The organism is Arsenicicoccus piscis (assembly GCF_022568835.1).
Taxonomy (GTDB): Bacteria; Actinomycetota; Actinomycetes; order Actinomycetales; family Dermatophilaceae; genus Arsenicicoccus; species Arsenicicoccus piscis.
Genome location: NZ_JAKZHV010000008.1, coordinates 56911 through 113594 on the forward strand (window position 1 = coordinate 56911; position 56684 = coordinate 113594).

The 56684-nt window shown below is 72.6% G+C and carries 50 protein-coding genes (2 of these 50 only partly in view); 33 read left to right on the forward strand and 17 right to left on the reverse strand.

Going from position 1 to position 56684, the window contains the following annotated elements:
* The 8 genes from MM440_RS13685 to MM440_RS13720 all read left to right on the forward strand — a co-directional run.
* Positions 1-63 carry the 3' portion of a hypothetical protein gene (locus MM440_RS13685; RefSeq protein ID WP_241444927.1) on the forward strand. 1458 nt of this gene lie to the left of the window's left edge, so the window shows 63 of its 1521 coding nt (coding positions 1459-1521); the start codon falls outside the window, past its left edge; the stop codon is at positions 61-63.
* Positions 64-112: 49 nt separating this feature from the next.
* A complete protein-coding gene (gene pelF / locus MM440_RS13690) occupies positions 113-1855 on the forward strand; it encodes a GT4 family glycosyltransferase PelF (RefSeq protein ID WP_241444929.1) in 1743 nt (580 codons plus the stop codon).
* On the forward strand, positions 1839-2945 hold the full coding sequence (locus tag MM440_RS13695; RefSeq protein ID WP_241444930.1) for a putative glycoside hydrolase: 1107 nt from the start codon (positions 1839-1841) through the stop codon (positions 2943-2945). The genes pelF and MM440_RS13695 overlap by 17 nt, the downstream gene beginning before the upstream one ends.
* 36 nt (positions 2946-2981) lie before the next feature.
* On the forward strand, positions 2982-4220 hold the full coding sequence (dxr, locus tag MM440_RS13700; protein ID WP_241444931.1) for a 1-deoxy-D-xylulose-5-phosphate reductoisomerase: 1239 nt from the start codon (positions 2982-2984) through the stop codon (positions 4218-4220).
* Entirely contained in the window at positions 4217-5563 is a 1347-nt protein-coding gene (locus tag MM440_RS13705) for a M50 family metallopeptidase (protein WP_241444932.1), read from the forward strand. Before dxr ends, MM440_RS13705 begins: the two co-directional genes overlap by 4 nt.
* Positions 5564-5793: 230 nt before the next feature.
* Complete coding sequence (locus MM440_RS13710) at positions 5794-6621, forward strand: M14 family zinc carboxypeptidase (protein WP_241444933.1); 828 nt, start codon at positions 5794-5796, stop codon at positions 6619-6621.
* A 273-nt stretch (positions 6622-6894) separates the two neighbouring features.
* Positions 6895-8055 (forward strand): flavodoxin-dependent (E)-4-hydroxy-3-methylbut-2-enyl-diphosphate synthase, encoded by a 1161-nt coding sequence (ispG, locus tag MM440_RS13715; protein ID WP_241444934.1) that lies wholly within the window; start codon positions 6895-6897, stop codon positions 8053-8055.
* Positions 8056-8095: 40 nt separating this feature from the next.
* Entirely contained in the window at positions 8096-8953 is an 858-nt protein-coding gene (locus tag MM440_RS13720; protein ID WP_241444936.1) for a GNAT family N-acetyltransferase, read from the forward strand.
* Here MM440_RS13720 and MM440_RS13725 read toward each other — a convergent pair.
* On the reverse strand, positions 8934-9227 hold the full coding sequence (locus MM440_RS13725; RefSeq protein ID WP_241444937.1) for a hypothetical protein: 294 nt from the start codon (positions 9225-9227) through the stop codon (positions 8934-8936). The two genes, MM440_RS13720 and MM440_RS13725, sit on opposite strands and share 20 nt — an antisense overlap.
* On the reverse strand, positions 9140-10501 hold the full coding sequence (locus tag MM440_RS13730; RefSeq protein ID WP_241444938.1) for an alpha/beta hydrolase: 1362 nt from the start codon (positions 10499-10501) through the stop codon (positions 9140-9142). Before MM440_RS13730 ends, MM440_RS13725 begins: the two co-directional genes overlap by 88 nt.
* Before the next feature lie 104 nt (positions 10502-10605).
* Here MM440_RS13730 and MM440_RS13735 point away from each other — a divergent pair, with 104 nt between their 5' ends.
* The 7 genes from MM440_RS13735 to MM440_RS13765 all read left to right on the forward strand — a co-directional run bounded on the left by MM440_RS13735 (position 10606) and on the right by MM440_RS13765 (position 17350).
* Positions 10606-11031, forward strand: coding sequence for a hypothetical protein (locus MM440_RS13735; protein ID WP_241444939.1), 426 nt, complete (start codon positions 10606-10608; stop codon positions 11029-11031).
* Positions 11032-11144: 113 nt separating this feature from the next.
* Positions 11145-12932: a proline--tRNA ligase gene (locus MM440_RS13740; protein WP_241445072.1), complete on the forward strand. Its 1788-nt coding sequence runs from the start codon at positions 11145-11147 to the stop codon at positions 12930-12932.
* A 16-nt stretch (positions 12933-12948) separates the two neighbouring features.
* Positions 12949-13752, forward strand: a complete 804-nt coding sequence (locus MM440_RS13745) for a LamB/YcsF family protein (protein WP_241444940.1) — start codon at positions 12949-12951, stop codon at positions 13750-13752.
* A gap of 6 nt (positions 13753-13758) precedes the next feature.
* A complete protein-coding gene (locus tag MM440_RS13750; protein WP_284284548.1) occupies positions 13759-14448 on the forward strand; it encodes a 5-oxoprolinase subunit B family protein in 690 nt (229 codons plus the stop codon).
* A complete protein-coding gene (locus MM440_RS13755; RefSeq protein WP_241444941.1) occupies positions 14448-15377 on the forward strand; it encodes a 5-oxoprolinase subunit C family protein in 930 nt (309 codons plus the stop codon). Before MM440_RS13750 ends, MM440_RS13755 begins: the two co-directional genes overlap by 1 nt.
* A gap of 10 nt (positions 15378-15387) precedes the next feature.
* Positions 15388-16578 carry an HAD-IA family hydrolase gene (locus MM440_RS13760; RefSeq protein ID WP_241444942.1) on the forward strand — a complete coding sequence of 397 codons (1191 nt, stop codon included), beginning with the start codon at positions 15388-15390 and terminating at the stop codon, positions 16576-16578.
* Positions 16571-17350: a TSUP family transporter gene (locus MM440_RS13765; RefSeq protein WP_241444943.1), complete on the forward strand. Its 780-nt coding sequence runs from the start codon at positions 16571-16573 to the stop codon at positions 17348-17350. The genes MM440_RS13760 and MM440_RS13765 overlap by 8 nt, the downstream gene beginning before the upstream one ends.
* Positions 17351-17423: 73 nt before the next feature.
* Here the strand turns inward: MM440_RS13765 and MM440_RS13770 are convergent, their stop codons facing one another.
* The 3 genes from MM440_RS13770 to MM440_RS13780 form a co-directional block, all read right to left on the reverse strand.
* Positions 17424-17795, reverse strand: coding sequence for a hypothetical protein (locus tag MM440_RS13770; protein WP_241444944.1), 372 nt, complete (start codon positions 17793-17795; stop codon positions 17424-17426).
* Between the two features lie 2 nt (positions 17796-17797).
* Positions 17798-18295, reverse strand: coding sequence for a dihydrofolate reductase (locus tag MM440_RS13775; RefSeq protein WP_241444946.1), 498 nt, complete (start codon positions 18293-18295; stop codon positions 17798-17800).
* A gap of 62 nt (positions 18296-18357) precedes the next feature.
* Positions 18358-19149, reverse strand: a complete 792-nt coding sequence (locus tag MM440_RS13780) for a thymidylate synthase (RefSeq protein WP_241444948.1) — start codon at positions 19147-19149, stop codon at positions 18358-18360.
* Between the two features lie 186 nt (positions 19150-19335).
* Between MM440_RS13780 and dapA the strand changes: the two genes are divergently transcribed.
* The 3 genes from dapA to MM440_RS13795 are packed head-to-tail and all read left to right on the forward strand — an operon-like array spanning position 19336 to position 23011.
* A complete protein-coding gene (dapA, locus tag MM440_RS13785; protein WP_241444949.1) occupies positions 19336-20229 on the forward strand; it encodes a 4-hydroxy-tetrahydrodipicolinate synthase in 894 nt (297 codons plus the stop codon).
* Entirely contained in the window at positions 20226-21914 is a 1689-nt protein-coding gene (locus MM440_RS13790) for a ribonuclease J (protein WP_241444950.1), read from the forward strand. The genes dapA and MM440_RS13790 overlap by 4 nt, the downstream gene beginning before the upstream one ends.
* A gap of 5 nt (positions 21915-21919) precedes the next feature.
* Entirely contained in the window at positions 21920-23011 is a 1092-nt protein-coding gene (locus MM440_RS13795; protein WP_241444951.1) for an endonuclease/exonuclease/phosphatase family protein, read from the forward strand.
* Positions 23012-23028: 17 nt separating this feature from the next.
* Here the strand turns inward: MM440_RS13795 and MM440_RS13800 are convergent, their stop codons facing one another.
* On the reverse strand, positions 23029-23967 hold the full coding sequence (locus tag MM440_RS13800) for a DMT family transporter (RefSeq protein ID WP_241444952.1): 939 nt from the start codon (positions 23965-23967) through the stop codon (positions 23029-23031).
* A 13-nt stretch (positions 23968-23980) separates the two neighbouring features.
* Positions 23981-25210 (reverse strand): glycosyltransferase family 4 protein, encoded by a 1230-nt coding sequence (locus MM440_RS13805; RefSeq protein WP_241444953.1) that lies wholly within the window; start codon positions 25208-25210, stop codon positions 23981-23983.
* Positions 25211-25629: 419 nt separating this feature from the next.
* Between MM440_RS13805 and MM440_RS13810 the strand changes: the two genes are divergently transcribed.
* Entirely contained in the window at positions 25630-28350 is a 2721-nt protein-coding gene (locus MM440_RS13810) for an FtsK/SpoIIIE family DNA translocase (RefSeq protein WP_420914168.1), read from the forward strand.
* A 72-nt stretch (positions 28351-28422) separates the two neighbouring features.
* On the opposite strand, the gene MM440_RS13815 is transcribed toward MM440_RS13810, so the two are convergent.
* Entirely contained in the window at positions 28423-29043 is a 621-nt protein-coding gene (locus tag MM440_RS13815) for an NYN domain-containing protein (protein ID WP_241444955.1), read from the reverse strand.
* 92 nt (positions 29044-29135) lie between these two features.
* On the opposite strand from MM440_RS13815, the gene MM440_RS13820 reads away from it, so the two are divergent.
* Positions 29136-29960, forward strand: coding sequence for an HAD hydrolase family protein (locus MM440_RS13820; protein ID WP_241444956.1), 825 nt, complete (start codon positions 29136-29138; stop codon positions 29958-29960).
* A 40-nt stretch (positions 29961-30000) separates the two neighbouring features.
* Here the strand turns inward: MM440_RS13820 and MM440_RS13825 are convergent, their stop codons facing one another.
* A complete protein-coding gene (locus MM440_RS13825) occupies positions 30001-31167 on the reverse strand; it encodes a dipeptidase (protein WP_241445074.1) in 1167 nt (388 codons plus the stop codon).
* Between the two features lie 142 nt (positions 31168-31309).
* Here MM440_RS13825 and rimO point away from each other — a divergent pair, with 142 nt between their 5' ends.
* From rimO to MM440_RS13845, 4 genes are all read left to right on the forward strand, one after another.
* Positions 31310-32800 carry a 30S ribosomal protein S12 methylthiotransferase RimO gene (rimO, locus tag MM440_RS13830; protein ID WP_241444957.1) on the forward strand — a complete coding sequence of 497 codons (1491 nt, stop codon included), beginning with the start codon at positions 31310-31312 and terminating at the stop codon, positions 32798-32800.
* Entirely contained in the window at positions 32800-33444 is a 645-nt protein-coding gene (gene pgsA / locus MM440_RS13835; RefSeq protein ID WP_241444959.1) for a CDP-diacylglycerol--glycerol-3-phosphate 3-phosphatidyltransferase, read from the forward strand. Before rimO ends, pgsA begins: the two co-directional genes overlap by 1 nt.
* Positions 33441-33923 carry a CinA family protein gene (locus tag MM440_RS13840; RefSeq protein ID WP_241444962.1) on the forward strand — a complete coding sequence of 161 codons (483 nt, stop codon included), beginning with the start codon at positions 33441-33443 and terminating at the stop codon, positions 33921-33923. Before pgsA ends, MM440_RS13840 begins: the two co-directional genes overlap by 4 nt.
* A gap of 158 nt (positions 33924-34081) precedes the next feature.
* A complete protein-coding gene (locus MM440_RS13845) occupies positions 34082-34381 on the forward strand; it encodes a helix-turn-helix domain-containing protein (protein WP_241444964.1) in 300 nt (99 codons plus the stop codon).
* Positions 34382-34477: 96 nt separating this feature from the next.
* Here the strand turns inward: MM440_RS13845 and MM440_RS13850 are convergent, their stop codons facing one another.
* Positions 34478-35275: an Fpg/Nei family DNA glycosylase gene (locus MM440_RS13850; protein ID WP_241444966.1), complete on the reverse strand. Its 798-nt coding sequence runs from the start codon at positions 35273-35275 to the stop codon at positions 34478-34480.
* Positions 35276-35287: 12 nt separating this feature from the next.
* Entirely contained in the window at positions 35288-40192 is a 4905-nt protein-coding gene (locus tag MM440_RS13855; RefSeq protein ID WP_241444968.1) for an ATP-dependent helicase, read from the reverse strand.
* A gap of 75 nt (positions 40193-40267) precedes the next feature.
* Here MM440_RS13855 and MM440_RS13860 point away from each other — a divergent pair, with 75 nt between their 5' ends.
* Positions 40268-40501 carry a DUF3046 domain-containing protein gene (locus tag MM440_RS13860; protein WP_241444969.1) on the forward strand — a complete coding sequence of 78 codons (234 nt, stop codon included), beginning with the start codon at positions 40268-40270 and terminating at the stop codon, positions 40499-40501.
* Between the two features lie 51 nt (positions 40502-40552).
* Here MM440_RS13860 and MM440_RS13865 read toward each other — a convergent pair whose 3' ends face one another.
* Complete coding sequence (locus tag MM440_RS13865) at positions 40553-42382, reverse strand: vWA domain-containing protein (protein ID WP_241444971.1); 1830 nt, start codon at positions 42380-42382, stop codon at positions 40553-40555.
* A 303-nt stretch (positions 42383-42685) separates the two neighbouring features.
* Between MM440_RS13865 and recA the strand changes: the two genes are divergently transcribed.
* The gene (gene recA, locus MM440_RS13870; RefSeq protein WP_241445075.1) at positions 42686-43750 is read left to right on the forward strand and encodes a recombinase RecA; all 1065 of its coding nucleotides are present in this window, start codon (positions 42686-42688) and stop codon (positions 43748-43750) included.
* Between the two features lie 2 nt (positions 43751-43752).
* Positions 43753-44430 (forward strand): regulatory protein RecX, encoded by a 678-nt coding sequence (locus MM440_RS13875; protein ID WP_241444973.1) that lies wholly within the window; start codon positions 43753-43755, stop codon positions 44428-44430.
* A 72-nt stretch (positions 44431-44502) separates the two neighbouring features.
* Here MM440_RS13875 and MM440_RS13880 read toward each other — a convergent pair whose 3' ends face one another.
* A complete protein-coding gene (locus MM440_RS13880; RefSeq protein WP_241444974.1) occupies positions 44503-44916 on the reverse strand; it encodes a YccF domain-containing protein in 414 nt (137 codons plus the stop codon).
* 102 nt (positions 44917-45018) lie between these two features.
* Between MM440_RS13880 and miaB the strand changes: the two genes are divergently transcribed.
* A complete protein-coding gene (gene miaB, locus MM440_RS13885) occupies positions 45019-46548 on the forward strand; it encodes a tRNA (N6-isopentenyl adenosine(37)-C2)-methylthiotransferase MiaB (RefSeq protein WP_241444975.1) in 1530 nt (509 codons plus the stop codon).
* Positions 46549-46658: 110 nt separating this feature from the next.
* Here the strand turns inward: miaB and MM440_RS13890 are convergent, their stop codons facing one another.
* Positions 46659-46856 (reverse strand): antitoxin, encoded by a 198-nt coding sequence (locus MM440_RS13890; protein ID WP_241444976.1) that lies wholly within the window; start codon positions 46854-46856, stop codon positions 46659-46661.
* Between the two features lie 390 nt (positions 46857-47246).
* On the opposite strand from MM440_RS13890, the gene miaA reads away from it, so the two are divergent.
* From miaA to ggt, 3 genes are all read left to right on the forward strand, one after another.
* Entirely contained in the window at positions 47247-48227 is a 981-nt protein-coding gene (miaA, locus tag MM440_RS13895) for a tRNA (adenosine(37)-N6)-dimethylallyltransferase MiaA (RefSeq protein WP_241444977.1), read from the forward strand.
* 35 nt (positions 48228-48262) lie between these two features.
* Positions 48263-49165 carry a diaminopimelate epimerase gene (dapF, locus tag MM440_RS13900; RefSeq protein ID WP_241444978.1) on the forward strand — a complete coding sequence of 301 codons (903 nt, stop codon included), beginning with the start codon at positions 48263-48265 and terminating at the stop codon, positions 49163-49165.
* A 71-nt stretch (positions 49166-49236) separates the two neighbouring features.
* On the forward strand, positions 49237-51141 hold the full coding sequence (ggt, locus tag MM440_RS13905; protein ID WP_241444979.1) for a gamma-glutamyltransferase: 1905 nt from the start codon (positions 49237-49239) through the stop codon (positions 51139-51141).
* A 21-nt stretch (positions 51142-51162) separates the two neighbouring features.
* Here the strand turns inward: ggt and MM440_RS13910 are convergent, their stop codons facing one another.
* The 3 genes from MM440_RS13910 to MM440_RS13920 are packed head-to-tail and all read right to left on the reverse strand — an operon-like array spanning position 51163 to position 53087.
* The gene (locus MM440_RS13910) at positions 51163-51951 is read right to left on the reverse strand and encodes a PIG-L deacetylase family protein (protein WP_241444980.1); all 789 of its coding nucleotides are present in this window, start codon (positions 51949-51951) and stop codon (positions 51163-51165) included.
* Positions 51948-52409, reverse strand: a complete 462-nt coding sequence (locus MM440_RS13915) for an acyl-CoA thioesterase (protein WP_241444981.1) — start codon at positions 52407-52409, stop codon at positions 51948-51950. The genes MM440_RS13910 and MM440_RS13915 overlap by 4 nt, the downstream gene beginning before the upstream one ends.
* Positions 52410-52460: 51 nt before the next feature.
* Positions 52461-53087 (reverse strand): class I SAM-dependent methyltransferase, encoded by a 627-nt coding sequence (locus MM440_RS13920; RefSeq protein WP_241444982.1) that lies wholly within the window; start codon positions 53085-53087, stop codon positions 52461-52463.
* 96 nt (positions 53088-53183) lie between these two features.
* Between MM440_RS13920 and MM440_RS13925 the strand changes: the two genes are divergently transcribed.
* Together MM440_RS13925 and MM440_RS13930 are read left to right on the forward strand one after the other, a co-directional pair.
* Positions 53184-54839 carry an alkaline phosphatase D family protein gene (locus tag MM440_RS13925; protein WP_241444983.1) on the forward strand — a complete coding sequence of 552 codons (1656 nt, stop codon included), beginning with the start codon at positions 53184-53186 and terminating at the stop codon, positions 54837-54839.
* A gap of 116 nt (positions 54840-54955) precedes the next feature.
* Positions 54956-56684: the 5' portion of a sodium-translocating pyrophosphatase gene (locus MM440_RS13930; protein WP_241444984.1), read on the forward strand. Its footprint extends 575 nt past the window's final position; only the first 1729 of its 2304 coding nucleotides appear in the window; it begins with the start codon at positions 54956-54958; its stop codon lies off the right edge, out of view.

Here is a 56684-nt window from a genome sequence, read left to right on the forward strand (position 1 = left end):
GCGCGCGACCGGTGGCGCAGCCCGGAGTTCACCCTCTTCTGGCGCCACGCGACGGGCTGGTGACCCCATGATCCGCCACACCTCAACCCTCGCTGCGACCAAGGACCTGACCATGAGCACCCCCGAGACCCTGCCGGAGCTCGACCCGCAGTACCCCGAGGTCGACGTGGCGATCGTCATGGAGTCGACCTACCCCTACCTCAAGGGCGGCGTCTCGGCGGTCGTCCACGACATCCTGCTCGGCAACCCGGACCTGACGTTCGGCATCATCCACCTCACCTGGGACAGCAAGGCGCCCCACGAGGACCTCTACGGCATGCCCGACAACGTGGCCTGGGTCAAGCCGGTCTACCTGTCGATGGAGGAGCACCAGGCCGACTTCCGCGACCTGCGCCCGAGCGACCTCGGCATGTCCGCGCGCCAGCGCACGGTGCTGTCGCACCGGGTGTTCGACGCGATGGACGCCATCGTCGCGGGCGACATGGACCCGTTCTGGGCGCTCTACGACGAGGGGATGAACCCGCACACCCGCACCTACCCGCTCTGGGCGCTGCTCGGCAGCGGCGAGTTCATGGCGGCCCTGCGCCGGCGGATGCCCGCGCTCGACCTGCCGCTCACCGACCTGTTCTGGCAGATGCGCGAGTTCTTCTCGCTCGCCGCGGCCGTCCTCGGCGCGGACCTGCCGCGCGCCTCGGTCTACCACGCGCACACCACGGGCTACGCGTCGCTGATGAGCGCGGCCGGCGCCCGCATGCACGGCACCGACTTCCTGCTGACCGAGCACAACCTCTACGTCCGCGACACGGTCAACACCCGGCTCGACCGCAACATGGCGCTGCCGGTCACCGCGACCGACTACCGCACCTTCGACGTGCCGCTCGCCGACCGCGCCTGGATGGCCTGGTGGATCGAGATGGGCCGGCTCTGCTACCCCAGCGCGCACACGATCACCTACCTCTACCCCAAGGCGATCACCGAGGCCGCCGACCTCGGGGCGCCGGTCGAGCGCAGCGTCGTCATCCCCAACGGAATGACCATGAGCGAGTTCAACGACGTTGCAGGACAACGGGATCGGGCGATGGAGGACATCCTCGCCGGCGACCCCGACCGGACCTGGCGGCTGGTCTACATCGCCCGGGTCGTGCCCATCAAGGGCCTGCTCGACCTGATCGACACCATCGACATCCTCGTCAACGAGCGCGGGGTCACCAACCTCGTCGTGGACGTCCTCGGGCCGACCGAGCACCTGCCGGACTACTACCAGCAGTGCGTCGACAAGATCGCCGCCAAGGGGCTCGGGGACTACCTGGTGTTCCGCGGCACGGTCAACGTGCGCGCCATGCTCGGCGACTTCGACCTGCTCGTGCTGCCGTCCTACAACGAGGGCCAGCCGATCGTCGTCCTCGAGGCGATGACCGCGGGCATCCCGACGGTCGGCACCGAGGTCGGCGGCATGGCGCAGCTCATCGGCGACCCGCTCACCCGCCCCGGCGGCCAGACCTGGGACGCGTGCGGCCTGCTGACCGTCCCCGGCGACGCCGTGATGATGGCCGACCGGCTGCAGGACGTCTTCGCCGACCGGGCGGGCTACGTCGCCATGGCGCACAACGCCCGCGGCCGGGTCCGCGACTTCTTCCAGCTGCACGACGTCACCGGCGCCTACAACCAGCTCTACCGCGAGCTGGCGCACCTGCCGCAGCGCACCGCGGCGCAGTCCTCCGCGCTGGCCGACGTCGTCACCGAGCTGGCGATGTCCCCCGCGCAGCAGCACGACCTCGAGGACCAGCTCGAGCGGCTGGCGCGCTGGCTCGAGGCCGGGGCGCCCATGGGCGTGAGCCATGGCGAGGGCAGCTGACACCGGGTCCGCGCGCCGCTTCGGCGCGTGGATCCGCTACGGCGACCCGCTGACCGACGAGCAGGAGGCGTTCGCGCTCGAGCACTACCGGGTCGCGCTGCTGCAGCCGTGGGAGACCGAGCGGGCCGCCCGGATGAAGGCGGCGCGTCCCGACCTCACCCTGCTCGCCTACAAGTGCCTGTCCTCGACCCGCTCCTACGAGCCGGGGCCGGTCTACTCGTCGGGGCTGTCGTTCGCGGAGGCCGACGCCGAGGGGGAGCGGTGGTTCGGCCACCGCCTCGACGGCTCGCGGATCGAGTGGAACACCTACCCCGGGCACTGGCAGATGGCGGTGTGGGACGAGTCCTACCAGGACCGGTGGATCGCCAACGTGGTCGGCGAGCTCGGCGGCTCGCCGTTCGACGGGGTGATCGCCGACAACGACGTGTTCGACGACTACTACGGGCTCTGCCCGCCGATCGAGGGCGGTCGCCAGCTGGCCGACCTGCGGGCGGCGCTGGACGGCTTCGTGCCGCGAGTCGGCCGGTCCCTCAACGACATCGGCAAGATCCTGGTCCCCAACATCGCCGAGTCCCGGCGCGACCCCGGCCGGTGGGAGCGCCACGCGGCGTTCGGCGGGGGCTACGAGGAGGTGTGGCTCGGCTACGAGCCGGAGACCTGGTTCGACCACTGGACCGTGGTCGCGCAGGCGCCGCAGGTCGCCGGGCCCGGCCTGACGATCCTGCGCACCGCGAGCGACGGCACGAACGACCACCCCAACTTCCGGTACGCCGCCGCGGCCTTCTGGGTCTTCGGCGGCGGCGACGGGGGAGCGTTCACCGCGACCTCGCACGACGGCTACGACGCGACGCCGTGGATCCCCGAGCAGGACTTCGACCTCGGTAGACCCGTCCGCAGCGCACGTCGGCGCGGCAACGGGGTGTCGCGCGAGTTCACCGACGGCTGGGCCGCGATCAACATGAGCTCGGCCGGTGCGCGGCCGATCACCTTCCGTCCCCCGGCCGGTCTCGTGGACCGCGACGGCCGGCCCGTGCGCGGCAAGCTGCGGCTCCCGCCCCACCACGGCGTCGTGCTGCGCCGCGCCGCCTGACGGCCCGCGTCCAGGCCGGTGCGGCACACTGGGGCCGTGAGTAGATCTGTCGCCCTGCTGGGCTCGACCGGCTCGATCGGCACGCAGGCCGTCGACATCGTGACCCGCAACCCCGAGCGGTTCACCGTGACGGCGCTGTCGGCCGGCGGCGGCAACCTCGAGCTGTTGGCGCGCCAGGCGGTGGACCTGCGGGTCGAGGCCGTGGGGGTCGCTCGCGGCAGCGAGGACGAGGTCCGGGCGGCCCTGTCGGCAGCGGCGCAGCAGGCGGGGGTCGCCGAGCACCGCCCCACGGTCTACGTCGGGGAGCAGGCCAACCAGCAGGTCGCCCGGCACGGCGCCGACGTGGTCCTCAACGGGATCACCGGCTCGATCGGGCTGGCGCCCACGCTCGCGGCCCTGGAGTCCGGGAGCACGCTCGCGCTCGCCAACAAGGAGTCGCTCATCGTCGGCGGCCCGATCGTGCGCCGCGCCGCCCGGCCGGACCAGATCGTGCCCGTCGACTCCGAGCACAGCGCCGTCGCCCAGTGCCTGCGCAGCGGGCGGCGCGACGAGGTCCGGCGGCTGGTGATCACGGCCAGCGGTGGCCCGTTCCGCGGCCGGTCCCGCGAGTCGCTGCGCGACGTCACGCCCGCCGAGGCGCTGGCCCACCCCACCTGGGACATGGGCAAGGTGGTCACCACCAACTCCGCCACCTTGGTCAACAAGGGCCTGGAGGTCATCGAGGCGCACCTGCTGTTCGACGTGCCGTTCAGCGCCATCGACGTCGTCGTGCACCCCACGTCGGACGTGCACTCCATGGTCGAGTTCGTCGACGGCTCGACGATCCTGCAGGCCAGCCCACCCACGATGCTCATCCCGATCGCGCTCGGCCTCGCGTGGCCGGACCGGGTGCCGGACGCCGCGCCCGCCTACGACTGGACCCGGCCGCGCACCTTCGAGTTCTACCCGCTCGATCCCGAGGCGTTCCGCTCGGTGCCGCTGGCCTACCGGGTGGGGGAGGCCGGCGGGACGTACCCCGCGGTCTACAACGCCGCCAACGAGGAGTGCGTGGAGGCCTTCCACGCCGGGCGGATCGGGTTCCTCGACATCGTGGACACGATCGAGCGCGTGGTCGACGAGCACCACGCCGGCGGGGAGTCCGCTGCCAACCCCGGGAACATCGGCTCTGACCTGGACGTTCCTGCGGTGCTACGGGCCGAGGCCTGGGCACGCCGCCGCGCCCGCGAGATCCTCGGTCTCGCCCCGCTCCAGCACGACGAAAGGTCCGCCTCATGATGTTCCTGCTCGGCGTGCTGTTCATGGCCGTGGGCATCGCGGTGTCCATCGCGCTGCACGAGGTGGGTCACCTCGCCCCGGCAAAGGCCTTCGGCGTCAAGGTCACGAAGTACATGATCGGCTTCGGGCCTACGCTGTGGTCGCGTCGCAAGGGGGAGACCGAGTACGGCGTGAAGGCCATCCCGCTCGGTGGGTTCGTGTCGATGGTCGGCATGTATCCGCCCAAGCCGGGTGAGTCCATCAGCGAGGCACCCACGTCGCGGTGGTCGGCCCTGATCGACGACGCGCGCGCCCAGGGGCAGGCCGAGATCGAGCCCGGCGACGAGGACCGCGTGTTCTACCGGCTCGCGTGGTGGAAGAAGCTCATCGTCATGGCGGGCGGCCCGACGGTGAACCTGATCATCGCGACGCTGCTGCTCGGGGGGATCGTCACGCTCTACGGCAGCCCGACGGAGGTGGGCGCCAAGGTCGGCTCGGTCGTGGAGTGCGTGCGCCCCGCGACGTCCACCGCCGCCTCCACCGCTCCGTGCACCGCCTCGGACACCCCGGCACCGGGCGCCGTCGGGGGGCTCGAGCCCGGTGACGTGGTGCGGTCCGTCAACGGCACCCCCATCCACTCGGCGCGCGAGCTGAGCTCGATCATCCGTCCGAGCGCGGGGAAGGCGCTCACCTTCGTCGTCGATCGTGGGGGTCGCGACCAGACGCTGACGATCACGCCGATCGCCTCCCAGCTGCCGCAGCTGGACTCGACCGGAGCGGCGGTGAAGGACGCGGCCGGCAAGGTCGCGACGGTGACCGCGGGCTACGTCGGGATCACGAACGTGCCGGTGACCGAGCTGCAGCGGCAGCCCGTCAGCGCCGTGCCGGGCATCGTCTGGCAGGGCGTGTCGCAGACCGCGGGCGTGGTGCTGCAGCTGCCGCAGAAGCTCGTGGGTGTGGCGCAGGCGGCGTTCGGGTCGGGGGAGCGGGACGTCAACGGCCCGATCTCGGTGATCGGCGTCGGCCGGGTGGCCGGCGAGATCAGCGACGGTCAGCTGGGTGCCGGGATCGGCAGCTCGCCCGGCTCGACATTGATCGTGCTCCTGTCGCTGGTCGCGTCGCTCAACCTGGCGCTGTTCGTCTTCAACCTCGTGCCGCTGATGCCGCTCGACGGCGGACAGATGGTCGGTGCCGTGTGGGAGGGCATCAAGAAGGGCTTCGCCCGGATGACGGGTCGCCCCGACCCCGGGTACGTCGACGTGGCCAAGGCGCTCCCGGTCGCCTACGCGGTGTCCGTCGCGCTGATCGTGATGTCGGCACTGCTGATGTATGCGGACATCGTGCGTCCCGTGAAGCTGGGCTGACCGCGCAGGCGTTGGCCCGCAGTCTGAAGCGTTCAGGGTTGCCGCTTTCGTACCGGGCCATGCTCTGCGCAGTTGTCGTGGCGGCCCCGACCACCTGGGTGGTGTGGGGCTGTCAAGTGCTCGGCCGTAGCCGTCTCTGGGCCGTCGTGGGCTGGGTCTTGGCCGTTAGGAGCCGCTTGGGGTGTGGTTCGCTCTATGACACAGAGCGTCACTGATGGATACTGAGCGTCATGAAGTCCTCTCTGGTGCTCACTACGGTGGTCGGGGTCGTCGGCGCCCTCGGCCTGTCGGTTGGTGCTGCCGACGCCGCCGTGCCGGCGGTCAGTGCGTCTCGGTCCGCCACGTCCTCGGTTGCTGCGATTCAGGGCTCAGCGTCTCTGGGCGCAGCGCTCGCCCCGGCGGCGGCCGTGGCGCCCGCGGCCACGATCAAGCAGACGGTGGTGATCGGGCGCAGCAGGGGCGGGCGACCGATCGTGGCGAACCGGCTCGGTGACCCGACGAAGCCCACGGTGGTGCTGCTCACGACCATCCACGGCAACGAGCGGCGCAACCACACCGTCGCGGCGTCGCTCAAGGAGGGGCGGGCCGTGCAGGGCATCAACCTCTGGGTCGTGGAGTTCGCCAACCCGGACGGCTGGGCCAAGGGCTCGCGCTACAACGCGGCTGGGGTCGACCTCAACCGCAACTTCCCGGTCCGGTGGAGCCGCAGCACGACCCGGGCGGGCGCGCGGGCGGCGTCCGAGCCGGAGGCGCGGGCGCTGATGGCGTTCCTCGACAAGACCAACCCGACGACGGTGCTGTCGCTGCACCAGCCGCTCTACGGGGTCGACGGGTACGCGCTCAAGGACAAGGCGCTCGCCCAGCGTCTCGCCAAGAACCTCGCCCTCCCACTGCGCTCGTTCAGCTGCACGTCCGGGTGCACCGGCACGCTGACCCAGTGGTTCAACGCCACCCACCGTGGCCGAGCGATCACGGTCGAGTTCGGCAAGAGCCCGAGCTGGGGCGCGATGGTGCGCGCGGCCGACGGGATCCTGCGCAGCGTCGGCGGCCGTCGGTAGTGGCACGGCGATGATGCGCAGGATCCCGTGAGCCGCGCAGGTTCGCGTGAGCCGCGCAGGTTCGCGTGAGCCGCGCAGGTTCGCGTGAGCCGCGCAGGTTCGCGTGAGGTGCGCAGGGTCGGGAGGGCGGCGCCTTACGGGTTCCTGCGCGGATTACCGGTTCGTGCGCACAGACGGGGCCGGGCGACGACGCCTGCGCCGACGATGATCCGGGGCGCGGATCCAGTGCGCGCACGGCACGGTGACGACGCCTGAAGGTGGGATACTGGAGCCATGACCGTCTCGCTTGGCATGCCCGGGACTCCGGCACCAGTCCTCGCCCCCCGTCGCAAGACCCACCAGATCCACGTCGGCAAGGTGGGGGTGGGCAGCGACTACCCGGTCTCGGTCCAGTCGATGACGACGACGCTGACCGCCGACGTCAACACCACGCTGCAGCAGATCGCCGAGCTCACCGCTGCCGGCTGCGACATCGTGCGCGTCGCCTGCCCGAGCCAGGACGACGCCGACGCGCTGCCGCAGATCGCGCAGCACTCGCAGATCCCGGTGATCGCCGACATCCACTTCCAGCCCAAGTACGTCTTCGCCGCGATCGAGGCGGGCTGCGCCGCCGTGCGCGTCAACCCGGGCAACATCCGCAAGTTCGACGACCAGGTCAAGGAGATCGCCCAGGCGGCCAAGGACCACGGCACGAGCATCCGGATCGGCGTCAATGCGGGCTCGCTCGACAAGCGGCTGCTGGAGAAGTATGGCAAGGCCACGCCCGAGGCGCTCGTCGAGTCGGCCGCCTGGGAGGCCAGCCTGTTCGAGGAGCACGGCTTCCACGACTTCAAGATCTCGGTCAAGCACAACGACCCGGTCGTCATGGTCCGCGCCTACGAGCTGCTCGCCGAGCGCGGCGACTGGCCGCTGCACCTCGGTGTGACCGAGGCCGGCCCCGCCTTCCAGGGCACTATCAAGTCGGCCACCGCCTTCGGGGCGCTGCTGTCCCAGGGGATCGGCGACACGATCCGGGTCTCCCTCTCGGCCCCGCCGGTCGAGGAGGTCAAGGTCGGCATCCAGATCCTGCAGAGCCTCAACCTGCGCCCCCGCAAGCTCGAGATCGTCTCCTGCCCGAGCTGCGGACGCGCCCAGGTCGATGTCTACAAGCTGGCCGACGAGGTCACCGCGGGGCTCGAGGGCATGACCGTCCCGCTGCGCGTCGCCGTCATGGGCTGCGTCGTCAACGGCCCGGGCGAGGCTCGCGAGGCCGACCTCGGTGTCGCCAGCGGCAACGGCAAGGGGCAGATCTTCGTCAAGGGCGAGGTCGTCAAGACGGTGCCCGAGTCGGCCATCGTCGAGACGCTGATCGAGGAGGCCATGCGGATCGCCGAGGAGATGGGCGAGCCGGTCGACGAGGAGTCCGCCGGCGCCCCCACTGTCACGGTGTCCTGACGCAGCGTCACGACCTGAGCCGCTGCTATAGGCTCTGACGGTGCTCAGGTCTCGCTCCGCCCTCGTGCGGGCGCTCACGCCTGCGGACGAGGACGCCGCCCTGGCGCTGTGCGCGCGAGACCCTGACCAGCACGTCTTCGTCGCCTCCCGCATCGTCGAAGGGGCGCTGGTCACCCAGCCGGGCGCGCTGCTCGGCTACGTCGACGAGACCAGTGATCTCGGGCTGCGCTCGCTGCTCTGGTCGTCGGCCAACGTCGTGCCCGTCGAGTGCGACGGCGAGGCGATCGAGGCGTTCGCGCACAAGATCCGCCGACGCAGCCGCTGGGCCTCCTCGCTGTTCGGTCCCACCGCCGAGGTGAACGCGCTGTGGCACTGGCTCCGGTCGCCGTGGGGACCCGCGCGCGCCATCCGCACCCTGCAACCGGTGATGGCGAGCTCGACCCTCCCGAGCGAGCTCGGGCTGCGGCTGGACCCCGAGGTGCGCCGGGCCCGCCGCGACGAGCTGGACGCGGTCGTCGTGGCCGCGGCCGCGATGTTCACCGAGGAGATCGGCTACCCGCCCTACTCCGGCTCGCCCGCCGCCTATCGCAACGGCGTCGCCGGGCTGCTGGCCAAGGGGCACACGTTTGTCCGCACCCTCGGCGACGAGGTCATCTTCAAGGCCGACGTCGGCTCGGTCGCGCTCGGCGTGGCCCAGGTGCAGGGCGTCTGGGTGACACCGCGGCTACGCGGACAGGGGCTCGCGGCCCCCGCCATGGCCTCGGTGCTCGAGGAGGTGCTGACCTCGATCGCGCCGCGCGCCTCGCTCTACGTCAACGAGTTCAACACCTCGGCGCGGGCGACCTACCGCCGGATCGGCATGGACGAGGTCGCGGCGTTCACGACGGTGCTGCTGTAGACCGTGCTGCTGTAGACCGTGCTGCGCTCTCACCCTCGATGGCCTCACCATCCACGGCCTCACCGTCCACGGCCTCGTCGTCCAGGGCCTCGGCGTCCGCCGCCGCCGCGAGCTCGCTGGCCTGCGGGCGGGTGAACCGGGCGACGGTGACCAGCCCGAGCCGGCTCGACGTCTTGACCAGGTGCGTCATGGCGACGGCGACCGCCGCGAGCGCATAGAGCGTGGTGGTGCCGGGGCTGAAGTACTGCTCGTGCCCGACCGCCGGGCGCAGCACGGCGCGACCCCGGCGTAGTAGGAGACCGTGCGGGCGAACGGCGAGATCAGCTTGATGCCGGGGATCTTGAGCGGGTCGCCGCCGAAGAGGCCGAGCAGGGCGACCACGTCGGCGGGGGCGACCGCGGCCCACAGCTGACCGGGCTCGAGGTGCATCGACGCCAGGTCGTTGGCGAACAGGCCGGGACAGCCGGCGACCATCAGCGCGTCGGCAGCCGTGCTGGTCTGCAGCGCCAGCCCGAGGCAGGACGCGCCGTAGGAGTGACCGCTCGCGACCAGCCGGGTGTCCGGCCCGACGAGCGTGCGCACCCCGTCGAGGCAGCGGGCGAGCGTGGGCGCGGCCTCGCGGGCGTAGCGCTCGTCGGACGCCTCGCCCGGCACCAGCACCTTGACCCCACTGTCGCCGAGGGCCCGCCGCACCGCGATGTCGTAGGGGGCGTGGTAGCCGAACCAGCCCATGACCGCCGTGCTCGTGGGGTCGTCGGTGAGGCGACCGGCCTCGTCGCGCAACGCGCAGAGCCAGCGCGACTCGCGGAACAGGCGCAGGTCGACGGTGGTCGTGGCCCCCGGCACGTGCACGACGACGTTGTCGGCGGCCTCGAGGTCCCCGAGGACGAACGCGCACCGCAGCGGATAGGCGCGGGCGTCGAGCAGGTAGAGCCGCCGGTCGGCGACCGGGACCGACACGCCCTTGACCTCCTCGGTGAAGAAGCGGCGCAGCTTGAGCAGACCGCGCAGGTCGCGCTTCTCCTCCTCGGTGGCCTGGTCGTGCGGCTCCTCGGACTCGGGGTCGAGCAGGTGGGAGCGGCGCTCGATCTCGGCGTGCAGGACGTCGAGGTTGGCCCGGTGGCGCACGTCGACGGGCAGGCCGTCGGCGCGCCCGACCCACGGCGTCTCGCGCAGAATCACCTCGTCGCGGTCCGCCTCGCTCAGCCCCGCCCACCAGGCCGCCACCTCGGCCGGCTCCTCGCTCGGCGGGTGGGGGAGGACCGGCTGGCCCGCCATGTCGACGTCCCCGAACCGTCGGCGCGCGTCCGCGGCCTCGGCCCGCAGCTGCTCGACCAGCAGCCCAGCGGCGTAGAGCGACACGTCGGTCCGGCGGGCGCGGATCTCACCGCTCACCGCGTCGTTGATCCGGGCCCAGGTGCGGTCGCCGGCGCCCTGCCTGACGTAGTGCAGGTGGGTGCTGGTCGCACGCTCCAGCACCTCGTGCAGCTCGGCAGCGGCCTGCTCCAGCGCGTCCGGCAGGCTCTGGTTCGGTGGTGGCGACGCCACGAGCACCCCCTTCGTCGGTCCGCACCCACGATGTTACTTGTCGGTAGAGCGGGTGCCCAGCCAGCGACTCGCGTCGCCACCGCGCGAGAGGGGATGATGGCCGGGTGACCCTCGACCGGACCCGCCCCCTCGCACGACGCCTCTCCACCCTCACCCTCGCGGTCGGGGTGAGCGGCGCGCTGATCGGTGGCGTCGGTCTGACGGCGGGCTGCTCGGTGATCGGGTCCAACCCCGACCGCTACTCGTGCACCAACCCCGGCCGGGCCGACGTGCAGACGCTGCTCGGGGTGTTCTCGCGGGACTACCACGGGCTCACCGGCGTCGTGGCCGTGGACTCCTGCCGCGAGGGCCGGCAGAACACCGTCCGGCTCAAGGCGCCGAGCAAGGACGACCTCGTGGGGCAGCTGACCCAGGCCGGCTGCACGGCCAACGGCACGGTCTACACCTGCACGACGCGGGGGGTGCACTACCGCGTCGCGACGGCCGACGACGGCCAGGCCGAGGCGATGCCGGTCGCGGCCGGCAGCTAGCCCGGCGGTTGGCAGCTGGCCCGGCGGTTACTCCGGCGCGGGCAGCCGGCCAGGACCGATATCCTGCGGGGACCACCCCCGCACCAAGGAGCTCATTCGTGCCAGCCTCGCTCATGCGCCTGTCGTCGCTGTTCCTGCGGACCCTGCGCGAGGACCCGGCGGACGCCGAGCTGCCCGGTCACCGGCTGCTCGTGCGGGCCGGCTACGTGCGCCGGGCCGCCCCCGGGGTCTACTCCTGGCTCCCGCTCGGGCTGAAGGTCCTCGGCAAGGTCGAGGAGATCGTCCGCGAGGAGATGGACGCCATCGGCGCGCAGGAGGTGCGCTTCCCGGCGCTGCTGCCCAAGGAGCCCTACGAAGCCACCAACCGCTGGGTCGAGTACGGCGACAACCTGTTTCGCCTGACCGACCGCAAGGGCGTCGAGATGCTGCTCGGCCCCACGCACGAGGAGATGTTCACCCTCACGGTCAAGGACCTCTACTCCTCCTACAAGGACCTGCCGCTCGCGCTCTACCAGATCCAGACGAAGTACCGCGACGAGGCGCGCCCCCGCGCGGGGCTGCTGCGCGGACGCGAGTTCATCATGAAGGACTCCTACTCCTTCGACGTCTCCGACGAGGGCCTGCAGAAGTCCTACGACGCGCACCGCGACGCCTACGTCAAGATCTTCGACCGGCTGGGCCTCGACTACGTCGTCGTCCAGGCCATGTCCGGCGCGATGGGCGGGTCGGCGTCCGAGGAGTTCCTCGCGATCTCCCCAGTGGGTGAGGACACCTTCGTGCGCGGCGAGGACGGCTACGCCGCCAACGTCGAGGCCGTAGACCTCCCGGTCGCCCCCGAGGTCGACGCCTCCGCGGTGCCCGCGCTGCAGGAGGTCGACACCCCCGACACGCCGACCATCGAGACGCTTGTGGCCGTGCTCAACGCCGAGCACCCGCGCCACGACGGCCGCCCGTGGACGGCTGCCGACACGCTCAAGAACGTCGTCGTCATGCTGGTCTCGCCCGAGGGCGAGCGGGTGCCGCTCGTCGTCGGTCTGCCCGGCGACCGCCAGGTCGACACCAAGCGGCTCGAGGCCCAGGTGGCCCCGATGGAGGTGGGCGAGTTCGCCGAGGCCGACTTCGCGCGCTATCCGCAGCTGGTCAAGGGTTACATCGGGCCGCGTGCGCTCGGCGAGACCGTCGAGCGCGACGAGTCCGGAGCCGTGGTGTCCCGCAGCGGGATTCGCTACCTGCTCGACCCGGCCGTGGCGCGTGGCTCGGCCTGGGCGACCGGTGCCGACCGGCCCGGCGTGCACGTCGTCAACCTGGTGCACGGGCGTGACTTCGAGGCCGACGGCGTCATCCAGGCCGCCGAGATCCGCGACGGCGACCCGTCGCCGACCGGCAGCGGCGTCCTGAGCACCGCACGCGGCATCGAGATGGGCCACATCTTCCAGCTGGGCCGCAAGTACGCCGAGGCGCTCGGGCTCAAGGTGCTCGACGAGAACGGCAAGCTCGTGACCGTGACGATGGGCTCCTACGGCATCGGTGTGTCCCGCGCGGTGGCCGCCATCGCGGAGGCCAACACCGACGAGGCCGGGCTCGTGTGGCCCCGCCAGGTCGCCCCCGCCGACGTTCACATCGTCGCGACGGGCAAGGACGAAGCTGTCTACGTCGCCGCCGAATCCCTCGCGAAGGACCTTGTGGCGCAAGGGCACTCGGTGATCTATGACGACCGCCCCAAGGTCTCGCCCGGCGTGAAATTCAAGGACGCCGAGCTGATCGGCGTGCCGACGATCGTCGTGGTGGGCAAGGGCCTCGCCGAGGGCAAGATCGAGATCAAGGACCGCCGCAGCGGCGAGCGCCGCGAGGTCTCGGCCGACTCCGCCGTCGACGCGATCCTCGCCGAGATCGCCTCCTGAGCAAGGAGACTCAGCCATGACCGGGACTCCCCGCATCGACCTGAACGCCGATGTCGGGGAGTCCTTCGGGTCGTGGCGGATGGGCGCCGACGAGGAGCTGCTCCCGCTCGTGTCCAGCGCGAACGTGGCGTGCGGCTTCCACGCGGGTGACCCGAGCGTGATGAGACGCACTCTGGCGCAGTGCGCCTCGCTCGGTGTCGTCGTCGGCGCGCACGTCTCCTATCGCGACCTGGCCGGCTTCGGTCGCCGGTTCGTCGACCTCGCGCCGGCCGAGCTCGAGGCCGACGTGCAGTATCAGCTCGCCGCCCTGCGCGGCCTCGCCGCCGTCGAGGGCGCCACCGTGGGATACGTGAAGCCGCACGGGGCGCTGCTCTACAACGCCATCGCGCACCACGAGGCCCAGGCCGCCGCCGTCGTGGCAGCCGTGCACGGCGTAGACCCCTCGCTGGCCCTGCTGGGGCTGCCCGGCTCGCGCGTGCTCGCCCTGGCGCAGGACGTCGGGTTGACCTGCGTGACAGAGGCTTTCGCCGATCGAGGCTATCGGGCCGACGGCACGCTGGTGCCTCGGTCGGAGCCGGGTGCGGTGCTGCACGACCCTGGGCTGGTCGCCGACCGCGTCGTGTCGATGGTCCGCGACGGCGAGGTCCTGGCCGTGACGGGGGAGCGGCTGCGGATCGGTGCCCGGTCGGTCTGCCTGCACGGTGACACGCCCGGCGCGGTCGCCATGGCGCGCGCCGTCCGGTCCGCTCTCGACGCGGCGGGCGTCCGGGTGGCGCCCTTCGTCGGCGAGTCCTCTGTTGACAGCGGGCCGAGGGGCTGAGCCGTCGTGGAGCTCCGGCCGGTCGGCCTGGAGGCGGTGCTCGTGGAGCTGGGCGCGGACGACCCGACCCCCGCGCGGCTCGCCGAGGTGGTGCGGGAGTCGGTGGGCGGTGGGGTGCTCGTGGAGGTCGTGCCTGCGGCACGCACCCTGCTCGTGGTGGCCCGTGATGTCGAGGCACGGCAGTCCGTGGCTCGCGCGCTGCCCCGGCTGGTGGCGCAGGCGGCGGCCGAGTCCGGTGGGTTGCGCGACCCGGCCGGGTTGCGCGGCCCGGGCGGGCAGAGCGACCCGGCCGAGGTGGGACCGCAGGGCGACCCCGTGACGCTGCGGGTGGTCTACGACGGGGCGGATCTGGACGCGGTCGCGCAGCTGCTCGGTCGCAGCCGGGAGGCGCTGGTGCGCTGGCACGCGCAGACGGCGTGGACGGTCCAGTTCTGTGGCTTCGCACCGGGATTCGGTTATCTCACCGCCGATGAGGGCGGGGTCGACGTGCCCCGCCTGGAGCAGCCGCGCACGCGGGTGCCGGCGGGCGCGGTGGGGCTGGCCGGACCGTGCTGCGGGGTCTATCCGCGCGCCTCGCCGGGTGGCTGGCAGCTGATCGGACGCACCGACGCCGTGCTGTGGGACCTCGACCGGCCCGACCCGGCACTGCTGGCACCGGGGACCCGCGTGCGGTTCGAGCCGGTTCGGCAGGCGTGATGAGCCGCGAGATCCAGCTGCTCGCCACGGGGATGCGCACGCTGGTCGAGGACCTCGGCCGTGCGGGGTACGCGCACCTGGGGGTCCCGACGGCGGGTGCCGCCGACCGGGCGGTGCACCGGCTGGCCCAGCGCCTCGTCGGCAACGACGAGTCGAGCGCAGGGCTGGAGTGCCTGCTCGGCGGTCTGGCGCTGCGGGCGCGGTGTCACACGATCGTCGCGGTGACCGGCGCGCCCGCAGCGGTGACGATCGACGGCTCCGCGGTCGCGTCGGCGCGCCCGCACGCCCTGGCGCCCGGCCAGGTGCTCGAGGTGGGGGAGCCGACCCACGGGCTTCTGGTCTACGTCGCGCTGGCCGGTGGCGTCGACGTGGCTCCGGCGCTCGGGTCCCGGTCGCGGGACACGCTCTCGGGGATCGGGCCGGACGCGGTGCAGCCCGACCAGGTGCTCCGGCTCGGGGAGGTCGACCCCGCGAGCGCGCGTTCGCTCCAGCCGGACGCGTGGCCGCTCGCGGCTGCCGCCGCGCCGGGTGAGGGGCTGGTGCGGCTCGACGCCACCTGGGGGCCGCGCGACGACTGGTTCACCCCAGCGGCCCGCGAGACGCTGGCGAGCACGACCTGGACCGTCCGGGACGACAGCGACCGCGTCGGCACCCGGTTGGCGGGGCCGGCTCTCGAGCGCGTCGACGGCGGCGCGGGCGAGCTCGCGTCGGAGGGGATGGTGCGTGGCGCCGTCCAGGTGACCCGCGCGGGGCTGCCGGTGGTCTTCGGGGTCGACCACCCGACGACCGGGGGCTACCCCGTCGTCGCCGTCCTGGACCCGCGCTCGTGCGACCGGCTCGCGCAGTGCCGGCCGGGCGACCAGGTCGTGATCCGCCCGCGCACGCTCCCGGGATCGCGCGCGCCGGTGAAACAGGCCGGGCTGAAATAAGGTGGGCCGCATGCCCGAGTCACGCGACCCGCAGCAGCCCGGCGGGGAGCCGTCCGGGCAGCCGGCCGCTCCCGAGCTGCCGCCCGTGCTGCCGCTCGAGCTGAGCCCGGCCGAGCTCGCCGCCGTGCTCGACGACCCCGCGACCCGCGACCGGGTCTGCCTGGTCGACGTCCGGGAGTCCTGGGAGCGGGACCAGGCGCTGATCGAGCCCTCGGTGCACCTGCCGCTCGGCACGCTGCACGCTCTCGGTCCGTCGGTGCTGCCGCCCGAGACGGCCGGGCGCGAGGTCGTGTTCTACTGCGCGCACGGGGTGCGCTCGGTGAGCGCGATGTCGATCGCACACCGGTTCCTCGCCGAGCGTGGGCACGGCGTGCACCACCTGCGGGGCGGTCAGGCGGCGTGGGAGGCGTGGCAGCTCGAGCGCGAGGCGCGCGCCCTCGACCAGCTCGAGCAGCTCGACCAGCTCGAGCGCGACGAGCGCCCACCCGTGCGGGCCGTGCTCTTCGACTGGGGCGGCACGATCACGCCGTGGCACACCATCGACCACCGCGGCCAGTGGACGGCCTTCGCCGAGGGGCACGCGAGCGTGGCGGGCCCGCGTGACGGGCTCGTCGACGAGCTGATGCGCGCAGAAGAGCTGGTGTGGAAGCGATCTCGCGCGGAGCACACCAGCAGCCGGTTCGACGAGGTGCTCGCGGCGGCCGACGTCGAGCCCGACAGCGAGGCCACGCGTGCGGGGGTCGCGCACTACCAGAAGCACTGGGAGCCACACACGTTCACCCACCCGCAGGTCCGCGAGTTGTGGACGGCTTTGCGGGACAACGGGATCCGCGTGGGCGTGCTCTCCAACACGTTGTGGACCCGCGACTACCATCGCGCGATCTTCGCGCGCGACGGCGTGCTCGACCTGATCGACTGCGATGTCTACTCCAGCGAGATCGCCTGGACCAAGCCGCACCCGGAGGCGTTCCGGGCCGCCGCCGACGCGATCGGCGTGCCGGCGCACGAGTGCGCCTACGTCGGCGACCGCTCGTTCGAGGACGTCTACGGCCCGCAGCAGGTCGGCATGCGCGCGATCTGGGTGCCGCACTCGCAGATCCCTGCGGCACAACAGGTCTCGCACGACGCGACGCCGGACGCCGTGGCCGACGAGCTCACCGACATCATCGCGATCGTGCAGCGGTGGAACGCCCGTGGGTGACCTCAGCCTCTGGACCGTCGTCGCACTGGTGGCAGCCTCGTTCCTCGCCGGGTGGGTGGACGCGGTCGTCGGCGGCGGCGGGCTGATCCAGCTGCCGGCCCTGTTGCTCGGCCTGCCCGGGGCGACCCCGGCCCAGCTGCTCGCCACGAACAAGCTCGCGTCGATCTGCGGCACGTCGACCAGCGCGCTCACGTTCTACACCCGGGTGCGGCCGGACCTGCGCACCGCCGTCCCGCTCGCGGTCGCGGCGTTCGCCGGCTCCGCCGCCGGGGCGGTGGTGGCCACCCACATCCCGAGGTCGGCGTTCAACCCGATCATCCTGGTGGCGCTCGTCGCGGTCGGCGCCTACACGCTGCTCAAGCCGTCGCTCGGCGCCGCCACGGCGCTGCGCTTCCGCGGTCGCCGGCACCTCGCGGCCGCGCTCGGCACCGGCGCCGCGATCGGGTTCTACGACGGGGCGCTCGGGCCGGGCACCGGCTCGTTCTTCGTCTTCGCGTTGGTGGGCCTCATGGGTTATGCGTTCCTCGAGGCGAGCGCCAAGGCCAAGATCGCCAACTTCGCGACGAACCTCGCCGCCCTCGCCGTGTTCGTCCCGCACGGCGCCGTGCTGTGGGGGATCGGCATCCCGATGGGCCTCGCCAACGTCGCCGGCGGCTACCTCGGGGCGCGCACGGCGGTCGCCCGCGGCAGCGGGTTCGTGCGGGTGGTCTTCATCGTGGTCGTGAGCGGCTTCATCGTGCGGATCGGTGGTCAGCTGCTGGGGCTCTGGTAGACCCCGGCACCAGACTCCTCGACCAGACTCTTCGACCAGACCCCTCGACACCGCTCTTCGACGCCGCAGCCGGTCAGCGCCGCCGAGCCAGCCGGGTGCCGATCCGCTCGCTCAGCCTGCGGCGGCGGGCGGCCCGGATGACCAGCCACCGGGTGATCCCCGCGGCCAGGCCGAGCAGCATGCCCGGCACCATGAAGTAGGTGCCGCCGACCGCGGCGTGCGCGACGTCCTGGTGGTTGACGACGCCGCTGAGGGCACCGACGGCCGCGCCGCCGATCAGCCCGACGACCGCGCCCGCGACGGCGCAGCCCCACACGTGGGCCCGGCCGCGACGTCTACCCGAGGTGATCCGGCGACGCTCCGCGGAGCCCGCGTGCAGGCCGGCCGACAGGACGACGAGCACGAGGACGGGGAGCAGCAGCAGCGCGAGGGTCTGCGAGCGCATGGTCAGCCCCAGGCCTTCACGGGGTGCTCCGGGCGACGCTCGTAGGTGACGAAAGCGAAGCCGTCGCGCTGGTCGCGCGCCGTCTCGGCCCAGACGTCCGGGTCCACCTCGGGGAACCACGCCTCGCCGGGCGGGGCCTGGTCGACCTCGGTGAGCAGCAGCTCGTCGGCATACGGCATCGCGGCGGCGTAGACCTCGCCGCCACCGAAGATGATCGCCTCCGACGTGCGCACGGCCGTCAGCGCCTCGGGGACCGAGTGGGTCACCGTGACGCCGTCGAAGGGCGGGGTCCAGTCGCGCTGCCGGGTGACGACGACGTGCTCGCGGCCCTTCAGCGGGGCGCTGAACTCCTCCAGGGTGGTGCGGCCGAGGACGAGCGTCTGACCCATCGTCACCCGGCGCACGTGCGCCATGTCCTCGGGGATGCGCCACGGCAGGCCGCCCCCGACGGCGCCGATCACGCGGTTGCTGCCGACCGCGGCCAGCATGATGACGCGCATGGTGACTCCTTGGCTGGTTCTCTCGGGCTGCTGGCGGGCTGCCGGCGGGCTGCTCGCGCGGCTCAGACCGCGATGGGGGCCTTGATGGTGGGGTCGGCGACGTAGCCGACCAGCTCGAAGTCGGCCAGGTCGTAGGCGTCGATCGAGTCCCGCGGGGTGATGTGCATCGTGGGGAGCGGCTTGGGGGAGCGGGTGAGCTGCAGCCGCGCCTGCTCGAGGTGGTTGGAGTAGAGGTGGGCGTCGCCCAGGGTGTGCACGAAGTCGCCCGGCGCCAGGTCGGTCTGCTGCGCGACCATCATGGTGAGCAGCGCGTAGGACGCGATGTTGAACGGCACGCCGAGGAAGATGTCGGCGCTGCGCTGGTAGAGCTGGCAGGACAGCCGCCCGTCCGCGACGTAGAACTGGAACATCGTGTGGCACGGTGGCAGCGCCATCTGGTCGACCTCGGCGACGTTCCACGCCGAGACGATGTGCCGGCGGCTGTCGGGGTTGGTGCGCAGCGCGTCGATGACGCCGGTGATCTGGTCGATGTGCCGGCCGTCCGGCGCCGGCCAGGACCGCCACTGGTGCCCGTAGACCGGCCCGAGGTCACCCTGCTCGTCGGCCCACTCGTCCCAGATGCTGATGCCGCGCTCGTGCAGCCAGGCGACGTTGGTGTCGCCGCGCAGGAACCAGAGCAGCTCGCCGATGATCGAGCGCAGGTGCAGCCGCTTGGTGGTGAGCACGGGGAAGCCGGCCGAGAGGTCGAAGCGCATCTGGTGGCCGAAGACGCTGCGGGTGCCGGTGCCGGTGCGGTCGGACTTGTCCACGCCGGTGGTGAGCACGTGGTCGAGCAGGTCGAGATACTGCTGCATGAGGCCCCACCGTAGTCGAGTCGAGACACGAGAATCGCGCATCCACCCGCTCGGGGGTCCGGGTGGATACGCGATTCGTAGGGCTACATCGCTGACACCGCCGGTTTCGTTACAGCGGCCGTCGGAACGCTGATGTGATCTAGGTCATATCCCATCCGTCGGCAGGCGTCGCGATACCCTGACCCCATGACTTCGACGCCCACCTTCGGCCGTGTGCTCACGGCGATGGTCACCCCCATGCACCCGGACGGATCGATCGACCTGGACGGGGTGCAGAAGGTCGCGCGTCACCTGGTCGAGCACGGTCACGACGGCATCGTCGTCAACGGCACCACGGGCGAGTCGGCCACCGTCGACGACCCGGAGAAGATCGAGGCGCTGCGCGCGGTCGTCGACGCCGTGGGCGACCAGGCGATGATCGTCGCCGGCGCGGGCACCAACGACACCCGGCACAGCGTCCGGCTGGCCCAGCAGTCGATGGAGGCGGGGGCGGACGCGCTGCTCGTCGTCACGCCGTACTACAACATGCCTACGCCCGCCGGCATCGTCGAGCACACCCGCACCGTGGCCGCGACCACGGACGCGCCCGTCCTGCTCTACGACATCCCGCACCGGACCGGCCGCGCGCTCACCCTCGAGATCCTCACCGAGCTGGCCAAGGTGGACAACATCGTGGGCGTCAAGGACGCCAAGTGCGACCTGTGGTTCGCGACCACGGCGATGGCCGAGACCGGGCTGGAGTGGTACTCCGGGGCCGACGAGTTCAACCTGCCGCTGCTCGCCATCGGCGCGCTCGGCGTGGTCTCGGTCGTCGGGCACGTCGCGGGCGACGACTACCGCGCGATGGTCGACGCGGTCCTCGCCGGCGACCTCGCCAAGGCGCAGGATATCCACCGGCGGCTGATCCCCGTCGTCAACGCCCTGATGAGCACCTCGCAGGGCGGGATCATGGCCAAGGCGGCCCTGGTCGAGCTGGGGGTGATCGACTCGGCGACCGTGCGGCTGCCCTACGTCGCCTCCACCGAGGACCACCTCGCCAAGCTCCGCTCCGGCCTGCAGGCCTCGGGGATCACCCGATGACCGCCGCCGCCACCGAGCTGCCCGCGCCCCCGCCCCTGCGCGACGACACGCTGCGGGTCTATGCCCTCGGCGGGCTCGGCGAGGTCGGGCGCAACATGACCGTCCTCGAGTACCGCGGGCGGCTGCTGATCGTCGACTGCGGCGTGTTCTTCCCCGAGGAGCACCACCCGGGCATCGACCTGATCCTCCCCGACATCTCCCTGGTCACCGACCGGCTCGACGACATCGAGGCGATCGTGCTGACCCACGGGCACGAGGACCACATCGGTGCCGTGCCCTACCTGCTCAAGCGCAAGCCCGACATCCCGCTCGTCGGCTCCACGCTCACGCTGGCCCTGATCGAGGCCAAGCTGAAGGAGCACCGGATCGTGCCCTACACCCTCGCCGTCCGCGAGGGCCAGGTCGAGCAGCTCGGTGTCTTCGAGTGCGAGTTCGTCGCCGTCAACCACTCCATCCCGGACGCGCTCGCGGTCATGGTGCGCACCGGCGCCGGCACCGTGCTGCACACCGGCGACTTCAAGATGGACCAGCTGCCGCTGGACGGCCGGCTCACCGACCTGCGCGCCTTCGCGCGGCTCGGCGAGGAGGGGGTAGACCTCTTCCTCACCGACTCGACCAACGCCGAGGTCCCGGGTTTCACGATGCCCGAGCGTGACATCGCGCCGGCGATCGACAAGGTCTTCCGGCACGCCACCGGCAAGATCATCGTGGCCTGCTTCAGCTCGCACGTGCACCGCGTCCAGCAGGTGCTCGACGCCGCCGCCAGGGCCGGGCGCAAGGTCGCCTTCGTCGGCCGGTCGATGATCCGCAACATGACCATCGCCAGCGACCTCGGCTACCTCAAGGTGCCGCCGGGCGTCCTGATCGACTTCAAGAAGGTCGACTCGCTGCGCGACGACCAGATCGTCCTGATCAGCACCGGGTCCCAGGGCGAGCCGATGGCGGCGCTGTCCCGGATGGCCAACGGCGACCACAAGATCGAGGTCGGCCCCGGTGACACCGTGCTGCTCGCGTCCTCGCTCATCCCTGGCAACGAGAACGCCGTCTATCGCGTGATCAACGGGCTGATGCGCCTCGGCGCCCACGTCGTGCACAAGGGCAACGCCAAGGTGCACACCTCCGGGCACGCGAGCGCGGGCGAGCTGCTCTACTGCTACAACATCGTCAAGCCCAAGAACGTCATGCCGGTCCACGGCGAGTGGCGTCACCTGGTGGCCAACGGCGAGCTGGCCCGGCAGACCGGCGTCCCCGCCGAGCGGATCCTCACCGGCGAGTCCGGCACCGTGGTCGACCTCAAGAAGGGCGTCGCGCGGATCACCGGCGCCTACCCGGTCGGGCACATCTACGTCGACGGCGCCGCCCTCGGCGACGAGCACAGCGAGGAGCTGCTGCGCGACCGGCGGATCCTGCGCGACGAGGGCTTCGTCACGGTGATCGTGCTGGTCGACACGGCCGAGGGCAAGGTCCTCGCGCCGCCGGAGATCATGACCCGCGGCGTGGCCGAGAAGGACGTCGTCTTCGACCCCATCGTGCCGCGCATCGAGCAGGCCGTCGTCGAGTCGATGGCCAAGGGCAACACCGACACCTACGCGCTGCAGCAGGTCGTGCGACGCACCATCGGCTCGTGGCTCGGCTCCAAGCTGCGCCGCCGCCCGATGATCATCCCGATCGTCATCGACGCCTAGGCCCGATGATCGACTCCTCCTCGAGCGCGCTCCGTCCGCGAGCCACAGCAGCACCCACAGCAAGGCCCGCAGCACGGCCCGCCTGGCGGGTGCTGCACGCCCTGCTGTGGCTCGTCGCGGCGCTCACGGTCGTCGTGCTGGCGCTGCGGTGGGTCGACACCGACCAGCCGTTCCTCGTTGCTGCCCAGGCCATGGTGCCCACCGTCGGCTTCGTCGCCGCCGCGGCGCTGGCCGTCGCCCTGGTCGCCGCTCTCGTCCCGGCTCTGAGTCGTGCGGGCCGCCGCGGCGCGCGCGGTGGCCCGCACGGTGGCTCGCGCGGTGCGGGCCGCGGCACGCGCCTCGTGGCCGTGGTGCTGGCAGCCTGCTGCACGGTCTACGCGATCCTGGCGGTGCCGACGCTCACCCGCAGCACGGTGGCGCCCGAGCCGGGTGACGTGCGGGTGCTGACGGCCAACCTCTACAAGGGGCACGCGGACGCGGCGGCGCTGATGGCGCAGGTGCGCGAGCGCGAGATCAACGTGCTGGTCCTGGTCGAGGTGACCCCCGAGATGGAGCAGCGGCTCGAGGCGGCCGGGCTGCGCGACGTGCTGCCCTACGAGGCGGGCATGACCGCACCAAGCGCCGCCGGCATCCGGGTGTGGACCGGCTTCGCGCGGTCGATCGTCGACAACGGCTGGGGGACCGCGGCCAGCCAGCCCACCATCCGGATCGGCACCGACCACGGCGAGGTGCTGCTGCGGGCCGTGCACCCCGAGGGGCCGACGCTGCAGGACGCCACCACCTGGCGCCAGGAGCAGCGTCTGCTGCAGCGCTGGGTGCGCGAGCAGAGCGGGACCGGACCGCTGGTCGTCGCCGGTGACTTCAACGCGTCCGCGAGCCACCCGGCCTTCCGGGCCACGACCGAGGGGCTGCAGGACGCGGCGCGGGTCGCGGGGCGGGGCTTCATGCCGACCTGGCCGACCGGCCGGACGCTGCTGCGGCCGTTCACCCAGATCGACCATGTGATGGTGCGCGGCATGGCCGTCGTCGACGCCGGCTCGGTGACCATCCCCGGCAGCGACCACGCCGCCGTCTGGGCGCGCCTGCGGATCGGGTAGACCCTGGGGCTGGCTCCTCAGGCAGGGGCGGGCGCCGCCCGGGACTCCTCGGCACCACGCTCGACGGACAGCCGCGAGAGCAGCACCACCGCCCCGAGCAGCATGGCCAGCCCGATCGTCTCGCCCGCCAGGGCGCCCGGGGTGGCGCGCAGCCGCTCGCCGTAGACGAACAACCCGATCGCGAGGCTGAACAGCGGGTCGAGCGACGCGATCGTGGGCAGGCTGGCGGACAGCGGCCCGGCCTGGAACGCCATCTGGGTGAGCACCAGCCCGAGCCCGCCGGCGATGGCGAGGGTCCACAGCTGCCAGGACAGGAGCAGCTCGACCAGGCCGTTGTGGGCGTAGATGCGGGTGCTGGTCTTGATCAGCGCCGCCGTGCACGCGTAGATCGCGGCGATGGCCACGGCGAGCGAGGCCGCCTTGATCGTGGGGCGGGCCCGGCGGGCGATGAGCACGCAGATGATGACGAGCAGCAGCGCCGTGACCCCGACGATGATGGCCGGGGTGCGGGCACCCTTGGCCGCCGGCCCGCGCGGGGACACCGCGCCCGAGGCCCAGAGGAAGAGCACGAGGCCGGCGACGAGCATCAGGGCGTAGCCGAGCTCGCGCTTGCTGAACGGCGTGCGGCGGGTGATGTGGTTGGCGATCAGGGAGAAGACCAGCGCGGTCGTGAGCATCGGCTGCACCACCGACAGGTCGCCGAAGCGCAGCGCCAGCACCTGCAGCAGCAGCCCGGCGCAGTCGGTCAGGATGCCGAACAGCCACAGCGGGTTGCTGACCATCGCCTTGATGAAGGCGCCGATCCGGCCGATCCCGCCGCCACCGACCTGCGGCATGACGTCGGAGCTGTGGTGCTTGAGCACCGTCGACATGGCGAAGCAGAAGGTGCAGCCCAACGACAGGGCGATGACGAGGAGGGTGTTGCTGTCGGCGAGCGCGCCGGCTGCCTGCGGCATAGTGCCCGTCGCCCTACGCGCGCTCGTGCGACGCGACGGCGTCCTGCAGGAGCGGGGAGAGGTCTACGGGGGGCAGCAGGGTCACGTCCGAGCCGCACGCCTCCTCGTAGACGTGACCGAGCAGGGTCAGCGTGTAGGGCCAGATGACCGCGCAGTACTGGTGGGCGTTGTAGTCCTGGATGCTGCGCAGCAGCCCGCGGTCACGGCCGAGGCGCACGAGCGCGGCGGTCATGTCCCCGTCGGTCTCGCAGATCAGGCCCTCGCGCTCGTGCCGGATGAACTCCGGTAGACCACCCGCGGCCTTGGCGATGATCGGCAGCCCCGCGCAGCGCGCCTCGAGGGCGGCGAGGCCGAACGACTCGAGGTCGGCGGGCGCGATGAAGGCGTCCGAGCGCTGGTGCAGGTCCCGGACCTGGGCGGAGGTGAGCCGGCCGTGCAGGGTGACCGAGTCGGTCATGTCGTTGCGCTCGAGGAAGCGCTGCATGGCCTTGAGCCGCGGGCCGTTGCCGGCGATCCGCAGCCGCAGCCGGATGCCGTCCTCGGCGAGCTGGTGCTGGGCGTCGCGGACCATCCGCAGCAGGGGGAGCGGACGCTTGCGGGCCGAGAGCCGCATGACGGCGGCCACGGTGATCTCGCCGTCGATCTCGGTGTGCGGCCGGGTGCGCCGCCAGCGCTCGGGGTCGATGCCGTTGGGGATGACGTGGACGACGGCCCCGTCGGGCAGCACCCGCCGCACGTGCCGGGCGGCGGCGTCGCTGACGGCGGTCCAGACGATGGGCTGGCGGGACCAGCCGATGACGGCGTCGAAGAGCCGGAAGAGCGGGATGATCCAGGCCCAGAGCGAGTGCACCGTGACGACGGTGGGGATCCCGTGCTTGGCCGCGTCGAGGGCCACGAAGAACCCGAGCGGCGTGCCGACCCCGAGGTGGGCGTGCACGAGGTCGTAGCCACCCTCGCGGACCTCGCGGCAGCCGCGCACCCAGGCGGCGGGGTGGATGGCGTCCTGCACGCGCAGGTCCTCGGTCACCCGGATGACCTGGTCGGGGCCGTAGGGCACACCCGCGAGGTACTGCCCGGCGCCGCCGCTCGACCCGTCGCCCGGTCCGTCCTTGGCCGCCGGGGAGCTGGTGATGACGTGCACCTCGTGGCCGGCGGCGCGCTCGCGCCCGGTCAGCTCGGCGACCTGCATCTCGATGCCGCCGAGGCGCGGTAGGTAGAAGTCGGTGACGTGTGCGATCTTCACTGGCTGCTTCCTGTCGTCAGCCCGAGGCGCCGGGTCGGCCCCGCGGGGGCACATGCGGGTGGGCATGTCCATCGATGGTTGCACACTCCTGCAGGGTTCCCCCAGGGCCCAGCCGCCACGGCGGCCCGGCTGGGGACCCTGATCGGATTGTTACCTGAGGTGTCGCGTGTGACTGGTGGGACCGCCGGGGGCTGTCCCGTAGCCTGCAGAGCATGGCGACCCGTGGCTCCTCGTCCTCTGCCCGATCCGCAGCCCGCTCCTCGGGCCGCGGCGGCGCACCGTCGAGCGGTGCCTCGCGGCGCGGTGGTTCGGCCCGGCCGGCGAACGCCTCCGGGCGCGCCGGCCGCTCCCCGGCGCCGTCACGACCCAAGGCGTCCGGCACGCTGCCGCTGCCGCTGCGTGCGGTGCGCGGCACCTGGATGGGGATGGCACACGTCGTCGGCGGGGGAGCCCGCCGCATCGGTAACGGAGCGCGGGACTTGGAACCGGAACACCGTAGGGACGGACTCGGCTTCACCCTGCTGGCCCTCGCCATCGTGGTGGCGGCGCGCGAGTGGTGGAACATGCCGGGCTGGCCGGGTGCCGCGGTGCACGCCGTGGCCGCCGGCACGTTCGGCAAGGTCTCGTTGGCGCTGCCGCTGATCCTGATCGGCTTCGGGTGGCACCTGCTGCGCACCCCCACCGAGACGCACACGACCAACCGGGTCGCCATCGGCATGACCGCGATCGTCATCGCCACCTGCGGGCTGGTCAACATCGCCCACGGCGTGCCCGGCCCCTCCGACGGCAGCGAGGCCGTGCGGGAGGCCGGCGGCATCATCGGCTTCCTCGCCTCGAGCCCGCTCGCCGCCGCCGTCAGCGTGTGGGGAGCGGCGCCGATCCTCGTGCTGCTGCTGTTCTTCGGCATCCTCGTCGTCACGGCCACCCCGGTGCACCTGATCGGGCAGCGCTCGCGCGAGGCCTATCACCTGCTCTTCCACGGTCCCGGCACCGCCGACGTCGCCGAGGACGCCACCGTCGCGTCCGTGCGGCGGCGCAAGCGCGCCCAGGCCGAGGCGCAGGCCGAGGCCGACCGGCTCGCCGGCGAGCGCGACGGCGACGCCGCCTTCGAGCAGGCCGCCACCGTCGACCCGGTCACCGGCAAGACGCTGCGCCGGGGGCTGCGGCCCGGCCAGAAGCGGCCCGAGCCGGGTGCTGACGGTGCGGCGGGTGCCGGTGCTGGTGGCGCTGGTGCTGCGGGTGCCGGTGCTGCTGGGGCCGGCCGTGGTGCTGGGAGCGGTGCAGGGTCTACCGGAGCAGCGGGAGCGACCACCGCGGACCTGCCGGCCGTCAAGCCCTCGACCCCCGTGGGCCCGGTGCCGAGCAAGCCGCAGCTGGAGGCGCCGCCGACCCAGCCGCTGCCGCAGCGGGTCGAGCAGCTGGCGCTCGCCGGCGACATCACCTACACGCTGCCCGAGGACACCATCCTCAAGCCGGGCCCGCCGCACAAGGAGCGCTCGGCCGCCAACGACCGGGTCGTCGAGGCCCTCACCGGCGTGCTCGAGCAGTTCGACGTCGACGCCCAGGTCACCGGCTTCACCCGCGGGCCGACCGTCACGCGCTACGTGGTCGAGCTCGGCCCGGGCGTGAAGGTGGAGCGGATCACGGCGCTGTCCAAGAACATCGCCTACGCCGTGGCGTCCGCCGACGTGCGCATCCTGTCGCCGATCCCCGGCAAGTCCGCGATCGGTGTCGAGATCCCGAACACCGACCGCGAGAACGTCTGCCTCGGTGACGTCCTGCGCAGCCAGGTCGCCCGCAACAACCACCACCCGATGGTGATGGGCGTCGGCAAGGACGTCGAGGGCGGCTACGTGATCGCCAACCTCGCGAAGATGCCGCACCTGCTGGTCGCGGGTGCGACCGGCGCCGGCAAGTCGAGCTTCGTCAACTCGATGATCACCTCGATCCTCATGCGGGCCACGCCCGACGAGGTGCGGATGATCCTCGTAGACCCCAAGCGGGTCGAGCTCACGGCCTATGACGGCATCCCGCACCTGATCACCCCGATCATCACCAACCCCAAGAAGGCCGCCGAGGCGCTGCAGTGGGTCGTGCGCGAGATGGACCAGCGCTACGACGACCTGGCGAACTTCGGGTTCAAGCACGTCGACGACTTCAACAAGGCGGTCAAGGCCGGTCAGGTCAAGCCGCTGCCGGGGTCCGAGCGCGAGCTGCACCCGTACCCCTATCTGCTGGTGATCGTCGACGAGCTCGCCGACCTGATGATGGTCGCCCCGCGCGACGTCGAGGAGTCGATCGTCCGCATCACCCAGCTCGCCCGCGCCGCGGGCATCCACCTGGTGCTCGCCACCCAGCGCCCGTCCGTCGACGTCGTCACCGGCCTGATCAAGGCCAACGTGCCCTCGCGCATGGCGTTCGCCACGAGCTCGCTGGCCGACTCGCGGGTTGTGCTCGACCAGCCCGGCGCCGAGAAGCTGATCGGCCAGGGTGACGCGCTGTTCCTGCCCATGGGCGCCAGCAAGACGATGCGCGTCCAGGGCGCCTGGGTGACCGAGACCGAGATCCACGAGGTCGTCAAGCGGGTCACCGACCAGCTCAAGCCGAGCTACCGCGAGGACGTCACCGTGGTCGCCGAGAAGAAGGTCATCGACGACGACATCGGCGACGACCTCGACCTGCTGCTGCAGGCGGCCGAGCTGATCGTCACCTCGCAGTTCGGCTCCACCTCCATGCTGCAGCGCAAGCTGCGCGTCGGCTTCGCCAAGGCCGGCCGGCTGATGGACCTGCTCGAGTCGCGCGGCGTCGTCGGGCCCTCCGAGGGCTCCAAGGCTCGCGACGTGCTGGTCAAGCCGGACGACCTGCCCGCCACCTTGGCCATCATGCGCGGCGAGGATCCCGAGCCGTACGACCAGGAGGTCGCGGTGGGTGCCGGCGTGGGTGCTGGTGCTGGTGGTGCTGCTGCGCTGGGTGGGGCTGGCGGTGCCTCAGGTGCTGTCGGTGCCTCGGGTGCTGGTGGTGCTGGTGGTGCTGGTGCCTACGCGCCGCGCGCCAGTCTCGAGCGGAACGACCTGGACGACTACGAGCAGGTCGACGCCGACGACTCCGAGGACGCCTGGGGCCTGACCGGCCGCGACTAGGGCGCGGCCGGAGCGTGACCAGAGCGCGACCGGAGCGAGACGCTGCCGCCGGCCCCGACTGGCCCGGACGGTCTACAGGAAGTCCAGCGGGTCGAACTGGTCGATCGGGATGATCCGGACGCGCGGGAGGACCGCGCGGAAGGCGTTGACGTCGTGCTCGAGGTCGAAGAACTCCATGCCGCGGGCCTCGAGGCCGTGGAAGCCGTTGTTGCGGAACTCCGCGAACCCCATGGTGGCGACCCGGCGGTCGCCGTCGACGAGCGTCGTGAGCTGCGGGAGGAAGTCACCGTCGTGGCTGGCGAGGATGACGTCGTCGTCCTCCCGGTCGCGCAGCGCCTCGAGGGTGCGCTGGATGGCGATGTCGACGACCTTGTCCGGCCCCGACAACGGCACCGGCCGGTAGCCCATGGCGAGCAGCGCCTGCACGAAGGTCATCGGCAGCTCGCCGTTGGCGGCGAGGAAGAACAGGCCCTTCGCCGGCTGGTCCCACACCTGCTCGGCGAACCCCAGGACGCGATCCCAGCGCGGTCGCTCCTCGGGCTGCGGGCGGCGACCGAGGATCGCGGTGCCCAAGGTGGCGTCGATGTTCTCGCCGTCCACCAGCAGGTAGGTCGTGCCCCCGTCGGTGCCGGTGCCCGAGGGCTGGCCGGAGCTGTGGGTGGGCCGGTCGTGGCGGCGTCCGCTGTCGCTCATGCGTGCACCATAGACCCCCGCCGGTCACCCTGGCCGGGAGCCGCGCAGCGCCGACCGCCGCGCGGGTCGCCCGGCACTAGGCTGAGAACCCTATGACTGCCACGAGCACACCCCGGTTCGTCTTCATCGACTTCGACGGCACCTACGCCGACCACGGCGTGGTCCCACCCGCTCATGCCGAGGCCGTGCGGCAGGCGTCCGCCAACGGCCACAAGGTGTTCCTCTGCACCGGTCGCCCCAAGTCGATGGTGCCGCCCACGGTCCTCGACGGCGTCTTCGACGGGCTGGTCGGGGCCGCCGGCGGCTACGTCGAGCTGGACGGCGAGGTGCTCGCTGACGTCCGGTTCCCGGCCGAGCTGGGCGAGCGGCTGGTGCGCCTGCTCGACCAGCACCACGTGGTCTACGTCCTCGAGGCGGCGGAGGCCGCCTACACCCGGGCGGCCAGCGTCGACCGTCTCGCCGAGATCCTCCAGGCGACGCTCAAGACCGAGAGGGGCCCACGCGACATCCTCGACAACGTCGTCCCGCTCGAGGCCGTCACCGACCAGACCTTCGCCAAGGTCACCTGCTTCGCCTCGAGCACGCCGCTGCGCGAGGTGCTGGACGAGCTGGGCGCGCCGATCGGCCTGATCCCCAGCTCGCTGCCCGACCTCGGTGACGGGGCCGGCGAGCTCTACCTGCCCGAGATCAACAAGTGGGTGGGGATCGACGTCGTCCAGCAGCGCTACGGCGTGCCGACGAGCGACGTGATCGCGATCGGCGACGGGTGGAACGACCTCGAGATGATCACCCACGCCGGCACCGGGGTCGTAGTCGAGGGGGCTCCGCCGGAGCTGCTCGTTCACGCCGACCTGGTGATCAAGCCGCCCACCGAGGACGGTCTGGTCGCGGCGTTCGCGGAGCTCGGCCTCACCTGAGCATCGGGCGCTGGTGCTGTCGCTGTCGCCGCCCGCACGCTCACTCAGGCGTCGCGACGGTGCGGTCGGGGGAGCGGTGCTGCTGCAGGTCCGCCGCGACCGCCTCGGCGTCGCGCAGCACCCGGAGCACGTTGCCGCCGGCCAGCGCCGCGAGGTCGGCGTCGGACCAGCCCCGCTCGGCGAGCCGGGCCAGCAGCCGAGGGTAGCCCGACACGTCCTCCAGGCCGACCGGCACCTCGCGGGTGCCGTCGTAGTCCCCACCGAGGCCGACGTGCCTCACCCCGGCCACCTCGCGCACGTGCTCGACGTGAGCGACCACGTCGTCGATCGTCGCGCTGGGCTGCGGGTGGTCTACGGAGTAGGTGTGGGTGAAGTCGGTGAACGCGACCCAGTCGCGGGGGTCCACGCCGGCGGCCACGGCTGCCTCCGTGGCGTGGACGTTCCACCCCGCGACGGCCGGCGAGACGAACTTGGGCACGAAGGTCACCTGACACACTCCGCCCGCCGACGCCATCGTGGCCAGCACGTCGTCGGGGACGTTGCGCGGGTGGTCGCACACGGCCCGGGCGCTGGAGTGGCTGAAGATCACCGGCGCTGCGCTCACCCGCAGCGCGTCGCGCATGACGTCGGCGCTGACGTGCGAGAGGTCCACGAGCATGCCGAGGCGGTTCATCTCGCGCACCACCCGCATCCCGAACGCGGTGAGCCCACCATGTCGCGCCTCGTCGGTCGCGGAGTCGGCCCAGCCGATCGTGTGGTTGTGCGTCAGCGTCAGGTAGCGCACCCCGAGCCGGTAGAGCGCCCGCAGCGTCCCGAGGGAGTCGGCGATGCTCTGCCCGCCCTCGGCGCCGAGCAGCGAGGCGATCCGCCCCGAGCGCCACACGGCCTCCAGCTCGTCGGCCGTGGTCGCAAGACCGAGGTGGTCGGGATAGGCGGCGACCAGCTCGTGCACCGCGTCGACCTGCTCCAAGGTGGCGGTGACGGCCTCGTCGTGGCCGAGGGTGGCGGGCACGAATACCGACCAGAACTGGGCCCCGAGGCCGCCCTCGGCCGCGCGGACCAGGTCGGTCTGCAGCCCGTCGACCCGCTGGTCCAGCGCCAGCCCCGCCCAGTCGTAGCGGCACCGGCTGCGCGCCGCCCACGGCAGGTCGTTGTGCCCGTCGATCAGGGGGTGGTCTGCCAGGACCCGACGCACCCGTTCGAGCATGGGTGAGGGGACGGGTGAAGGGGCGGGTGAGGGCGTGAGCGAAGGGGCGGGTGAGGGCGTGAGCGAAGGGGCGGGTGAGGGGGCGGTGGTGTCGGGGCTCGCCATGCCTGCATTGTGGTCCATGCCGCGTAGGGTGGCCTCCATGAGCACGGGAACGACCTCACGTACGGTCGCGGTCGTCACCTTGGGGTGCGCTCGCAACGAGGTCGACTCCGAAGAGCTCGCGGGACGGTTGGCGGACGGCGGCTGGACACTCGTCGACGACGCGGCCGACGCCGACGTCGCGGTCGTCAACACCTGCGGCTTCGTCGAGCAGGCCAAGAAGGACTCCATCGACGCGCTGCTCGAGGCGTCCGACCTCAAGACCACCGGCCGCACCCAGAAGGTCGTGGCCGTCGGCTGCCTCGCCGAGCGCTACGGTCGCGAGCTCGCCGAGCAGCTGCCCGAGGCCGACGCCGTGCTCGGGTTCGACTCCTACACGGACATGTCCGCCCAGCTCGGCGCCATCCTCGGTGGCGCCCACCCGCAGGCCCACGTGCCCTCCGACCGCCGCACCCTGCTGCCGCTCAGCCCGGTCGCACGTCAAGAGGCGCGGCAGGAGGCGCGTGACGCCGCACGCCAGGCGGGGACCAGCCCGGATGCGCTCGGCTCCGGTGACGAGGCTGCTGTCGGGCCGGCGTCCGGGCCGCCCGTGGTGCGCAAGCGTCTGGACGGTCGCCCGTGGGCGCCGCTCAAGATCGCGTCCGGGTGCGACCGCCGCTGCGCGTTCTGCGCCATCCCCGCCTTCCGCGGCGCGTTCGTCTCGCGCCGTCCCTCCGACGTGCTGGCCGAGGCGCGCTGGCTCGCCGAGCGAGGGGTCAAGGAGGTCTTCCTCGTCTCGGAGAACTCCACGTCCTACGGCAAGGACCTCGGCGACCTGCGCCTGCTCGAGACCATGCTGCCGGCGCTCGCCGAGATCCCCGGCATCGAGCGGGTCCGGGTGTCCTACCTGCAGCCCGCCGAGATCCGCCCCGGTCTGCTCGAGGCGATGGCGGGCACCGAGGGCGTCGTCCCGTACTTCGACATCTCGTTCCAGCACGCCTCCGGTCCGCTGCTGCGCCGGATGCGCCGCTTCGGGTCCACCCGCGACTTCCTCGAGCTCATCGAGCGGGTCCGCGCGCTGGCCCCCGACGCGGGGATCCGGTCCAACGTCATCGTCGGCTTCCCCGGTGAGACCGAGGAGGACGTGGCCGAGCTCGAGGACTTCCTCACCGCGGCTCGCCTCGACGTCGTCGGCGTCTTCGGCTACTCCGACGAGGACGGCACCGAGGGCGAGACGCTCTCGGACAAGCTCGACCAGGACACCATCGACGACCGGGTAGACCGCCTGCGCGCCCTCGTCGAGGAGCTCACCTCCCAGCGCGCCGAGGAGCGCATCGGCAGCGTCGTCGAGGTGCTCGTCGAGGAGATCGACGAGGACGGCCGTCCGGTCGGTCGGGCTGCCTTCCAGGGGCCGGACGTCGACGGCACGACCACCCTGGTGCCGGCCGACGACCAGGTCTCCGATGTCGCCGAGGTCGCCCCCGGTGACCTGGTGCGTGCCCGGGTCGTGGCGAGCGACGGTGTCGACCTGTTCGCGGAGCCGATGCCCTGATGACCACGCCGACCGCACCGCGCCAGGTCAGCGCGTGGAACATCGCCAACGCCCTCACGGTCGTGCGCATCCTGCTCGTGCCGGTGTTCATCTGGCTGCTGATGCGCTCCGGCGGTGCCGACGCCGCGGACCGCTGGTGGGCGTTCGCCGTGTTCGTCCTCGCCTCGGTCACCGACAAGCTCGACGGCGAGCTGGCTCGGCGCAAGGGTCTGATCACCGACTTCGGCAAGGTCAGCGACCCGATCGCCGACAAGGCGCTGATGGGCGCCGCGCTCATCTGCCTGTCCCTGATCGGGCTGGTCTGGTGGTGGGTGACGATCCTGATCCTCGTGCGCGAGCTGGGCATCACCCTCATGCGGTTCCTGGTGATCCGGCACGGGGTGATGGCCGCGAGCCGCGGCGGCAAGCTCAAGACCGTCCTGCAGGCGTTCGCCATCGGGCTCTACCTGATGCCGTTCGGGGGTCTGTGGCTGTGGGTGTGCGCGGTGGTCATGGGCGCTGCCCTGGTCGTCACCGTGGTGACCGGCCTCGACTACGTGCTGGCCGCGCACCGGCTGCGTCAGGGCAGCGAGCGCACCGCCCGCAAGCGGGCGGGCAGCCGGCCGCGCCCCGCCGGCCCGCAGCGTCCGGGGGACCCGCAGTGAGCGACCGCCTCGCCGCGCGGCTCGTGCACGAGCTCGGCACGCGCGGGCTCACCGTGGCGACCGGTGAGTCGCTCACCGGCGGCCTGGTGTGCGCCGAGCTGGTCTCGGTGCCGGGCGCGTCCGAAGTCGTGGCGGGTGGGGTCGTCGCCTACACCCACCAGGTGAAGGTCTCGCTGCTCGGCGTGGACGCCGCCCTGCTCGAGCGCGAGGGCGCGGTCAACGCCGCGACCGCCGAGCAGCTCGCCCTCGGTGCTCGCGACGAGGTGGGCGCCCACATCGGGCTCGGGACCACCGGAGCGGCCGGACCAGACCCTTCGGACGGGCAGCCGGTCGGCACGGTCTACGTGGCGGTGGCGGGTGAGGACGTGACGGTGGCGCGCCGGCTCGAGCTGTCCGGCGACCGGGCCCAGATCCGCGCCGACGCCGTCGACGGCGTGCTGGCCCTGCTCGCCGAGCACCTGGCGCTGCCGACGCGCTGAGCGGCACGGGTCGAGCCGCCCGGCGGGTGCCGACACCGCCGCTGCCGGGTGCCGACGGCGCGACCGGGGCACCCCTGTGGGGAATACCGACGTCGACTCCGACGCTGTGGCAGGCTAGCGTCAGGGGTCCGGAACACAGCCGACGAAGGAGGGGCACCATGATCTTGCTGCGACGTGAGCTGGGTGACGTCCTGCGTCGGGTGCGCCGTGACCAGGGCCGCACCCTGCGCGAGGTGTCCGCCGCCGCCAAGGTGTCGCTGGGCTATCTGAGCGAGGTCGAGCGCGGCGAGAAGGAAGCGTCCTCCGAGCTGCTCTTCTCCATCTGCGGTGCCCTGGAGGTGCCGCTGTCGGCCGTCCTGGAGGATGTGTCGGCGCGGGTCGCCGAGACCGAGTCGCTCACCGCTCCGGTGGCTCTGCCCGTGCCGGATCGCACGGTCATCTCCGCGTCTGCGGCCTGATCCCGCGGCCTGATCCCACGGTCGCATCCCGCGGCCTGATCCCACGACGGCACCGCGCGGCGGCCTACCGCATCGACGCGGAGTCGCCGCCACTCGTCACACCTGGCAGCGCGGGCACCACTGCAGCGTGCGGGCCGTTGGCGCTTGCCCCACCTCCACCGAGCGCACGGTCGCCCCGCACCGCGGGCAGGGCTGCCCCGCCTTGCCGTAGACCCGGTGCTCGGCCGGGGGAGGTGCGCCGGCCCGGGCGCGGACCCGATAGGTGGAGCGGCCCGGCCCGTCGACCGCCGCGACCAAGATGGTGCGCGCGTCGCCGACCAGTGCGCCCAGTCGATCACGAGCGTCGGCGTCGGCGACGGTGGTGAGCGGTCCGAGAGCCGCGGCGTGCAGCGCCTCGCTCGCCCACATCGTGCCGAGACCGGCCATCACCCGCTGATCGAGCAGGGTCTCGCCGAGCGGGCGCTGTGGTGTCGACCGCAGCCGGGCGAGCGCCTCGTCGGCGTCGAAGTCCGGATCCAGCAGGTCCGGTCCCAGGTGCCCGACGACCCGGTGCTCGTCGCTCGTGCGCACCAGCTCGACCAGCCCCAGCCGACGCCCCACTGCGACGGCCCCCGGCGCACCCACCACCGCGCGGGCCCACGGGTCGCGCACCGGCGGCCCCGGCGCGCGCACCCGCCACGAGCCGTCCATCCGCAGGTGGGTGTGCAAGGTGATGCCTCGGTCGAGGCGGTGCAGCAGGTGCTTGCCCCGCGCCACCACCTCGACTGTCACCGCGCCGCGCTGGTCGCTCGTGGCGACCGAGGGCCAGCGCAGGTCCCACGTGGTGATGGGCGCCCCGGCGAGCGCGGCGTGCAGCCGCCGAGCAGTGCGCAGCACCGCGTCGCCCTCAGGCACGATCGCCTCCCGTCATCGTTTGCGCAGCCCCTTCGGCGTGGTGTGGAAGCCGGCCCGGGTGAGCGCGGGGACCAGTGGATGGTCGAGACCGAGCACCGGCGCGCCGTCGAGGCGCTCGATCGTGAGCGAACGCAGCGGCACCGGCACGTGCCGCGCCAGAGCACCGGCGGCGGCGTCCAGGACCGCCGGGTCGGTGCTCCAGGAGAGCACCGTGCGACCACCTCGCTCGACGTAGAGCACGAGCTCGCCGTCGACGATCACCACCAGCGCTCCGGCCGTGCGCCCTGGACGGTGGGTGCCGGCCTCGGCCCGCTCGGGCCAGGGCACGGCCGCGCCGTAGACGTTGGCCGGGTCGGTCGCCGCGAGGACGAGGGTGGGCAGCCGATCGGCCGCCCGGTCCCGTGGCTGCCCACCCGTCCGGTCCATTGATCGCCCGCCCGCCGGGTCGGTCAGCCGGTGCGAACTGGCGGCATCGGACGGCTCGCCGGTGTCCCACGGGTCGTCGGCCGCACCGGGCCACCGCGGGTCGGGGTCGTCCGTGGGCAGCGGTCTGCTGGCGGCGCGCAGCCGGTCGATCGCGCCCGTGGTGGCGAATTGGGCCGCGCCGAGACCCTCGACGAAGTAGCCGCGTCGCACCCGCCCCGCCTCCTCGGCCGCGCTCAGGACGCGATAGGTCGTGGCGAACCCACCGGGCGCCCCCTCGGCGAGCACCGCGCCGCGGGTCAGGACCCCGTGCCGGTCGAGCAGCAGCTCGGCCTCGGTCCAGGCGCGCACGGTCGGATCGGTCTCGGGGGCGGGTAGCAGCGACCAGCGGCCCGCAGCCTCCGGCGGGCCACCGCGCAGCACCGCGGGCGCCCGGGTGCCCGGCCCGGTCGCTCGGCCTGCGCCGAGCGACCCCAGCGTCCCGCGTCGGCCGTAGCGAGGTCGCGGTGTCCGAGCCGGTCCGCGGTGGGTCGTGCGCCCGCCGCCGAGGCGGGCCCGCAGCGGGGCGAGCGTGTCGTTGGTGACCAGGCCGGCCCAGACCAACGCCCACAGGTCGCTGGTCAGCGCAGCGTCGTCGGTGCGGCCGAGGGCGTCCGAGAGACTCCGGAAGAAGTGGGCACCGCCGCCACCCAGCTCGTCCAGCAGCTCGCGCTGCTCCGGCGTCAGGTCCAGGCCCTGGTCGTGCTGCGGGTCGTCGCCTGGCCCGAGCACCGAGGGCAGCTCGAGCGTGAGGTGCGCCGTGTCGGCGAGGTGCAGGCTGACCCAGCCGTCGTTGCCGGGCAACGACCCCGAGCCCTGCCACACGACCTCACCGCTCGCCATCACCTCGTCGAGCAGACCGGGCCGGTAGTCGGCGATGCGTGCGGGGAGCACGAGGGACTCGACGGCGCTGGCCGGCAGGCGCGCGCCGCTCAGCTGCTCGACCGCCCGCAGCAGCATGTCCCGGCCGCGGCCCGCGCCCCCGGCCGAACCCGTCGCGCCCTGCCAGGCGGGCACGAACCGGGCCAGGTCGCGGGCGGTCACCGGCTCTACCTCGGCGCGGAGCGCGGCGAGCGAGCGGCGACGCAGCGTGCGCAGGACGTCGGCGTCGCAGAAGTCGACCGCCCGCCCTCCGCCGAGCTGCTCGGGCAGCAGCGCGCCCTCGACGACCTGGCCGCGCTGGACGAGTCGGCGCAGCGCGTCGGACGCGACGGCGCTGCCGATGCCGAGCTCGGCTGCCAGCTCGGCCGCACCGAACGGTCCGTGGGTGCGGGCGTAGCGGACGACCAGCGACCCGAGCGGGTCGTCGATCGGCTCGAGGTGGGCGGCTGCCACGCCGACGGGGACGGCCACGCCGAGCGCGTCGCGCAGTCGACCGGTGTCCTCGACGGTGGACCAGCGCTGCTCGCCGGCCATCGTCACCGCGACGACGCGCCTGGACTGCTCGAGCTCGTGCAACCAGTCGGTCACCGTCGACTGGCCGGCGTCACCGCTGCGGCGGACGACCTGCTCGACCGCGAGTGGACCGAGCACGCGCAGCAGGTCGGCGACGTCCTCGGGACCGCGCGCGGCCCGCTCGGGTGTCAGGCGCTGCAGCTCGGCCGCGGTGCGGGTGATCGCCTCCGGGTCGAGCAGGTCACGCAGCTCGGCCCCGCCGTCCCCGAGCAGCTCACCGAGCAGGGCGGGATCCACCGAGAGGGCGGCTGCCCGCCGGTCTGCGAGCGGCGAGTCGCCGTCGTAGAGGTGCTGGGCGACGTAGCCGAACAGCAGCGAACGGGCGAACGGCGACGGCTGCTGGGTCTGCACCTGCACGACCTGCACCGAGCGCGAGCGCACGCCGCGGAGCACCTCGACGAGCCCAGGCAGGTCGAAGACGTCCTGCAGGACCTCCCGCATCGTCTCCAGCACGATGGGGAAGGTGGGGTAGCGGCTGGCGACCTGCAGCAGCGCCGAGGCGCGTTGACGCTGCTGCCACAGCGCCTGGCGACGGTCCGGCCGGCGGCGGGGGAGCAGCAGGGCACGCGCCGCGCACTCGCGGAAGCGGGCGGCGAAGACGGCGGACCCGCTGAGCTCCTCGCGGACCAGCGCCGACAGGTCGTCGGGGTCGGGCACGAGCAGCTCGAGCAGGTCGGCGTCGAGCGCGCCGAGGTCACCACCGGTGCCGTCGAGGTCGGGGTCGGGCAGCCGCAGCACGATGCCGTCGTCGGCACTCATGGCCTGCACGTCCAGGCCGTAGCGCTCGCGCATCCGCGCCGTGATGGCGAGGCTCCACGGCGCGTGGACGGCATTGCCGAACGGGGAGTGGAGCACCAGCCGCCAGTCGCCAATCTCGTCCCGGAACCGCTCCACGAGCACCGTCCGGTCGTCCGGGACGACACCGGTGGACTCGCGCTGCTCGCGCAGGTAGCCGAGGAGGTTGTCGGCCGCCCACGGGTCGAGCCCGGCCGCGCGCACCCGCTCCTGCGCGCGCTCGGGTGCGGCCGCGCCGAGCTCGCGCACGAACGCGCCGACGGCCTGGCCGAGCTCGAGGGGACGGCCGAGGGTGTCGCCCTTCCAGAACGGCAGACGCCCGGGCTGGCCCGGGGCCGGGGTGACGAGGACCTGGTCGTGGGTGATGTCCTCGATCCGCCAGGAGGTCGAGCCGAGCGTGATGACGTCACCGACGCGCGACTCGTAGACCATCTCCTCGTCGAGCTCGCCGACCCGCCGACCGGGCCCGTCACCGCCGGCGAGGAACACCCCGAACAGGCCGCGGTCGGGGATGGTGCCACCGCTGATCACGGCGAGCCGCTGCGCCCCGGGCCGGCCGGTGATCGTGTCGGTGAGGCGGTCCCAGACGATCCGCGGCCGCAGGTCGGCGAACTCGTCGCTCGGGTAGCGGCCCGCCAGCAGGTCCAGCGTCTCCTCGAGGATCGACCGCGGCAAGGTGGCGAAGGGGGCCGCGCGGTGCACGAGGGCGGCGATGTCCTCGACCCGCCACTCGTCCATCGCGGCCATGGCGACGAGGTGCTGGGCGAGCACGTCGACCGGGTTGGCGGGGACGTGGATCGACTCGATGGCGCCGGCGCGCATCCGCTCCACCACGACGGTGCTCGGCACCAGGTCGCCCCGGTGCTTGGGGAACAGGACGCCATGGGACACCTCGCCCACCTGGTGTCCCGCGCGCCCGACTCGTTGCAGCCCGCTCGCGACGCTTGGCGGGGCCTCGACCTGCACCACCAGGTCGACGGCGCCCATGTCGATGCCGAGCTCGAGGGAGCTGGTGGCCACGACCGCCGGCAGCTGCCCGGACTTCAGCGCGTCCTCGATCAGCGCCCGCTGCTCCTTGGACACCGAGCCGTGGTGAGCGCGCGCCAGCACCGGCGGGGCACCGTGGGAGGACCCGGCCATCGCCATGACCTGAGCCGGGAGTCGGGCGGGCGCACCGACCTCGACGCCATCGTCCTGCGCGCCGGCGACCGCGTCGGCCGCCTCGAGCCGCTCGGCCCAGATCTCGTTGAGGCGCGCGGTGAGCCGCTCGGCGAGACGACGGGAGTTGGCGAAGACCAACGTCGAGCGGTGCTCGGCCACCAGGTCGACGATGCGCTCCTCGACGTGCGGCCAGATCGACGCCGCCCGCGCCGGGTCGGTGCCCGCCGCCGTGGGGTCGTAGACCGGCCCAGGCCCGTCGAGGTCGTCGAGCGCCTGCGCCGACGGGCGGCCCGGCTCGGACAGGTCGCTGAGGTCGCGGACCGGCACGACCACCTCGAGGTCCCACCGCTTGGTCGACGGCGGTTGCACGACCGTGACCGGACGACCGCCCGCGAGGAAGCGCGCGACCTCGTCGACCGGCCGCACCGTCGCGGACAACCCCACCCGGGTGGCCGGCCGGTCGAGCAGGGCGTCGAGACGCTCCAGGCTGAGCGCGAGGTGCGCGCCGCGCTTGGTGCCGGCGACCGCGTGGATCTCGTCGAGGATCACCGTCTCGACCCCACGCAGCGACTCGCGCGCCTGCGAGGTGAGCATGAGGTAGAGCGACTCCGGCGTGGTGATCAGGATGTCGGACGGACGCCTGGCGAAGGACCGACGGTCGGCCGCGCTGGTGTCGCCCGAGCGCACCGCCACGGTGACGTCCGGCACCGGCAGGTCGAGGCGACGGGCGGCGTGGGCGATGCCGACCAGCGGCGAGCGCAGGTTGCGCTCGACGTCGACCGCCAGCGCCTTCATCGGGGACACGTAGACCACCCGGCAGCGCCGCAGCGGCTCCTGCGGCACCGGCTCGCGCACCAGCGAGTCGATCGCCCACAAGAACGCGGACAACGTCTTGCCCGAGCCGGTGGGGGCGACGACCAGCGTGTGCTGCCCGGTGGAGATGGCCTCCCAGGCCCCGACCTGCGCACTCGTGGGCGCGGGGAAGGAGGACGAGAACCACGCGCGGGTGGCTTCGCCGAACCGGTCCAGGACGTCGCTGCTCATGATGGGCCCAGCATGTCACCCACCACTGACACACCCCCATTTGGTGCGCGCCGGGCCATGTCTCACCATGGGGCCATGCGGGTCAGCCAGTTCTGGGAGCTCATGAGCGACGAGTTCGGGGCGAGCTATGCGCGTTCGGTCGCGGCCGACCACGCGCTGGCGGCGCTGGGGCACCGCACGGCCTCCGAGGCGCTCGCCGACGGCATCGCGCCGCGCCTGGTCTGGCGCGCCCTGTGCGACGACCTGCAGATCCCGCCCGAGCGGCGCTTCGGCGTCGACCGCCCCGGACGCGACGCGCCCGAGGAGTGACCGCACCGCCGGGCGCGGGCTGACCTCCGGGGTCTACAGGGGCTAGAGGGTCTACAGGCTGAACAGCGCGAGGTTGACGGCATCGACGAGGTCGGCAGGCGCCTTGACCTGCGCCGCCTTGCCGCCGGTGGCCTTGGTGATGGCGCCGAGCGCCTTCATGTCGGCGCCCGTGCCGTAGCCGATCGCGACGATGCGCACGGGCCGCTCGGGGTCGCGCGCCTTCTCGAGGTAGTCGATCAGGCCGTTCAGCGTGTCCTTGCTGGTGGAGTCCTGGTTGGCCCCGTCGGAGAGCAGCACGATCTGGTTGAGCATCGACGGGTCGTAGTGCGCCTGGGCGTAGCCGTAGGCCTCGCGCACCGCCTGGTAGAGCGGAGTACCCCCACTGATGGTCGCCGTCTGCATCGCCGTCGAGACGGCCTGCGCCTGGGTGCCTGGCCCGACGACGGTGCCGTTGGTCGCTAGGCCGGTGGCGCGGTCGATCCGCGGGGTGCCGTCGTCGTCGGCGCGGAAGAACCACACGCCGGACCGCGCCCCGCTGGAGGCGACGGAGTAGGCCTGGTTGACCAGGCCGCGCACGAGGTCGATCCGCGAGACGGTCGTGCCGGGGAACCGGTTGTTCATCGAGCCCGAGGCGTCGACCAGCGCGAACGTGGAGATCCGCGCGTGCAGGAAGGCCCACATCTTGGCCATCGCGGTGAGCTGGGGGCCGGTGAGCACCCGCGGTCCGAGCGGCGCGGAGGAGTAGACCACCCCCACCGGCTGGTCCGTCGGCGCCTCCCCGTCCGGGGGGCGCAGCCCGGCGGCCTGCAGCGCGCGGCGACCCGACGCCGAGCCGAGGTAGGTGGTGAACGCGCTGGCGGTCTTGGTCCCGGGGGCGTCGGTGCCGGTTTTGCCGAGCGTCGCCAGCCGCAGGTCCAGCACGGCCGTGCCCGCACCGAGCGGCACGCCGGAGAGCGGTGCCGCAGGCGTCTCGGCGTTGTAGTCGGCCAGCGCCTTCTCGGTGGTGACGTAGCCGAGGGCCGGCTCGATGGCCTGGGCGAGCGAGGTGGCGCCGTAGGGGAGCACGGTGGCCTCGTCCTCGACGAGGCGCGCGCGGTGCTCGATCTTGATGGTGGCGAGGTCGGCCTGGGTCGGCGCGGCGTAGTTCGGCGCGGTGATCTCGGCCTTGCCCTGGGCCAGGCCGGTCATGGCCGCGTAGGCCGCCGTGCCGGCGCCGCTGGTCGTGGGGTCGGCGAAGCGGATCGACAGGTCGCCCCACTCGGGGTGACCGATGCTCGCGGTCGTGGTGCTGCCGGTCAGCAGGCCCTGCCACTCGGTGGGGCTGAGCGGCTTGCCGGGCCACCCGAGGCTGCGGGCCACCGCGTCCGGCACGGCGAGGACGATCGGTGAGGTGGCGACCACCGACGGCTTCGCCAGCAGGGCGGAGGCAGGCAGCGACTCCGCCTCGGCGGCGGTGCGCGCGACGACCAGCGCGGTGCGACCGGCCGCGGCGCCGGCCACGACCGCCTTGGTGTCGGTGCTCGCGGTGACGGCGAGCGAGGAGCAGCTGCTGCTCCGGGACCGGGCGAAGTCGTCGGCCAGCCGGTGGAAGGCGGCGACGTAGGTCGTCGTGGGCACGGCGAGCGTGGTGGTCGCGTCGCAGGCGGGGAGGGTGGACACCGCAGCCGCAGGAGTGCCCTGGCCGACCGTGCTGGTGCTGGGGGCGCCGCCGGGTGAGGGGCTGGTCGCGGCCGAGCCCGCCGGGTTGGTGCTGATCGTGCGCACGATCGCTGCCGTGCTACCGGAGAAGAGGGCTGCCGCGGTCAGGACGACGGCGGCCGTGCGGCCGCGGCCCTCGGCCTCCTGCCCGTCACGGTGGCGTCCGCTGCTGGTGGTCGACATCTCCAACTTCCTGCTGCTGGCGCTTGGGCCTGACGACGGACAAACCCCCCGAAATGGTAACAACCTGCACCTGTCGGTAGCGACACATCGTTGCGTAGACCGTTCGGTCACGACACGCGGTCGCCTCCCCGATGTCGAACATAGTTTCGCTACAGTGGGGGCAGCCGACGATCGTGATCGCACCCCGTGGGGGGTCTGTCAGTGGTCCCGGCTAGCGTCCGATCCAACAGCACCAGCCAAGGGTCGAAGGTGGGCGTGACCCGATACGAGATGAAGGAGAGCGACATGGCCAAGGTCGTGGCGATGAAGGACCAGCAGGCAGCACGCAACGAGCAGAAGTTCGCCGCACTGTCCACGGTCCTGGGACAGATCGAGAAGTCCCATGGCAAGGGCGCGGTCATGCGCCTCGGAGACGACGTCCGACCGCCGGTCGAGGTGATCCCCACGGGGGCCATCGCCCTTGACGTCGCGCTCGGCATCGGCGGGCTCCCGCGCGGTCGGGTGATCGAGATCTACGGCCCCGAGTCCTCGGGCAAGACGACGGTCGCCCTGCACGCGGTGGCCAACGCGCAGAAGAACGGCGGCATCGCCGCGTTCATCGACGCCGAGCACGCGCTCGACCCGGAGTACGCCAAGAAGCTCGGGGTCGACACCGACGCGCTGCTCGTCAGCCAGCCCGACACCGGTGAGCAGGCGCTCGAGATCGCGGACATGCTGATCCGCTCGGGTGCCCTGGACGTCATCGTCATCGACTCGGTGGCCGCGCTCGTGCCTCGCGCCGAGATCGAGGGCGAGATGGGCGACAGCCACGTCGGTCTGCAGGCCCGACTGATGTCCCAGGCGCTGCGCAAGATCACCGGTGCGCTGTCGCAGAGCGGCACCACCGCGATCTTCATCAACCAGCTCCGCGAGAAGATCGGGGTCATGTTCGGCTCGCCGGAGACGACGACCGGTGGCAAGGCGCTGAAGTTCTACGCCTCGGTGCGCCTGGACGTGCGTCGCATCGAGACGCTGAAGGACGGCTCCGACGCGGTCGGCAACCGCACCCGCGTCAAGGTCGTCAAGAACAAGGTGTCCCCGCCGTTCAAGCAGGCCGAGTTCGACATCATCTACGGCGAGGGCATCTCCCGCGAGGGTGGGCTCATCGACATGGGTGTCGAGCACGGCTTCGTGCGCAAGGCCGGCGCCTGGTACACCTACGAGGGCGACCAGCTCGGCCAGGGCAAGGAGAACGCTCGCGCCTTCCTGCGCGACAACCCCGACCTGTCCGACGAGATCGAGCGCAAGATCAAGGAGAAGCTCGGCATCGGGGTCCGCGCCGAGGCCGCCCAGCCGGAGCAGCCGGCCGAGGCCGCCGTCGAGTTCTGATCATGACCGGCGTGCGACGACACCTGTCGGTCGTGCCCGAGCCGGCGCCCGCAGCGCGCCCCGAGCCCGCTCGTGCCGCGGTGCGCGAGCGGGCTCGGGCACGCCGGGACCACCCGGTGGCGACGCCGGCCCGGCGGGCCGGCGGCCAGCCCGGCAGCAAGCCCGAGATCACCCCCGACGTCGAGCACGACATCGAGCCGCAGGCCGAGGAGGTCGCCCGGGCGATCGTCCTGAAGGCCCTGGCCGACTCCGCCAAGAGCCGGTCCCAGCTGCGCGCCCTGCTGCGCCGACGCGGGTGTGCCGACGAGGTCGCCGAGTATGTGCTGGACCGGCTCGGCGACGTCGGGCTCGTCGACGACTCGGCCTACGCGCAGGCGGCCATCCGGTCGGGGATCGAGCGCAAGGGGTTGGCTCGGGCCGGCCTCGCGCACGACCTGCGCCGCCGAGGCGTGGCCAGCGAGGTGGTCGACGAGGTCCTCGACGAGGTCGATCCGGCGATGGAGCGGCGGACGGCCCGTCGGCTCGTGGACAAGAAGCTGCGCACCATGCACGGCCTCGGTGTCGACGTGCAGACCCGCCGGCTCGCGGGGATGCTGGCCCGCAAGGGCTACCCCTCCAGCCTCGCCTACGAGGTCATCCGCGACGCCATCGCCGACTCACCCGAGTACCTCCCGGACTGAGTCGACTGCGACCAGCGACCGGTGGCGACCGGCGTCGACCAGCGCGACGACCGGCAGGCGACTCCTGCTCGGCTACAGCGAGTGCAGGGGTCGCTGGCCGGGCGGGAGCAGCCGGGCGTCGACGACCTCCTTGCCGAAGGGCATCAAGGTGACCGGCAGCAGCTTGAGGTTGGCGACGGCGAGCGGGATGCCCACGATGGTCACGGCCTGCGCGATCGCCGTGGTGACGTGGCCGATGGCCAGCCACCAGCCGGCGACGAGGAACCACACGACGTTCATCAGGGCCGAGCCGGCGCCGGCGCCGGGTTGGGCGACGACGGCCCGGCCGAACGGCCAGACGGCGTAGTTGGCCATCCGGAAGGACGCGACCCCGATCGGGATCGTGACGACGAGCAGGCAGGCGATGACGCCCGCGACGACGTAGGCGATCCAGAGCCAGACCCCGCAGGTGAGGAACCAGAAGATGTTGAGCAGCAGGCGCAGCATGCTGGGGGAACGATCGGCCCACGGCCGAGATTCCGGCAGGTGGCCGGCCCCGCCCGCGACCCGGGAGGACCCCGCTCCGGCTCACCTAGACTGGAGGGCGCGATGAAGACCTACGACGTGCGCACCCACGGGTGCCAGATGAATGTCCACGACTCCGAGCGGCTCGCGGGCCTGCTCGAGACGGCCGGCTACGTTGATCTGGCGGGCCTGCCGGACGGTCAGCGTCCCGAGGTGGCCGACGTCGTGGTCTTCAACACCTGCGCGGTGCGCGAGAACGCCGACAACAAGCTCTACGGCAACCTGGGGCAGCTGCGCCCCGCCAAGCTCGCCAACCCCGACCTGCAGATCGCCGTGGGCGGCTGCATGGCCCAGAAGGACCGCGACACGATCGTCACGCGGGCGCCCTGGGTCGACGTCGTCTTCGGCACGCACAACATCGGCAGCCTCCCCGCCCTGCTGGACCGTGCGCGGCACAACAAGGAGGCGCAGGTCGAGATCCTCGAGTCGCTCGAGACCTTCCCGAGCACCCTGCCGACCCGCCGCGACAGCGCCTACAGCGGATGGGTGTCGATCAGCGTCGGCTGCAACAACACCTGCACCTTCTGCATCGTCCCGAGCCTGCGCGGCAAGGAGGCCGACCGCCGTCCTGGCGACATCCTCGCCGAGATGCGCGCGCTGGTCGCCCAGGGCGTCGTCGAGATCACCCTGCTCGGCCAGAACGTCAACTCCTACGGCGTCGAGTTCGGTGACCGTCAGGCGTTCAGCAAGCTGCTGCGCGCCTGCGGCGAGATCGAGGGGCTCGAGCGGGTGCGGTTCACCAGCCCGCACCCGGCGGCGTTCACCGACGACGTGATCGGGGCGATGGCCGAGACCCCCAACGTGATGCCGAGCCTGCACATGCCGCTGCAGTCCGGCTCGGACCGGGTGCTCAAGGCGATGCGGCGGTCCTACCGCTCCGAGCGCTTCCTCGGCATCCTCGACCGGGTGCGCGCCCAGATCCCGGACGCGGCGATCACCACCGACATCATCGTCGGCTTCCCCGGCGAGACCGAGGAGGACTTCCAGGGGACGCTCGACGTGGTCGAGGCCAGCCGGTTCTCCAGCGCATTCACCTTCCAGTACTCCATCCGCCCTGGCACCCCTGCGGCCGCCATGGCCGACCAGGTCCCCAAGGCCGTCGTCCAGGAGCGCTTCGACCGGCTCATCGCGCTGCAGGAGCAGGTGTCCTGGGCCGAGAACCGTCGCCAGGAGGGGCGAACCGTCGAGGTGCTCGTGGCGCCGGGGGAGGGTCGCAAGGACGCCGAGACCGCCCGCGTGTCCGGCCGGGCGCGCGACAACCGCCTGGTCCACCTCGCCGTCCCCGCCGGGGCCGAGCGACCCCGCCCGGGTGACCTGGTCGAGGTCGACGTGACCTACGGCGCGCCGCACAACCTCATCGCCGATGGGGCGCTGACCGGTGGCACCTACCGCGTGCGGCCGACCGCCGGTGGTGACGCCTGGGCGGCATTGCAGCAGAGCCCGGCGGGCGGCCCGTCGACCGGAGGCGGCACCCGCAAGCCGGCCGTCAGCCTGGGCATGCCGTCGCTCGGCCGCCCCCGCGAGGTGCCGACGGAGCCCGCATGCGGCGCCTGACGCTGACTGAGGCTGCGTGAGGGCTCCGGAGCCCACACCCGGGCATGCGTGAGGCCCGCCGCGTGGTGCACGCGACGGGCCTCGACAGCATGAAGGCCAGGCCGTGAGGCTTACTGGCTGTTGTCCCCGACTCGCTGGTCGCCGGCCTGCTGGGCCTGGTCGACCTTGTCGGAGAACTTGCCGCCGGTCTTCTGGTCGACGGCGTCGCCAGCCTTCTCGATCCCCTGGTCGCTGAACTGCTCGACCTTGTCGGGGTTCTCGGATGCGGCCTTGCTGGCCTGGTCCTTGATGTTGTCGAAGGCACTCATGGGCATCTCCCTTCTGTCGGTGACAGGACTGCCGGCGCTGGACCCGTGGACCGGGTCCTCGCTGCCGAACGTCTCCACCATAGGCACATCCGGGCCCCGGTGGTCACGTTGCGCCCGGCTTCTTCGGCCATCGCGCCGGCCAAGCACAAGAACGAGCACAGAAAGGGCGGGGCCGCCCACCTCGTCGTGGACGGCCCCACCGTCGATCAGCCGAGCCCTCTTGGGAGCGACCGAAGCCTGTGCTGTGCTGGTCCGGCCAGTCTGTCGAGCGCTGATCGGAGCACCCATCCTGCGCCTCCTCGGGGCGGCAGGTGACCGAAGTCACGTCGCTTCACCCCGTTGCCCGTCCGGCGCCCGGCCTCGTCACTGCCTGATGACACACTGACCCCCATGCAGCCCAGCCCTCCGCCACCGCCCGAGGCGTCGACGCCGCTGCTCGTCGCCGTCGTCGGGGCGACCGCGACCGGCAAGTCCGACCTCGCGCTCGCGCTGGCGGGCGCACTGGGAGGCGAGGTGGTCAACGCCGACGCCTCCCAGCTCTACCGCGGGATGGACATCGGGACCGCGAAGGTCCCGGTGACCGAGCGTCTCGGGATCCCGCACCACCAGCTCGACGTGCTGGACCTGCGCGACGTGGCCAGTGTGGCCGCCTACCAGCGCGAGGCGCGGGCCGACCTGGACGCCGTCGTGGGCCGCTGCCACCTCCCGGTGCTCGTCGGCGGCTCGGGGCTCTACGTGCGCGCGGCGCTCGACCGGCTGGACATCCCACCCACGGACGCCGGTGTCCGCGAGCGCCTGCAGGAGCGCACCGACCGCGAGGGCGCGAGCGCGGCCCACGCTCGCCTGGCCGAGCTGGACCCGAAGGCCGCCGCGGCGATCCTGCCGACCAACGCCCGCCGCATCGTGCGCGCGCTCGAGGTCATCGAGCTCACCGGCCGGCCGTTCTCGGCGTCCCTGCCGGAGCGGGTCTACCGCCGGCCGACCCTCGCGCTCGGCCTGACCGAGGACCTCGACGTCCTCGACGAGCGGATCGAGGCGCGCGTCCACCGGATGTGGGCGGCCGGCCTGATCGAGGAGGTCCAGGAGCTGCTGGACCGCGGGCTGCGCGAGGGGCCGACGTCCGCGAAGGCGGTGGGCTACGTCCAGGCGATCGCCCAGCTCGACGGTGTGCTCACCCAGGACGAGGCGATCGCGGCCACGACCGCGGCCACCCGGCGCCTGGCCCGCCGGCAGCGCTCCTGGTTCGGCCCGGACGAGCGGATCCGGTGGCTCCGTCCGCCGAGCAGCGACCGCGACGCGTGGCACGAGCAAATCGTGGCCGCCGTGCGCGCCGTGCTCGCCGGCGACCCGTGGCCGGCGGATCTCGGGTGATCCCTTGACCACCCATCTCGGGGGACAATGAGCCCATGACCTCATCGAGCGCGCAGTCGCCCCGCCGCCTCGCCTTCACCAAGGGCCACGGCACCGAGAACGACTTCGTCCTCGTCCCCGACCCCGAGGGCACGATCGACCTCGCGCCGAGCGACGTCGCGTTCCTCGCCGACCGCCGGGCCGGCATCGGTGGCGACGGGGTGATCCGGGTGGTCCCGACGGTCCTCTCGGGCGACCCGGTCGCCGTGGGGCAGGCCAGCCAGGCGCGCTGGTTCATGGACTACCGCAACGCCGACGGGTCGGTCGCCGAGATGTGCGGCAACGGCACCCGCGTGTTCGCCGCCTACCTGCGCCGCGAGGGTCTCGAGACCGCAGACGAGTTCGCCATCGCCACCCGGGCAGGGGTCAAGCACGTCCACGTCTCCGTAGACCCCGCGGGCCAGACCCGCTACAGCGTGAACCTCGGTCCGTGGGCGCTGCAGCACGAGGACCGGGCGCGCGAGCAGGGCTCGGACGCCCTGGTGAAGGTCGCGGCGCACGACGCCATGCCGGCGCTCAGCCTCGACCTCGGCAACCCGCACACCGTCGTGGCGCTGCCCGAGGACAAGGAGCTCGACGAGCTGGACCTGCATGTGCAGCCGGCCGTCAACCCCGCGCCGACCGAGGGCACCAACGTCGAGTTCGTCCGGCCGGTCGGGCCCGGGCACCTCGCCATGCGCGTCTTCGAGCGAGGCGTGGGGGAGACCCGGTCCTGCGGCACGGGCGCCGCGGCGGCAGCCCTGGCGATGCGGTGGTGGGCCGGCGGTGACGACCAGAGCACCACCTGGACCGTCGACGTGCCGGGTGGCACGGTCTACGTGCGTCCGCTGCCGGGCCAGGAGGTCGAGCTGAGCGGTCCGGCAGCGCTGGTGGCGGACGGCGAGGCCACCCTTCCCTGACAGGCGAGCTCCGGTAGAACCGGACGATTCACCCCATTGCGGGACCTGGGGGGCACTCGTAGCATCCGGACATGAACCGCAAGAGAACGACTTCCCTCCTTCGTCGTCCTGGCGTCGCGGTGACGCTCACCGGTGGCCTGCTGGTCTCGCTCACCCTCCCGGCCGTCGCGACCGCGACGGCTTCCCCTGCACCGGCCAAGACCTCGCAGGCCGACGCCGACGCCGGCAAGCGGCCCTACGGCGTCGACCCCGCCAACCTGCCTAAGATGCCGACCATGACCGGTGGCGGCGGTGCGGTCTCGTCCGTGGACCAGACGGCCTCCCAGGTCGGCATCGACGTGCTGCGTCGCGGCGGCAACGCCGCCGACGCAGCGGTCGCAACGGCCGCCGCGCTCGGCGTCACCGAGCCGTTCGCCAACGGCATCGCGGGCGGCGGCTTCTTCGTCTACTACGACGCGAAGCGCAAGAAGGTCACGACGATCGACGGCCGCGAGACCGCGCCCGCCGCGTTCACCGACAAGACCTTCACCAAGGCCGACGGCACCGCGATGGACTTCATGACGGCGGTCAACTCCGGTCTGTCGTTCGGCGTCCCGGGCACCCCCGCCACCTGGGACCTGGCGCTCAAGAGGTTCGGCACCCGCTCGTTCAGCGACAGCCTGCGGCCCGCGCAGGAGATCGCCCAGAACGGCTTCATGGTCGACCAGGCCTTCCAGGACGGCGTCGCGCAGAACGTCGAGCGGTTCACGATGTTCCCCGCGACGGCCAAGCTGTTCATGCCCGGTGGCTCGCTGCCCGAGGTCGGCACGGTCTTCCGCAACCCCGACATCGCGAAGGCCTACGCCGTCTTGCGCCGCGAGGGGCCCGCGTCGATCTACGGCGGCGGGACGCTCGCGAAGGCCATGGTCGCCGAGGCGCGCAACCCCGGCACCGCACCCGGCGTCACCGTCGCGAAGAGCCCGGTGACGGTCGACGACCTGCGCGCCTACCAGGCCAAGCTGAAGGCTCCGATCACCTCGACCTACCAGGGCCTCAACGTCTACGGCATGCCCGTGCCGAGCAGCGGCGGCATCGCCGTCGCCGAGATCCTCAACCTGCTCGAGGCCTACCAGGCCAAGACGGGCGCATCCACCGCCTCGGTCTCCCCGGCGCAGTGGTACCACCGGTTCGCCGAGGCCAGCGCGACCGCCTTCGCCGACCGCAACCGCTACGTCGGTGACGTGCCGGGCGTGCCGGTCAAGGAGCTCGTGTCCAAGGCGTTCGCGGCCGAGCGGGCCTGCGGCTTCAGCCCGACGAAGGCCCAGGCGCGGCCGATCGCGTTCGGCCAGCCCGACGGCAGCTACACCGGCTGCGCGGGTGGCGCACGCGTGGCCGCCAAGCCCAACGACGGCGCGTCGACGACGAGCCTGTCGGCCGTCGACAAGTGGGGCAACATGGTCGCCTACACGCTGACGATCGAGCAGTACGGCGGCTCGGGCATCACCGTCCCCGGCTACGGCTTCCTGCTCAACAACGAGATGACGGACTTCAACTTCGTGCCGCTGCAGGCCGGGGTGCCGGACCCGAACCTCCCCGCCGCCGGCAAGCGCCCGCGCTCGTCGATGAGCCCGACCCTGATCCTCAAGAACGGCAAGCCCTACCTCACCGTGGGGTCGCCGGGTGGCGCGACGATCATCACGACCGTCTCGCAGATCATCACCGGCTACGTCGACCGCGGGATGCCGCTCGTCGAGGCCATCGCGGCGCCGCGGCTGTCCTCGCGCAACACGGGCGTGACGGTCGAGCCCGAACTGGTGAACTCTGACATCGGCACGGCCCTCAAGGACCTGGGTCAGCCGCTGACCACGGTCGGCGAGATCGGTCGCGGCGTGGGCGTCGCGGTCCACGGCAAGACCCTCACGGCCGCCGCCGAGACGGTCCGCGCCGGCGGTGGCTCGGCCATGGTGGTCACACCGCGCGACACCGCCTCGCGCTGAGGCTCCAGGCGGGCTGGGTGGTCAACCGCCCAGCCCGCCGAGGTCGTAGACCCGGAACGTCACCGCGTGCTCGGTGCCGAGAGCCTCGCCGCCCTGACGCAGAATCTGCGGGATCAGCTCGCCCGCGTCGGGGTGCCCGGTGACGTGCTCGAGGTAGGCCTCGTGGGAACGCAACGACGCGACGCTCGCCTCGACGGCGGCCTCCCTCACAGCCAGACCGTGCGTCGGCTCGTCGTCGCCCGCGACCAGCAGCGCGCTGGTGTGCCACTTCGGCAGCCCACCCTCGGCGAGCTCGCGAAAGACCCAGTCGTTGTCGGCGTCGCGGGTGCCGTCGATGGCGGCGAGGCCGGCGACCCGGTGGTCGGCCTGGTTCAGCCCGCCGTAGGCCTCTACGGCGAAGCTGGTCGTGACGACCGCGTCGGGGCGCACCTCGCGCACGACCCGGGCGATGTCACGGCGCAGGTCCAGACCCGGGACGAGCATCCCGTCGGGGTGGTCGAGGATGCGCAGGTCGCTGACCCCGACCGTCTCGCAGGCCGCCCGCTGCTCGGCCGCGCGCAGCGGGCCGATCTCCTCGGGCGGGCCGTCCATGCCGGCCCCGCCCGCCGTCAGCAGCAGGTAGGTCACCTCGACCCCACGCCCGGTCCAGGTGGCGACCGCGGCGGACGTGCCGTACTCGAGGTCGTCGGGGTGTGCGACCACGCACAGCACCCGCTCCCAGCCCTCGTCGGGCAGCGGCTCCAGGCGCTTGCGCGACTCGGTGTCGGGGGACGTGCTCGCGTTGGACTCGGTCTGGCCGGCGTCGCTCATGACCGCTCCGGGAGCTGCTCGACGCCGCGGACGGCGGTGGTGCGCGGCACCCCGGCCAGCCGGTGCGGGATCCGGTCGCGCTCGTAGGTCACCGACGCGTAGCCGTGCGGCTTCGGGTTGCCCTCGTCGTCCAGCGCGACCATCACGATCTTGTCGATCGAGATGATCGTCTCGCCGGTGAAGACGTTGCGCACGACGCACCGCAGCGTCAGCGAGGACCGCCCCCAGTGCGTCGGCGCCAGCCCCATCTCGACGATGTCACCCTGCCGGGCCGAGCTCACGAAGTTGATCTCGGACATGTACTTCGTCACGGTGCGCTCGTTGCCCAGCTGGATGATCGCGTAGATCGCGGCCTCCTCGTCGATCCAGCGCAGCAGGCTGCCCCCGAAGAGGGTCTGGTTGGCGTTGAGGTCCTCCGGCTTGACCCACTTGCGGGAGTGGAAGTTCATCAGCTCCATGGGTGCAGCGTAGGACCGCTCCCTGGGCGCGGCTCTAACGGCTCACCCGGCTCAGCCGGCGCGCACGACCTCGATGACCCGGAAGCCTTTGGCCGTCGCGGTGCGTCGCACGGTGAAGGTCCCCGGCGACAGCGCGTCGAGCTCGCGGGCGAGCCAGGTCTGCAGCGAGTCGGCGCCGAGCTGCTTGGCGACGACCAGCTGGGCGACCCCTCCCGGGGCCAGGCGTGGCACCCAGCGCAGCAGCAACGCGTGCAGCGCCTCCTTGCCCACCCGGATGGGAGGGTTGGACCAGATGGCGGCGAGGCGCACGTCGTCCGGCACCTCGTCGGGCGGCACGGCGCGCACCGCGGCACCGACGCCGAGGCGCTCGGCGTTGGTGCGGGTCAGGTCGAGTGCACGCTCGTTGACGTCGACGGCCCACACCGTGGCGTCGGGGGAGCGCAGCGCGAGGGTGAGCGCGATCGGTCCCCAGCCGCAGCCGAGGTCGAGCAGGTCCCCGTCGGGCGGCGGGGGCGTTGCGTGGGCGAGCAGCACCGCGGTGCCGCGGTCGATCTGGTCGGGCTGGAAGACGCCGCGCGCGGTCTGCACCGTCACGTCCCGACCGGCGAGGACGACGGGCACGTCGCGGCGCTCGTCCGCGCTCGCCGGCGCCGCGGTGAAGTAGTGGTCTTCAGTCATCGCCTCACACGGTAGCCCAGATGGTCGCCGACCGTTCGGCTGCTGGTCATCCTGCGGTCACGCTGCGGAACACCCACGGGGACAAGGGTATTCGTCATGACCGAGCCTACCCAGCCCACGCAGGAGCCTACGCAGCCCACCCGGCGGGGAGAGGCCGTCCGCCGCGCCGCACCCTCCCGACGCCATGTCATCGCCGGCGCGCTGGCCGCTTCCGGCGCTCTGGTCACGGCCCGCCCCGCGGCGGCCCGCCCGTTCGGGACCTCCGGTCCGGCGCTCGTGCGCGACCGGGCCGGTTTGCGCAGCGCCATCCAGACCGGCGACGTCACCGAGCGGTCCGCCGTCGTCTGGGCCCGCTCGGAGCGCCCGGGCCGACTCATCGTTCGGCTGAGCGACGGGCGGGGCCGGTGGCGCGAGCTCGTCGGGCCGTGGGCGACCGAGGCCACCGACCTCACCGCCCAGCTCGACGTCGAGCGGCTCACGCCGGGGCGCGACTACGACGTCCGGCTGCTGTTCGAGGACGCGGACGGGGTGCGCGGTCGCACCGGGCACGCGTCCTTCAGCACCCCCGACGTCCGCCCGGCCCGCACCCGGTTCGTCTGGACCGGTGACACGGCCGGCCAGGGCTGGGGCATCAACCCCGACCTCGGCGGCATGCGCGGCTATCGAGCTATGCTCGACGTCGCCCCGGACTTCTTCCTGCACTCCGGGGACACGATCTACGCGGACGGGCCGATCTCGGCCAGCGTGACCGAGCCCGACGGCCAGGTGTGGCGCAACCTCGTGACCCCGCAGGTCGCCAAGGTCGCCGAGACCCTCGACGAGTTCCGCGGTCGGCACCGCTACAACCTGATGGACGCCAACGTGCGCGCGCTCGCCGCCCGGGTGCCGATCATCGCCCAGTGGGACGACCACGAGACCCGCAACAACTGGTACCCGGGCCAGGTCATCACCGACGACGCCCGCTACACCGAGCGCAGCGTCGACGTGCTGGCCGAGCGGGCGCGGCGGGCCTTCTTCGACTACCAGCCGATCAGCCGCGGTGCCGTCCGCGGTCGGCACGCCACCCTCGGGGGCGAGCCGAAGGTCTACCGGAAGATCTCGCGCGGGGCGGCCCTGGACGTCTTCTGCCTCGACATGCGCACCTACCGCGGGCCCAACACCCGCGGCGACGAGACGAGCCGGGTCCCGTTCCTCGGCACCGAGCAGGTCGACTGGCTGGTGCGTGAGCTCACCGCCTCGCGCGCCACCTGGAAGGTCATCGCCTCGGACATGCCGCTCGGCCTGGTCGTGCCCGACGGGCCGGTCAACATCGAGGCGATCGCGAACCGCCTGCCGGGCCAGCCACTCGGCCGCGAGATCGAGCTCGCCTACCTGCTGTCCCAGCTGCGCCGACGCGGCATCCGCAACGTCGTGTGGCTGACGGCGGACGTCCACTACTGCGCGGCCCACCGCTACGACCCGGCGCGCGCCGCGTTCACCGACTTCGACGAGTTCTGGGAGTTCGTGGCCGGCCCGATCCACGCGGGCGCGTTCGGGCCGAACGACCTCGACCCCACCTTCGGGCCGCAGCTGGAGTTCCGCCGGACCCCGCCGTATGCCAACAAGTCCCCGCGCGACGGCTTGGACCAGTACTTCGGGACGGTCGACATCGACGAGGAGGGACAGCTCGAGGTGAGTCTGCGCGACGCCAACGGCACCGTGCTCTACACCAAGGCGCTGCAGCCGCGCCGACAGCGCGGCCACAGGAGGTGACCAGCCGCGCGTGTCGCGGGGTTCCCCGGGCCCCCACCCCTCCGTAGACTGCGCGGGTCCAGGTGGCCGGCCGCACGACGGCCGGTGCGCCCCCAAGCTCACGTCAAGGAGGACGGATGAGCGACCTGTCCGGGTCCAACGTCGTCATCGTGGCCATCGTGGCCGTCATCGGGTTGTTGTCGCTCGGCGTGGGGGCGCTCTTCCGCGGCCAGGTCCTGGCCGCTCCCGACGGCACCGAGAACATGCGCACGATCGCGAGGGCGGTCCAGGAGGGCGCCGCCGCCTACCTCGGCCGGCAGATGCGCACCCTGGTGTGGTTCGTCGCCATCGTCTTCGCCCTGCTGTTCCTGCTCCCGGCCGACGACGGCTCGGTGCGCATCGGGCGAAGCCTGTTCTTCCTGCTCGGCGCCGGGTTCTCGGCGTTCATCGGCTACCTCGGCATGAACCTCGCCGTGAAGGCCAACGTGCGCGTCGCCGCCGCCTCGCGCGACGGCGACCGGGTGCCCGGCTTCAACCTGGCCGTCCGCACCGGCGGCGCCGTCGGCATGATCACCGTCGGGCTCGGCCTCCTCGGTGCCGCGGTCGTCGTGCTCGTCTACCGCGCCGAGGCGCCGGCCGTCCTCGAGGGCTTCGGCTTCGGGGCCGCGCTGCTCGCGATGTTCATGCGCGTCGGCGGCGGCATCTTCACCAAGGCCGCCGACGTGGGCGCCGACCTGGTCGGCAAGGTCGAGCAGGGCATCCCCGAGGACGACCCGCGCAACGCCGCCACCATCGCCGACAACGTGGGCGACAACGTGGGCGACTGCGCCGGCATGGCCGCGGACCTGTTCGAGTCCTACGCCGTCACGCTCGTCGCCGCGCTGATCCTCGGCAAGGCGGCCTTCGGCGAGCACGGCCTGGTCTTCCCGCTCATCGTCCCCGCCGTCGGCGCCCTCACCGCGGTGCTCGGCATCCTCGTGACCCGGCTGCGCGGCTCCGAGAACGGCCTGTCGGCCATCAACCGCGGCTTCACCATCGCCGCCGTCGTCTCCGCGGTGCTCTGCGGCATCGCCGCCTACGCCTACCTGCCGTCCTCGTTCGCCGCGCTGCGGGGTGTAGACCCCACCATCTCCGGTCTCGGCCGTGACCCCCGCCTGATCGCCTTCGCCGCCGTGGTGCTCGGCATCGTGCTCGCCCGCGTCATCTTGTTCATCACCGGCCACTTCACCTCGACCGACCGCGACCCCACCCTCAACGTCGCGCGCACGTCGGTGACCGGGCCAGCGACGGTCGTGCTCGCCGGCATCGGCGTCGGCTTCGAGTCGGCCGTCTACACCGCCGCCGTGATCGGTGCCGCGGTCTACGCCGCCTACCTGCTCGGTGGCGGCTCGATCCTCGTCTCGCTCTTCCTCATCGCGCTGGCCGGCTGCGGACTGCTGACCACGGTCGGCGTCATCGTCGCCATGGACACCTTCGGTCCGGTCTCGGACAACGCCCAGGGCATCGCCGAGATGTCCGGCGACGTCGGCGAGGCCGGCGCCCACGTGCTCACCGAGCTGGACGCCGTCGGCAACACGACCAAGGCCATCACCAAGGGTATCGCGATCGCCACGGCGGTCCTCGCCGCGACGGCGCTGTTCGGCTCCTACAACGACGCCGTCACTGCGGCCCTCACCAAGGCCGGGTCCAACGTCGCGACCGCGCTCGAGGGCTACGCCGTCACCGGCCCCGCCGTCCTCGTCGGTCTGATGGCCGGCGCCGCGGTGGTCTTCCTCTTCTCCGGTCTCGCCATCGACGCGGTCACCCGCGCCGCCGGCGCCATCGTCCTGGAGGTGCGCCGCCAGTTCCGCGAGCACCCCGGCATCA

Coding starts and splice junctions, on each gene's coding strand:
- MM440_RS13915 (WP_241444981.1), bottom strand. CDS start 52,409: ATGGAGCTGATGAACTTCCACTCCCGCAAGTGGGTCAAGCCGGAGGAC.
- MM440_RS13920 (WP_241444982.1), bottom strand. CDS start 53,087: ATGACTGAAGACCACTACTTCACCGCGGCGCCGGCGAGCGCGGACGAG.
- MM440_RS13890 (WP_241444976.1), bottom strand. CDS start 46,856: ATGAGTGCCTTCGACAACATCAAGGACCAGGCCAGCAAGGCCGCATCC.
- miaA (WP_241444977.1), top strand. CDS start 47,247: ATGCAGCCCAGCCCTCCGCCACCGCCCGAGGCGTCGACGCCGCTGCTC.
- MM440_RS13855 (WP_241444968.1), bottom strand. CDS start 40,192: ATGAGCAGCGACGTCCTGGACCGGTTCGGCGAAGCCACCCGCGCGTGG.
- recA (WP_241445075.1), top strand. CDS start 42,686: ATGAAGGACCAGCAGGCAGCACGCAACGAGCAGAAGTTCGCCGCACTG.
- MM440_RS13745 (WP_241444940.1), top strand. CDS start 12,949: ATGACCGGGACTCCCCGCATCGACCTGAACGCCGATGTCGGGGAGTCC.
- dapF (WP_241444978.1), top strand. CDS start 48,263: ATGACCTCATCGAGCGCGCAGTCGCCCCGCCGCCTCGCCTTCACCAAG.
- MM440_RS13910 (WP_241444980.1), bottom strand. CDS start 51,951: ATGAGCGACGCCGGCCAGACCGAGTCCAACGCGAGCACGTCCCCCGAC.
- MM440_RS13695 (WP_241444930.1), top strand. CDS start 1,839: ATGGCGAGGGCAGCTGACACCGGGTCCGCGCGCCGCTTCGGCGCGTGG.
- MM440_RS13800 (WP_241444952.1), bottom strand. CDS start 23,967: ATGCCGCAGGCAGCCGGCGCGCTCGCCGACAGCAACACCCTCCTCGTC.
- MM440_RS13705 (WP_241444932.1), top strand. CDS start 4,217: ATGATGTTCCTGCTCGGCGTGCTGTTCATGGCCGTGGGCATCGCGGTG.
- MM440_RS13710 (WP_241444933.1), top strand. CDS start 5,794: ATGAAGTCCTCTCTGGTGCTCACTACGGTGGTCGGGGTCGTCGGCGCC.
- MM440_RS13860 (WP_241444969.1), top strand. CDS start 40,268: ATGCGGGTCAGCCAGTTCTGGGAGCTCATGAGCGACGAGTTCGGGGCG.
- MM440_RS13740 (WP_241445072.1), top strand. CDS start 11,145: ATGCGCCTGTCGTCGCTGTTCCTGCGGACCCTGCGCGAGGACCCGGCG.
- MM440_RS13925 (WP_241444983.1), top strand. CDS start 53,184: ATGACCGAGCCTACCCAGCCCACGCAGGAGCCTACGCAGCCCACCCGG.
- ggt (WP_241444979.1), top strand. CDS start 49,237: ATGAACCGCAAGAGAACGACTTCCCTCCTTCGTCGTCCTGGCGTCGCG.
- MM440_RS13875 (WP_241444973.1), top strand. CDS start 43,753: ATGACCGGCGTGCGACGACACCTGTCGGTCGTGCCCGAGCCGGCGCCC.
- MM440_RS13780 (WP_241444948.1), bottom strand. CDS start 19,149: ATGCAGCAGTATCTCGACCTGCTCGACCACGTGCTCACCACCGGCGTG.
- MM440_RS13755 (WP_241444941.1), top strand. CDS start 14,448: ATGAGCCGCGAGATCCAGCTGCTCGCCACGGGGATGCGCACGCTGGTC.
- MM440_RS13770 (WP_241444944.1), bottom strand. CDS start 17,795: ATGCGCTCGCAGACCCTCGCGCTGCTGCTGCTCCCCGTCCTCGTGCTC.
- MM440_RS13810 (WP_420914168.1), top strand. CDS start 25,630: ATGGGGATGGCACACGTCGTCGGCGGGGGAGCCCGCCGCATCGGTAAC.
- MM440_RS13790 (WP_241444950.1), top strand. CDS start 20,226: ATGACCGCCGCCGCCACCGAGCTGCCCGCGCCCCCGCCCCTGCGCGAC.
- MM440_RS13760 (WP_241444942.1), top strand. CDS start 15,388: ATGCCCGAGTCACGCGACCCGCAGCAGCCCGGCGGGGAGCCGTCCGGG.
- MM440_RS13825 (WP_241445074.1), bottom strand. CDS start 31,167: ATGCTCGAACGGGTGCGTCGGGTCCTGGCAGACCACCCCCTGATCGAC.
- ispG (WP_241444934.1), top strand. CDS start 6,895: ATGACCGTCTCGCTTGGCATGCCCGGGACTCCGGCACCAGTCCTCGCC.
- MM440_RS13795 (WP_241444951.1), top strand. CDS start 21,920: ATGATCGACTCCTCCTCGAGCGCGCTCCGTCCGCGAGCCACAGCAGCA.
- dapA (WP_241444949.1), top strand. CDS start 19,336: ATGACTTCGACGCCCACCTTCGGCCGTGTGCTCACGGCGATGGTCACC.
- pgsA (WP_241444959.1), top strand. CDS start 32,800: ATGACCACGCCGACCGCACCGCGCCAGGTCAGCGCGTGGAACATCGCC.
- miaB (WP_241444975.1), top strand. CDS start 45,019: ATGAAGACCTACGACGTGCGCACCCACGGGTGCCAGATGAATGTCCAC.
- rimO (WP_241444957.1), top strand. CDS start 31,310: ATGAGCACGGGAACGACCTCACGTACGGTCGCGGTCGTCACCTTGGGG.
- MM440_RS13815 (WP_241444955.1), bottom strand. CDS start 29,043: ATGAGCGACAGCGGACGCCGCCACGACCGGCCCACCCACAGCTCCGGC.
- pelF (WP_241444929.1), top strand. CDS start 113: ATGAGCACCCCCGAGACCCTGCCGGAGCTCGACCCGCAGTACCCCGAG.
- MM440_RS13880 (WP_241444974.1), bottom strand. CDS start 44,916: ATGCTGCGCCTGCTGCTCAACATCTTCTGGTTCCTCACCTGCGGGGTC.
- MM440_RS13775 (WP_241444946.1), bottom strand. CDS start 18,295: ATGCGCGTCATCATGCTGGCCGCGGTCGGCAGCAACCGCGTGATCGGC.
- MM440_RS13845 (WP_241444964.1), top strand. CDS start 34,082: ATGATCTTGCTGCGACGTGAGCTGGGTGACGTCCTGCGTCGGGTGCGC.
- MM440_RS13820 (WP_241444956.1), top strand. CDS start 29,136: ATGACTGCCACGAGCACACCCCGGTTCGTCTTCATCGACTTCGACGGC.
- MM440_RS13865 (WP_241444971.1), bottom strand. CDS start 42,382: ATGTCGACCACCAGCAGCGGACGCCACCGTGACGGGCAGGAGGCCGAG.